This window comes from Streptomyces sp. NPDC048277 (assembly GCF_040652235.1).
In the GTDB taxonomy this organism is placed as follows: Bacteria; Actinomycetota; Actinomycetes; order Streptomycetales; family Streptomycetaceae; genus Streptomyces.
This window is the reverse complement of record NZ_JBEZLQ010000001.1, coordinates 629,774-685,828: the sequence shown is the minus strand read 5'-3', so window position 1 is coordinate 685,828 and position 56,055 is coordinate 629,774. Positions and strand designations below refer to the sequence as shown.

General features: G+C 71.0%; 54 protein-coding genes and 2 pseudogenes (1 of these 56 running past the window's edge). 18 read left to right on the top strand and 38 right to left on the bottom strand.

Annotation, left to right across the window (positions count from 1 at the left end):
- On the top strand, window positions 1–2,315 hold the 3' portion of the coding sequence (locus AB0D85_RS03265; RefSeq protein WP_362312843.1) for an FtsX-like permease family protein. The gene continues 4 nt to the left of window position 1, outside the view; the window shows 2,315 of its 2,319 coding nt (coding positions 5–2,319); its start codon lies off the left edge, out of view; the stop codon is at window positions 2,313–2,315.
- Window positions 2,316–2,374: 59 nt separating this feature from the next.
- Here AB0D85_RS03265 and AB0D85_RS03260 read toward each other — a convergent pair whose 3' ends face one another.
- The 4 genes from AB0D85_RS03260 to AB0D85_RS03245 form a co-directional block, all read right to left on the bottom strand.
- Complete coding sequence (locus tag AB0D85_RS03260) at window positions 2,375–2,803, bottom strand: hypothetical protein (RefSeq protein ID WP_362312841.1); 429 nt, start codon at window positions 2,801–2,803, stop codon at window positions 2,375–2,377.
- A 4-nt stretch (window positions 2,804–2,807) separates the two neighbouring features.
- Entirely contained in the window at window positions 2,808–3,194 is a 387-nt protein-coding gene (locus AB0D85_RS03255; RefSeq protein WP_362312839.1) for a roadblock/LC7 domain-containing protein, read from the bottom strand.
- Window positions 3,195–3,253: 59 nt separating this feature from the next.
- A complete protein-coding gene (locus AB0D85_RS03250; RefSeq protein WP_362312837.1) occupies window positions 3,254–4,162 on the bottom strand; it encodes a MarR family transcriptional regulator in 909 nt (302 codons plus the stop codon).
- Window positions 4,163–4,323: 161 nt separating this feature from the next.
- Entirely contained in the window at window positions 4,324–5,322 is a 999-nt protein-coding gene (locus tag AB0D85_RS03245) for a hydrogen peroxide-inducible genes activator (RefSeq protein ID WP_362312835.1), read from the bottom strand.
- Between the two features lie 154 nt (window positions 5,323–5,476).
- Between AB0D85_RS03245 and AB0D85_RS03240 the strand changes: the two genes are divergently transcribed.
- Window positions 5,477–6,028, top strand: coding sequence for a peroxiredoxin (locus AB0D85_RS03240; protein WP_362312833.1), 552 nt, complete (start codon window positions 5,477–5,479; stop codon window positions 6,026–6,028).
- 4 nt (window positions 6,029–6,032) lie between these two features.
- Window positions 6,033–6,572: an alkyl hydroperoxide reductase gene (locus tag AB0D85_RS03235; protein WP_362313490.1), complete on the top strand. Its 540-nt coding sequence runs from the start codon at window positions 6,033–6,035 to the stop codon at window positions 6,570–6,572.
- A gap of 24 nt (window positions 6,573–6,596) precedes the next feature.
- Here the strand turns inward: AB0D85_RS03235 and AB0D85_RS03230 are convergent, their stop codons facing one another.
- The 5 genes from AB0D85_RS03230 to AB0D85_RS03210 form a co-directional block, all read right to left on the bottom strand.
- Entirely contained in the window at window positions 6,597–7,985 is a 1,389-nt protein-coding gene (locus tag AB0D85_RS03230; RefSeq protein ID WP_362313488.1) for an AI-2E family transporter, read from the bottom strand.
- Between the two features lie 138 nt (window positions 7,986–8,123).
- A complete protein-coding gene (locus AB0D85_RS03225) occupies window positions 8,124–8,816 on the bottom strand; it encodes a transglycosylase SLT domain-containing protein (protein WP_362312831.1) in 693 nt (230 codons plus the stop codon).
- A 419-nt stretch (window positions 8,817–9,235) separates the two neighbouring features.
- Window positions 9,236–10,561, bottom strand: coding sequence for a PhoH family protein (locus tag AB0D85_RS03220; protein WP_362312829.1), 1,326 nt, complete (start codon window positions 10,559–10,561; stop codon window positions 9,236–9,238).
- Between the two features lie 458 nt (window positions 10,562–11,019).
- The gene (locus AB0D85_RS03215; protein ID WP_362312827.1) at window positions 11,020–11,793 is read right to left on the bottom strand and encodes an isoprenyl transferase; all 774 of its coding nucleotides are present in this window, start codon (window positions 11,791–11,793) and stop codon (window positions 11,020–11,022) included.
- Between the two features lie 899 nt (window positions 11,794–12,692).
- Window positions 12,693–13,709 carry a methyltransferase domain-containing protein gene (locus AB0D85_RS03210; protein WP_362312825.1) on the bottom strand — a complete coding sequence of 339 codons (1,017 nt, stop codon included), beginning with the start codon at window positions 13,707–13,709 and terminating at the stop codon, window positions 12,693–12,695.
- 52 nt (window positions 13,710–13,761) lie between these two features.
- Between AB0D85_RS03210 and AB0D85_RS03205 the strand changes: the two genes are divergently transcribed.
- Window positions 13,762–14,274: a DinB family protein gene (locus AB0D85_RS03205; RefSeq protein WP_362312823.1), complete on the top strand. Its 513-nt coding sequence runs from the start codon at window positions 13,762–13,764 to the stop codon at window positions 14,272–14,274.
- A 37-nt stretch (window positions 14,275–14,311) separates the two neighbouring features.
- Here AB0D85_RS03205 and AB0D85_RS03200 read toward each other — a convergent pair whose 3' ends face one another.
- Genes AB0D85_RS03200 through AB0D85_RS03190 form a run of 3 tightly spaced genes read right to left on the bottom strand, consistent with a single transcriptional unit; the run spans window position 14,312 to window position 17,131 of the window.
- Window positions 14,312–14,791, bottom strand: a complete 480-nt coding sequence (locus tag AB0D85_RS03200) for a GNAT family N-acetyltransferase (RefSeq protein ID WP_362312821.1) — start codon at window positions 14,789–14,791, stop codon at window positions 14,312–14,314.
- A 56-nt stretch (window positions 14,792–14,847) separates the two neighbouring features.
- Window positions 14,848–15,726, bottom strand: a complete 879-nt coding sequence (locus AB0D85_RS03195) for an LLM class flavin-dependent oxidoreductase (protein WP_362312819.1) — start codon at window positions 15,724–15,726, stop codon at window positions 14,848–14,850.
- Window positions 15,727–15,745: 19 nt separating this feature from the next.
- Complete coding sequence (locus AB0D85_RS03190; protein ID WP_362312817.1) at window positions 15,746–17,131, bottom strand: hypothetical protein; 1,386 nt, start codon at window positions 17,129–17,131, stop codon at window positions 15,746–15,748.
- A 619-nt stretch (window positions 17,132–17,750) separates the two neighbouring features.
- Between AB0D85_RS03190 and AB0D85_RS03185 the strand changes: the two genes are divergently transcribed.
- Both AB0D85_RS03185 and AB0D85_RS03180 read left to right on the top strand, forming a co-directional pair.
- On the top strand, window positions 17,751–18,125 hold the full coding sequence (locus tag AB0D85_RS03185; RefSeq protein WP_362312816.1) for a DUF192 domain-containing protein: 375 nt from the start codon (window positions 17,751–17,753) through the stop codon (window positions 18,123–18,125).
- Between the two features lie 304 nt (window positions 18,126–18,429).
- A complete protein-coding gene (locus tag AB0D85_RS03180) occupies window positions 18,430–18,993 on the top strand; it encodes a nuclear transport factor 2 family protein (protein WP_362312814.1) in 564 nt (187 codons plus the stop codon).
- On the opposite strand, the gene AB0D85_RS03175 is transcribed toward AB0D85_RS03180, so the two are convergent.
- From AB0D85_RS03175 to AB0D85_RS03110, 14 genes are all read right to left on the bottom strand, one after another.
- Window positions 18,968–19,597, bottom strand: coding sequence for an OmpA family protein (locus AB0D85_RS03175; protein WP_362312812.1), 630 nt, complete (start codon window positions 19,595–19,597; stop codon window positions 18,968–18,970). The two genes, AB0D85_RS03180 and AB0D85_RS03175, sit on opposite strands and share 26 nt — an antisense overlap.
- 7 nt (window positions 19,598–19,604) lie before the next feature.
- Window positions 19,605–20,174 carry a hypothetical protein gene (locus tag AB0D85_RS03170; RefSeq protein ID WP_362312810.1) on the bottom strand — a complete coding sequence of 190 codons (570 nt, stop codon included), beginning with the start codon at window positions 20,172–20,174 and terminating at the stop codon, window positions 19,605–19,607.
- Between the two features lie 34 nt (window positions 20,175–20,208).
- On the bottom strand, window positions 20,209–20,790 hold the full coding sequence (locus AB0D85_RS03165) for a pilus assembly protein TadG-related protein (protein ID WP_362313485.1): 582 nt from the start codon (window positions 20,788–20,790) through the stop codon (window positions 20,209–20,211).
- Window positions 20,787–20,975, bottom strand: a complete 189-nt coding sequence (locus AB0D85_RS03160) for a hypothetical protein (protein ID WP_362312808.1) — start codon at window positions 20,973–20,975, stop codon at window positions 20,787–20,789. The genes AB0D85_RS03165 and AB0D85_RS03160 overlap by 4 nt, the downstream gene beginning before the upstream one ends.
- A 107-nt stretch (window positions 20,976–21,082) precedes the next feature.
- Window positions 21,083–21,844 (bottom strand): response regulator transcription factor, encoded by a 762-nt coding sequence (locus tag AB0D85_RS03155; RefSeq protein ID WP_362312806.1) that lies wholly within the window; start codon window positions 21,842–21,844, stop codon window positions 21,083–21,085.
- Window positions 21,845–21,873: 29 nt separating this feature from the next.
- On the bottom strand, window positions 21,874–23,112 hold the full coding sequence (locus tag AB0D85_RS03150) for a histidine kinase (protein WP_362312804.1): 1,239 nt from the start codon (window positions 23,110–23,112) through the stop codon (window positions 21,874–21,876).
- Between the two features lie 35 nt (window positions 23,113–23,147).
- The gene (locus AB0D85_RS03145) at window positions 23,148–24,035 is read right to left on the bottom strand and encodes a DUF5936 domain-containing protein (protein ID WP_362312802.1); all 888 of its coding nucleotides are present in this window, start codon (window positions 24,033–24,035) and stop codon (window positions 23,148–23,150) included.
- 11 nt (window positions 24,036–24,046) lie between these two features.
- Window positions 24,047–24,991 (bottom strand): type II secretion system F family protein, encoded by a 945-nt coding sequence (locus AB0D85_RS03140; protein ID WP_362312801.1) that lies wholly within the window; start codon window positions 24,989–24,991, stop codon window positions 24,047–24,049.
- Between the two features lie 3 nt (window positions 24,992–24,994).
- Window positions 24,995–26,332: a CpaF family protein gene (locus tag AB0D85_RS03135; RefSeq protein ID WP_362312799.1), complete on the bottom strand. Its 1,338-nt coding sequence runs from the start codon at window positions 26,330–26,332 to the stop codon at window positions 24,995–24,997.
- Between the two features lie 18 nt (window positions 26,333–26,350).
- Complete coding sequence (locus tag AB0D85_RS03130) at window positions 26,351–26,695, bottom strand: TadE/TadG family type IV pilus assembly protein (protein WP_362312797.1); 345 nt, start codon at window positions 26,693–26,695, stop codon at window positions 26,351–26,353.
- Window position 26,696: 1 nt separating this feature from the next.
- A complete protein-coding gene (locus AB0D85_RS03125) occupies window positions 26,697–27,026 on the bottom strand; it encodes a pilus assembly protein (RefSeq protein ID WP_362313482.1) in 330 nt (109 codons plus the stop codon).
- A 197-nt stretch (window positions 27,027–27,223) separates the two neighbouring features.
- Window positions 27,224–28,483, bottom strand: a complete 1,260-nt coding sequence (locus tag AB0D85_RS03120; protein WP_362312795.1) for a P-loop NTPase — start codon at window positions 28,481–28,483, stop codon at window positions 27,224–27,226.
- Window positions 28,484–28,495: 12 nt separating this feature from the next.
- Complete coding sequence (gene cpaB / locus AB0D85_RS03115) at window positions 28,496–29,200, bottom strand: Flp pilus assembly protein CpaB (RefSeq protein ID WP_362312793.1); 705 nt, start codon at window positions 29,198–29,200, stop codon at window positions 28,496–28,498.
- A 94-nt stretch (window positions 29,201–29,294) separates the two neighbouring features.
- A complete protein-coding gene (locus AB0D85_RS03110; RefSeq protein ID WP_362312791.1) occupies window positions 29,295–30,224 on the bottom strand; it encodes a hypothetical protein in 930 nt (309 codons plus the stop codon).
- Between the two features lie 228 nt (window positions 30,225–30,452).
- Between AB0D85_RS03110 and AB0D85_RS03105 the strand changes: the two genes are divergently transcribed.
- Window positions 30,453–32,171: a glycosyl hydrolase family 18 protein gene (locus AB0D85_RS03105; RefSeq protein ID WP_362312790.1), complete on the top strand. Its 1,719-nt coding sequence runs from the start codon at window positions 30,453–30,455 to the stop codon at window positions 32,169–32,171.
- 73 nt (window positions 32,172–32,244) lie between these two features.
- Here AB0D85_RS03105 and AB0D85_RS03100 read toward each other — a convergent pair whose 3' ends face one another.
- The 5 genes and pseudogenes from AB0D85_RS03100 to AB0D85_RS03080 all read right to left on the bottom strand — a co-directional run.
- On the bottom strand, window positions 32,245–32,727 hold the full coding sequence (locus AB0D85_RS03100; protein WP_362312788.1) for an ATP-binding protein: 483 nt from the start codon (window positions 32,725–32,727) through the stop codon (window positions 32,245–32,247).
- Between the two features lie 104 nt (window positions 32,728–32,831).
- Window positions 32,832–33,749: an MEDS domain-containing protein gene (locus tag AB0D85_RS03095; RefSeq protein WP_362312787.1), complete on the bottom strand. Its 918-nt coding sequence runs from the start codon at window positions 33,747–33,749 to the stop codon at window positions 32,832–32,834.
- A gap of 15 nt (window positions 33,750–33,764) precedes the next feature.
- Entirely contained in the window at window positions 33,765–35,186 is a 1,422-nt protein-coding gene (locus AB0D85_RS03090; RefSeq protein ID WP_362313479.1) for a LuxR C-terminal-related transcriptional regulator, read from the bottom strand.
- The gene (locus tag AB0D85_RS03085) at window positions 35,153–35,722 is read right to left on the bottom strand and encodes a hypothetical protein (protein ID WP_362313529.1); all 570 of its coding nucleotides are present in this window, start codon (window positions 35,720–35,722) and stop codon (window positions 35,153–35,155) included. The genes AB0D85_RS03090 and AB0D85_RS03085 overlap by 34 nt, the downstream gene beginning before the upstream one ends.
- Window positions 35,718–36,614: pseudogene (locus AB0D85_RS03080) on the bottom strand (AAA family ATPase); the annotation flags it as partial. The pseudogene AB0D85_RS03080 and the gene AB0D85_RS03085, both read right to left, overlap by 5 nt.
- Window positions 36,615–36,902: 288 nt before the next feature.
- Here AB0D85_RS03080 and AB0D85_RS03075 point away from each other — a divergent pair.
- Complete coding sequence (locus AB0D85_RS03075; protein ID WP_362312785.1) at window positions 36,903–38,258, top strand: M14 family metallopeptidase; 1,356 nt, start codon at window positions 36,903–36,905, stop codon at window positions 38,256–38,258.
- 16 nt (window positions 38,259–38,274) lie between these two features.
- On the opposite strand, the gene AB0D85_RS03070 is transcribed toward AB0D85_RS03075, so the two are convergent.
- The 5 genes from AB0D85_RS03070 to AB0D85_RS03050 all read right to left on the bottom strand — a co-directional run bounded on the left by AB0D85_RS03070 (window position 38,275) and on the right by AB0D85_RS03050 (window position 42,933).
- Window positions 38,275–38,787 carry a hypothetical protein gene (locus tag AB0D85_RS03070; protein WP_362312783.1) on the bottom strand — a complete coding sequence of 171 codons (513 nt, stop codon included), beginning with the start codon at window positions 38,785–38,787 and terminating at the stop codon, window positions 38,275–38,277.
- 97 nt (window positions 38,788–38,884) lie between these two features.
- Window positions 38,885–40,360, bottom strand: coding sequence for a gluconate:H+ symporter (locus AB0D85_RS03065; RefSeq protein ID WP_362312781.1), 1,476 nt, complete (start codon window positions 40,358–40,360; stop codon window positions 38,885–38,887).
- Window positions 40,361–40,480: 120 nt separating this feature from the next.
- Window positions 40,481–40,891: a RidA family protein gene (locus AB0D85_RS03060; RefSeq protein WP_362312779.1), complete on the bottom strand. Its 411-nt coding sequence runs from the start codon at window positions 40,889–40,891 to the stop codon at window positions 40,481–40,483.
- A gap of 12 nt (window positions 40,892–40,903) precedes the next feature.
- Window positions 40,904–41,665 carry an IclR family transcriptional regulator gene (locus AB0D85_RS03055; protein ID WP_362312777.1) on the bottom strand — a complete coding sequence of 254 codons (762 nt, stop codon included), beginning with the start codon at window positions 41,663–41,665 and terminating at the stop codon, window positions 40,904–40,906.
- Window positions 41,662–42,933 (bottom strand): sugar kinase, encoded by a 1,272-nt coding sequence (locus tag AB0D85_RS03050; RefSeq protein WP_362312775.1) that lies wholly within the window; start codon window positions 42,931–42,933, stop codon window positions 41,662–41,664. The genes AB0D85_RS03055 and AB0D85_RS03050 overlap by 4 nt, the downstream gene beginning before the upstream one ends.
- Before the next feature lie 139 nt (window positions 42,934–43,072).
- On the opposite strand from AB0D85_RS03050, the gene AB0D85_RS03045 reads away from it, so the two are divergent.
- Window positions 43,073–44,350: an amino acid deaminase gene (locus AB0D85_RS03045; RefSeq protein ID WP_362312773.1), complete on the top strand. Its 1,278-nt coding sequence runs from the start codon at window positions 43,073–43,075 to the stop codon at window positions 44,348–44,350.
- An 11-nt stretch (window positions 44,351–44,361) separates the two neighbouring features.
- Window positions 44,362–45,969: a D-aminoacylase gene (locus tag AB0D85_RS03040; protein WP_362312771.1), complete on the top strand. Its 1,608-nt coding sequence runs from the start codon at window positions 44,362–44,364 to the stop codon at window positions 45,967–45,969.
- 92 nt (window positions 45,970–46,061) lie between these two features.
- On the opposite strand, the gene AB0D85_RS03035 is transcribed toward AB0D85_RS03040, so the two are convergent.
- A complete protein-coding gene (locus AB0D85_RS03035) occupies window positions 46,062–46,895 on the bottom strand; it encodes a serine protease (RefSeq protein ID WP_362312769.1) in 834 nt (277 codons plus the stop codon).
- Between the two features lie 202 nt (window positions 46,896–47,097).
- Between AB0D85_RS03035 and AB0D85_RS03030 the strand changes: the two genes are divergently transcribed.
- The 8 genes from AB0D85_RS03030 to AB0D85_RS02995 all read left to right on the top strand — a co-directional run bounded on the left by AB0D85_RS03030 (window position 47,098) and on the right by AB0D85_RS02995 (window position 55,772).
- Window positions 47,098–47,664: a hypothetical protein gene (locus tag AB0D85_RS03030; RefSeq protein ID WP_362312767.1), complete on the top strand. Its 567-nt coding sequence runs from the start codon at window positions 47,098–47,100 to the stop codon at window positions 47,662–47,664.
- A 233-nt stretch (window positions 47,665–47,897) separates the two neighbouring features.
- Window positions 47,898–49,109 carry a pyridoxal phosphate-dependent aminotransferase gene (locus AB0D85_RS03025; RefSeq protein WP_362312765.1) on the top strand — a complete coding sequence of 404 codons (1,212 nt, stop codon included), beginning with the start codon at window positions 47,898–47,900 and terminating at the stop codon, window positions 49,107–49,109.
- Between the two features lie 65 nt (window positions 49,110–49,174).
- A complete protein-coding gene (locus AB0D85_RS03020; RefSeq protein ID WP_362312763.1) occupies window positions 49,175–49,597 on the top strand; it encodes a hypothetical protein in 423 nt (140 codons plus the stop codon).
- 333 nt (window positions 49,598–49,930) lie between these two features.
- On the top strand, window positions 49,931–51,007 hold the full coding sequence (locus tag AB0D85_RS03015) for a hypothetical protein (RefSeq protein WP_362312761.1): 1,077 nt from the start codon (window positions 49,931–49,933) through the stop codon (window positions 51,005–51,007).
- A 34-nt stretch (window positions 51,008–51,041) separates the two neighbouring features.
- Entirely contained in the window at window positions 51,042–52,238 is a 1,197-nt protein-coding gene (locus AB0D85_RS03010; RefSeq protein WP_362313476.1) for a toxic anion resistance protein, read from the top strand.
- On the top strand, window positions 52,235–53,767 hold the full coding sequence (locus AB0D85_RS03005) for a VWA domain-containing protein (RefSeq protein ID WP_362312759.1): 1,533 nt from the start codon (window positions 52,235–52,237) through the stop codon (window positions 53,765–53,767). Before AB0D85_RS03010 ends, AB0D85_RS03005 begins: the two co-directional genes overlap by 4 nt.
- The gene (locus AB0D85_RS03000; RefSeq protein WP_362312757.1) at window positions 53,754–54,356 is read left to right on the top strand and encodes a hypothetical protein; all 603 of its coding nucleotides are present in this window, start codon (window positions 53,754–53,756) and stop codon (window positions 54,354–54,356) included. The genes AB0D85_RS03005 and AB0D85_RS03000 overlap by 14 nt, the downstream gene beginning before the upstream one ends.
- Before the next feature lie 141 nt (window positions 54,357–54,497).
- Window positions 54,498–55,772 carry a glycosyltransferase gene (locus AB0D85_RS02995; RefSeq protein WP_362312755.1) on the top strand — a complete coding sequence of 425 codons (1,275 nt, stop codon included), beginning with the start codon at window positions 54,498–54,500 and terminating at the stop codon, window positions 55,770–55,772.
- A 44-nt stretch (window positions 55,773–55,816) separates the two neighbouring features.
- Here AB0D85_RS02995 and AB0D85_RS02990 read toward each other — a convergent pair.
- Window positions 55,817–56,055, bottom strand: a pseudogene (locus tag AB0D85_RS02990) (hypothetical protein); the annotation flags it as partial.

The following is a 56,055-nucleotide window of genomic DNA, read 5'->3' as shown; positions in this document are numbered from 1 at the left end:
GGGTGCGGTTCGCCTTCGCGGGCGGACGCGAGGGCTGGTTCCGGGCCGCGCTGACGGCGGTCGGCGTGGGTCTGGCGGTGGCGCTGCTGCTGCTCACCACGGCCATCCCGAACGCGCTGGCCGTACGCCACCAGCGCGATGTGGCACGGGCGGACTACACGTACACCTTCGGCCACCCCATGAAGGCCGGCGAGAAGACGTTCGTGGTCGCGGACATCGACACCCCCTACCGCGGCGCCGACATCCGCGGCCGGGTGATCCAGCGGGAGGGCGCGAAGGCGCCGGTGCCGCCCGGGCTCACCGAGTACCCGGCGCCCGGCGAGATGGCCGTCTCGCCCGCGCTGAAGCGGCTGCTGGCCTCCGACGACGGAGCGCTGCTGCGCGCCCGGCTGCCGTACCGGATCACCGCCACCATCGCGGAGAGCGGGCTGACCGGCTCGCAGGAACTCGCCTACTACGCGGGCTCCGCCGACCTCGCCGACCACATCAACCCGCCGGACGTGGCCCGGATCGACCACTTCGGCAGCCCCAGGTCACCGGACTCGGAGTCCGACCCGGTCCTCACACTGCTCGTCCTCGTGGTGTTCGTGGTGCTGCTGATGCCGGTCGGCGTGTTCGTCGCGGCCGCCGTCCGCTTCGGCGGCGAGCGCCGCGACCGGCGGCTGGCCGCGCTGCGGCTGGTCGGCTCCGACGGCTGGATGGTACGGCGGATCGCGGCCGGCGAGGCGATGGCCGGCGCGCTGCTCGGCCTGGTCCTCGGCGCCGGCTTCTTCCTGGCCGGCCGTCAGCTCGCGGGCACCGTCGAGGTGTTCGGCACCAGTGTGTTCCCGAGCTATCTCAACCCCTCCCCCGTGCTGGCCGCGCTGGTGGCGGTCGCCGTCCCGGCGGCTGCCGTGCTGGTGACCCTGTTCGCGCTGCGCGGGGTGGTCATCGAGCCGCTCGGCGTGGTGCGTACGGCGAAGCCCGCCCGCCGCCGGCTGTGGTGGCGGCTGCTGCTCCCGGTGGCCGGTCTGGCCGCGCTCTACCCGATGGTCGGGCAGGGCCGCGGCGGCGGCGGCTTCAACGAGTACCTGGTGACCGGCGGCATCCTGCTCCTCCTGGTCGGCGTCACGGCACTGCTGCCGTGGGTCGTGGAGACGGTCGTCGGCCGGCTCGGCCAGGGCGCGGTGGCCTGGCAACTGGCCGTCAGACGGCTCCAGTTGAGCAGCGGTACGGCGGCCCGCACGGTCAACGGGATCGCGGTGGCGGTGGCCGGTGCGATCGCGCTCCAGATGGTCTTCGCGGGCGTCGAGGCCGACTACACCAAGCGGACCACCAACGACCTCAGTCGCGCACAGATGTCGGTCCAGGTACCGGACGGCGTCCAGGTGCCCGAGGTCGCCAGGGCCATGTCCGGCACCAAGGGCGTGCTGAAGGTGGTCTCGATCGCCAACGGCGAGGCCGGCGACAAGGGCAGGGAGCCGAGCCGGACCGCCTCGGTGAGCGTCGGCAGCTGCGCCTCGCTGCGCGAGGTCGCGACCCTGCCGTCCTGTCACGACGGCGACGCCTTCGTGCTGAAGGGCTCCGACTCCGACTCCGAGACGGCGAAGCTGCTGACGATCGCGGAGAAGCACGGCCGGACGCTCTACCTCAACCCCGCCTACAGCGGCGACGAGGACCACGGCGTCGTGAGCCGCTGGACGGTGCCGGCGGGGCTGCGGCAGGCCGAGTCCCGCGAGGACCCCACCGGCTACAAGCGCGACGGTTTCCTGCTCACCCCGGGCGCGCTGCCGCACGGTGCCAGCACGGCGGTGCAGGGCATGGTCTACCTGTCCATCGACTCCGGGGTGCCCGACGCCAGGGAGTACGTGATCGACACGGCCGTCCGGATCGACCCGCTGATGAAGGCGGACACCCTGGTCTCGGTCGAGCGGAACAGCCAGTTCAACTCCATCCGCACCGGGCTGTTCGTCGGCGCCGCCGCCGTACTGGCGCTGATCGGCGCGAGCCTGCTGGTCAGCCAGCTGGAGCAGCTGCGCGAGCGCAAGAAGCTGCTGTCGGCCCTGGTCGCCTTCGGCACCCGGCGCCGCACGCTGAGCCTGTCGGTGCTGTGGCAGGCGGCGATCCCGGTCGGGCTCGGCCTGCTGCTGGCCGGCGCGGTGGGGCTGACGCTGGGCACGGTGCTGCTGAAGATGGTCGGCTCCACGGTGCGCGTGGACTGGCCGGGCGTGCTGGCCATGACCGGCTTCGGCGCGGCGGTCGTCCTGGCGGTGACGCTGCTCAGCCTGCCGCCGCTGCTGCGCCTGATGCGCCCGGACGGCCTGCGCACGGAGTAGCCGCCGCGCACCTCCACATGGGCCCCTTCCCGCCGGGAGGGGGCCCATGTGCCGTGCGGTCACAGGCTGTGCTCCCGCACCACCCTCCGGGCCTGGGCGAACAGCATCCCGACGTTCACGGACTTGCGGCAGACGACCACGGCCACCACGTCCTGCTGCTCGTTCATGCGTATGAACAGATGGGTGAGGTTGTCGCTGTTGACCAGGATCTCCTGGAAGAAGTGGTTGTCATCGGAGATGCCGCGGCGCTCCTTGAAGACGTCCTCGATCATCACGACCGTACGCCCCTGGAAGAGGTCCAGGGTCGCGCCCGCCAGCAGGTCCAGGACCTCGGCCGGGTGGTTGTCGATCGTCTCGTACGAGAGCAGCATCCCGGTGGACATGTCGACCACTCCGGACGCGACGCACTCCGGCGCCTCGTTCCGCAGCGATTTGACCAGGCTCATCACCTGGTCCGAGAAACTCGCGGCCATGCGTTTCGTCGCCATCCCTTCACACTCCCTCTGGAGCCTTCTCGGTGAGGATCGAGCCGATGCGGTCGAGGGCCGGATGGGTCGCCCGGTGCAGGCGGTCCACATCCATCCCCTCGTCGCCGAGCACGACCATCAGGGCGGTGTCGCCGACGGCGTAGAACGCCACGCAGCCGTGGCTGCCGTACGTCACCGTCTGCCGCAGCACACCGCGCGCGGTGGCCTCGGCGGTGCGGCGCGCGAGGCCGAGGCCGGCGGCCGCGAGGGCGGCCAGGCCCTCCGGATCGATGGAATCCGCCGTGTCGGCGGCGATCAGCATTCCGTCGGCCGCCGCCAGGGCGGTGTCGGTGATTCCGGTGACCCGTTCACGCAGCCCGCGCATTTCCTGCGCCAGGGCTTCTTGATTCATATGTCCAACTCCCTCATTCCTGACTTAATTCGACCGCTACGGCAATCAACCCGCCCTTTTCATTTGGCGGTTCCGTGCCGCAGCCGGAAGAACCCTTTCCAGCTCGCCCCGCTCTTGGACGGGCCGAGGGCTTCGGTGATGCCGCTGGCGCCGGGCTCACGGCGTGGCAGTTCGGCGGGGACGGGGACCGGCTCCGGGGGCGGAGGCGGCGGGGGCGGTTCCCGGTGCCGTACGACAGGAGCCGCCACCGGTATCCGGACCGGGACCGCGGCGGCCGGGACCGCGCACTCCAGCAGCCCCTCGCCGAGCATGCGGGCCACCTCCACCGTGACCGTGTAGACCCCGCGGCCGGTGCGGAAGGCCAGGTCACGGGCGGTGCGGCGGCCGTCGGCGTGGCCGATCAGCTCCCGTTGCAGCGGGGTGAGGGGGCGGTCGGCCGGGGCGGCGGGCAGCGGGCGCTCCCGGTCGGGGCGCACGGGGTGGGGCAGCGCGGCCAGGGCGGCCAGCTTGCGGTTCGCCTCCTGGAGCAGCCGGGCGGGCGGCTCGCCGACCGCGACGGGGGCGAGCGGCTCGGTGTCGAGGACCGCGTCGCAGCCGTCCACCCGGCCGGCGACGATGGCGAAGGCCGCGTCCTGCAGCGCCATCACGCACACCACCCTGAGCTGGGCCGCCCCCGCGTAGCCGCGCGCGATCAGGCCCGCGACCGGCCAGCGCGCCCCGCCGGACTCCCGCACCAGTTCGGCCCACTGCTCGCCGTCGATGCGGTCGGAGCGCAGCAGCAGCGCCTCGGGGCCGGGCGCGCCGGGGCTGTCGGCCGCGACCACGAGCCCGCCCCGCAGATGGAAGGCGCCGCCCGGGTTGCCCGGCACCCGCAGTTCTCCGCTGAATCCCTCGCGCCCGCACGCGATCAGAGCGTGCGCGAGCCGACCGTAACCGGCCCTGCCGAGGGGATCCCGAACCTCCGACATCGCCCCCCTTGGCACATCGGCATTTCGCACAGACGCCTGACGCGTCGCACCGAGGAGGTATGTGTATCAGTTCGATGGCATATTTCAGCGAGGGATTTCCTACCTGTTCCCAGCTGACGGAAGTTGGAGAATTCGGCCGCTCAAATCACTTTGTTCGACACTCATTTGATCGATTCGAGGACCCGCACCGGCAGGGGCCGCAGCGCCTCGCGCAGCGCGGCCGCCAGTTCCCGGTACTCGGCGCCGCGCGCCGCCCCGGTACGCATCGCGAGGGCGATCCGGCGGCTCGGGGCGGGCTCGGCGAAGGAACCGGTGAGGAGTTGGTCGCTGCGGCTCGTCTCGACCTTGACGGCGGTGTGCGGCAGCAGCGTGCAGCCGAGTCCGCCGGCGACCAGCTGCACGAGGGTGGCGAGCCCGGCGGCCGTGGTGGTCACCGGCGCGTCCTCGCGACCCGCCTCCCGGCAGATGTCCAGGGCCTGGTCGCGCAGGCAGTGGCCCTCGTCCAGGAGCAGCAGGTTGAGCTCCTTGAGCGCCTCGCGGGGGATGCCCTCGCGGCCGCCGAGCGGATGGCCGAGGGGGGTGACGAGCACGAAGTCCTCGTCGAACAGGGGGAGTTCGACCACCCCGGGGATACCGAGCGGCACCGCGAGCAGCAGCAGGTCGAGGCGGCCCGCGGTCAGCCCGTCGAGCAGATTGGCGGTCTGCTCCTCGTGGACCTGGAGGTCGAGGTCCGGGTAGCGGTCGTGGACCAGCCGCAGCACGGTGGGCAGGAGGTACGGCGCGACGGTGGGGATGACCCCGAGCCGCAGCACTCCGGTGAACGGCGCCCGCACCGCCTCGGCCTCCGCCAGCAGCGCCTGCACCTCCTCCAGCACCGCCTTCGCCCGTACGGCCAGCCGCTCGCCGGCCGGCGAGAGCAGCACCTTGCGGGTGGTGCGCTCCAGGAGGGTGACGCCGAGCGTCTCCTCTAGGGCCGCGACGGCCCCCGACAGCGCGGGCTGGCTCATGCCTATCGCGGCCGCGGCGTCCCTGAAGTGGAGGTGCTCGGCGACGGCGGAGAAGGCACGCAACTGGGCGAGGCTGGGCTGGCGGCGCTTGCCCCCGACGCCGGCGCCCACCGCCAGGCCGTTCCCCAGTCCGCTCCCCAGGCTCTTCCCCATGGAATTACTCACAGCCACTAATAGCCACCTCCGATCAACACGACCGAGTGTAGCTATTTCAGGAATCAATGCACCTTGTGCCACGATCGGCGGCGTCCAACCCATCGGAGACGGCCCCGCGATCCGGGGTGCCTCCGCGCTGCAAGGAGAGCGTGTGCTCACTGTCGGTGACAAGTTCCCCGAGTTCGAACTGACCGCCTGCGTCTCGCTGGAGAAGGGCCGGGAGTTCGAGACGATCACCCACAAGACCTACCAGGGTTGGAAGGTGGTCTTCGCGTGGCCCAAGGACTTCACCTTCGTGTGCCCGACCGAGATCGCCGCGTTCGGCAAGCTGAACGAGGAGTTCGCCGACCGCGACGCGCAGATCCTCGGCTTCTCCGGTGACTCCGAGTTCGTCCACCACGCCTGGCGCAAGGACCACGACGACCTGCGCGAGCTGCCGTTCCCGATGATGGCCGACTCCCGGCACGAGCTGATGCGCGACCTGGGCATCGAGGGCGAGGACGGCTTCGCCAAGCGCGCGGTGTTCGTCGTGGACCAGAACAACGAGATCCAGTTCTCCATGGTGACCGCCGGTTCCGTCGGCCGTAACCCCAAGGAGGTCCTGCGGGTCCTCGACGCGCTCCAGACGGACGAGCTCTGCCCGTGCAACTGGACCAAGGGCGAGGACACCCTGGACCCGGTCGCGCTGCTGGCGGGTGAGTGACCCCGTGTCCCTCGACGCGCTCAAGTCCGCCGTACCGGACTACGCCAAGGACCTGAAGCTCAACCTGGGTTCGGTCATCGGCAACTCGGAGCTGCCGGCCCAGCAGCTGTGGGGCACGGTCCTGGCGACCGCCATCGCCTCCCGGTCGCCGCTCGTGCTGCGGGAGCTGGCCCCGGAGGCGAAGGCGAACCTGTCGCCGGAGGCCTACCGGGCGGCCAGGTCCGCCGCGGCGATCATGGCGATGAACAACGTCTTCTACCGCACCCGCCATCTGCTCTCCGACCACGAGTACGGCACCCTGCGCGCGGGGCTGCGGATGAACGTCATCGGCAACCCCGGTGTCGACAAGGTCGACTTCGAGCTGTGGTCGTTCGCGGTGTCCGCGATCAACGGCTGCGGGATGTGCCTGGACTCCCACGAGCAGGTGCTGCGCAAGGCGGGCGTCGGCCGTGAGGTGATCCAGGAGGCGTTCAAGATCGCGTCGGTGATTCAGGCGGTCGGCGTCACGCTGGAGTCGGACGCGGTGCTGGCCGAGTTCGAGTAGGCACCGGCGTTCCGTGGACCCCGCTCACTCCGTGTGGGCGGGGTCTTTCGCATGCCCGATCCCCGCCTCGGCCGGCACGGCGTCGTGGTCCTCGCTCTCCTCGACGCTCTCCTCGACGGCGACGGGGGCCGGTTCGTCGGGCTCCTCGTCCCCGTACCGCGCGTGCGAGTACTGGTGGAGATAACTCACCACCGTGTTCGTCACCGCCACCAGCGGTACGGCCACCACCGCGCCGCCGATGCCCGCGACCATGCCGCCGGCCGCGACCGAGAGGACCACCGCGAGGGGGTGGACACGGACCGCGCGGCCGAGGATGAACGGCTGGAGGATGTGGCCCTCGATCTGCTGCACCGCGAGGACCACGGCCAGCGTCATGACCGCCGTGAACACGCCCTGGGTGACGAGCGCGACCACCACCGCCAGGGCGCCGGAGGCCACCGCGCCGACCAGCGGGATGAAGGAGAACAGGAAGATGAAGACGGCGAGCGGGACGGCCATGGGCACGTTCAGGAAGTAGATGCCGAGGCCGATGCAGATGGCGTCGATGAGGGCGACCAGGACCGTGCCCCGGACGTAGGCCGTGAGCGTGCGCCAGGCGCGCGGCCCGGCGCCGGCGACCCCTTCGCGGGCGGCGGAGGGGACCAGCTTCAGGAACCAGCTCCAGATGCGCTCGCCGTCGTAGAGGAGGAAGAGCGTCGAGAAGAAGACCAGCAGCAGGCCGGTCAGGGTCTCCACCACGACCTGGACGCCCTCCAGGCCGAACGACGTTATCTGGTCGGTGTTGGCGCCGATCGCGTCGCGGAGGTTCTTGGCGATCTGGTTGATCTGCTTGTCGGTGACGTGGAAGGGGCTCTTCAGCAGCCAGTCGCGCAGATCGTCGATACCGCTCTGGATCTGGTTGGAGAGCGTGTCGATGTTCTCCATGACCTGCCAGGTCACGAACCAGGCCATCAGGCCGATCACCACGAAGCCGGAGATCGCGGTGAGCGCCGTGGCCGGGCCGCGCGGCACGCCGTAGCGGCGCAGCCGGGCGACCGTGGGCTGGAGCAGGGCGGTGACCAGCAGCGCGATGACGAAGGCGAAGACGACGAGTTGTACGGAGCTGATGACCCGCATCAGGACCCAGAGCGTGCCGGCCAGCACCAGCAGCCGCCAGCCGGCCTCGGCGGCGACCCGCACGGCCCAGGGGACGGCCGTCACGGGGTCGGGGCGGGGGCGAGGAGGGGGGGCGGGCTTCCGGGCGGCGGGCACGGGGACGACGGGAGCGTCGGCCGGCGCGGGCGGCGGAGGCGGCGGGGGCGGTTCCGGCTCGGTGTGCTCCCGCTCCACCTCGGCCCGGCGCTCGTCCAACCGCTCGCCCATCTCGGACAGTCCGGCACCGAGCCGGCCGAGCCACTCCGGCACTCGCGACATCATCCGCCCTCTTCCCCCGCGTCTCCGGGTGCTCCTCACCACTCCCCCCTGGAGTCGTTCGGTCCGACCGTACAGGGCGACAGCCCCTCCCCCTAGGACGGGGAGGGGCTGTCGAGGGTTGAGAAACCGAGTCGGCTCTTAGTACCAGCTGTTCGCCTGCCAGAAGGACCAGGCCTGGCACGGGCTGCCGTACCGGGAGTTCATGTAGTTCAGGCCCCACTTGATCTGCGTGGCCGGGTTGGTCTGCCAGTCGGAACCGACGGACGACATCTTGGAGCCGGGCAGGGCCTGGAAGAGGCCGTAGGCGCCGGAGGAGGCGTTGACCGCGCGGTAGTTCCAGCTGGACTCGTGGTTCACGATGTTGCTGAAGCACTGGTACTGGCCGCTGGCCACCATCTGCTGCGCCATCGCCTGGATCTGCGCCACGGTGTACGAGCTCTGGACCGGGAAGCTGGAGGCGGACCGGCTGGCGGCGGCCTTGGCCTCCGCACGGTCCTTGGCCTCCTTGGCCGCCTGCTCGGCCGCGGCCTTCTTGGCCTCGGCGGTCTTGGCGGCTGCCACCCGGGCGGCCTGCTCGGCGTCCTTCTTGGCGGTCGCGTCGGCCTGGATGGCCACGGCGTCGGCCTGCTGCGTCAGGGACGCGGTCGCGGTCTGGACCGTCGCCTGCTGACCCGCGGGGAGGTCCGCGAGGAGCGTGGTGTCGGCTGCTGTCGCCTCTGCGTCGTTGTTCGGCTGCGCCACGCTGCCCGAGGCAACACCGACGACGCTTCCGACAGCGGTGACCGCGGTGGCCGAGGCCACTGCGAATCCCCGGACCGAAATCCGGCTCACACGGTTTCCTTCCAGCATCGCCCGCTTCGGTGACCCTGGCGGACGCAATCTTGCCCCCTGACGCTGGTCTCCGCACTACATGGGTCACGGGAGACACGGGCCCGGTGGGCAACTCCCCCGAGGGGAGCGCCGCGTGGTGCTCGGGCGGCATACGACGTCGCTATGGAATTAGCTTGCTGCTTCTGTTGTTCCGTACCGCTGGGGGTACAGGTGTGTCGTATGCGGGGCCTGACAGGAGTGAGACTCTGCCGTAACCGGACGCCGGGTGGCAATTCCGAGTTGCGTGTGAAAGCTCACATCCCGTTTCCCCCCAGGGATTTCAGGAAACCAGCACGCGCGAAGGCGCCGCCCGACTAGGCTCAGGGCCTTTGCCGGACGGCACCAACCGACGGGTAATCATCCCAAGTTGGACACGGGGATCAGATGTGCCCGTCCTCCAGCATTTCGGTCACAAGTGCGGCGATCTGGGACCTCTCGGACCGGTTCAGGGTGACATGCGCGAAGAGCGGATGCCCCTTCAGTTTCTCCACCACGGCGACCACACCGTCGTACCGTCCTACCCGCAGATTGTCCCTTTGCGCCACATCGTGGGTCAGAACGACCCGCGAATTCGCGCCGATCCGGGACAGAACGGTCAGCAGGACGTTCCGTTCCAGCGACTGGGCCTCGTCCACGATCACGAAGGCGTCGTGGAGGGAGCGGCCGCGGATGTGGGTGAGCGGCAGCACCTCCAGCATCCCGCGGGCGGTGACCTCCTCGATGACCTCGCGGCTGGTGACCGCGGAGAGGGTGTCGAAGACCGCCTGCGCCCAGGGGCTCATCTTCTCCGCCTCGGAGCCCGGCAGATAGCCGAGTTCCTGCCCGCCGACCGCGTACAGCGGACGGAAGACCATCACCTTCTGGTGCTGGCGGCGCTCCAGGACCGCCTCCAGACCGGCGCACAGCGCCAGCGCGCTCTTGCCGGTGCCGGCCCGGCCGCCCATCGAGACGATGCCGACGTCCGGGTCGAGGAGCAGATCCAGCGCGATGCGCTGCTCCGCGCTGCGGCCCTTGATGCCGAACGCCTCCCGATCGCCGCGCACCAGGCGGATGTTGCCCTCCGCCGTCACCCGGCCGAGCGCCTTGCCGCGCTCCGACTGGATGGTCAGACCGGTGTGCACGGGGAGGTCGGAGGCCTCCGGGACGTACACGTGCCCTTCCTCGAAGAGGATGTCCACCTGTTCGCCGGCCAGGGTCAGTTCGGACATTCCGGTCCAGCCGGAGGAGTCCGTGATGGCGAGTTCGGCGCGGTACTCCTCGGCGAGGAGGCCGACCGACGACGCCTTGATCCTGAGCGGCAGGTCCTTCGAGACGACGGTGACGTCGTATCCCTCGGCCTGCAGGTTGCGGGCGACCGCGAGGATACGGGAGTCGTTGTCCCCCAGGCGGTAGCCGCTCGGCAGCACACTGGGGTCCGAGTGGTTGAGCTCGACACGGATCGTGCCGCCGAGGTCCCCGATCGGGATGGGGGCGTCGAGACGGCCGTGCCGGACCCGGTAGTCGTCCAGCAGGCGCAGCGCCTGCCGGGCGAAGTAACCGAGTTCGGGATGGTGCCGCTTGGCCTCCAGTTCCGTGACCACGACGATCGGGAGCACGACCTCGTGCTCCTCGAAGCGGGCCATGGCGTTCGGGTCGGCCAGCAGGACGCTGGTGTCGAGAACATAGGTGCGCCGGTCTGACTTGCGGCGCGTTGTGCTGGTCACCACGGAAGGACGTACCCCCTCGGATGAGGTCGGGGAGCGACGAGGATGAGGCTGGACCGGGAGGATGGGGAAATCCCGACCCGGAGGGCGAGAAGAACCCGACCGGTCGACGGCCGCCCCTGCACGGGCCGAAAACCGGCCCCCCGCTGCTTCTTCCGTGCCGTGACCGCACGGTCGGGCTGGTGCAAAAGGGCCTCCCGGGCGGACGGCCCCGAGCCGCCCGCTGAGATCCGATGCCCGTGGTTCGGGCATCGACCTGTCTGGCTTATGCCCTCGAACATGCGCCGCCATGCAACGGTCTGCAACGACGCGCAGGTGAACTCCGCGTTACTCGCGCCCCGAAATGGGTGATTTACGCCTCATGGGTGGAGTGGGGTCATCCAGCGTAGCCACGGGGTTATCCAGCGTGGCGGTCGCGGCGTGTGTCGTATGCCGTGTTGACGTCCGCCGTCACAAAGACGTCACCCGCCGTAGCGGCGATGGCGGGCGGCATAGTCACGCAGGGCGCGCAGGAAGTCGACCTTGCGGAACGCGGGCCAGAAGACCTCGCAGAAGTAGTACTCGGAGTGCGCGGTCTGCCAGAGCATGAATCCGGACAGCCGCTGCTCGCCGCTGGTGCGGATCACCAGGTCCGGGTCCGGCTGGGCGCCGGTGTAGAGGTGACGGCCGATCATGTCGACGTCGACGGAGTCGGCGAGGCTCTCCATGGAGACGCCCTTGTCGTTGGCGTCCATGATCATCGAGCGGACGGCGTCGGCGATCTCCTGGCGGCCGCCATAGCCGATGGCGACGTTGACCAGTATTCCGTCGACGTGCGCGGTGGCCTCCTCGGCCTCCTTGAGCGCGGTCTGCATCGGGGAGGGCAGCAGGTCGGGGGTGCCGACGTGGTGGACGCGCCAGCGGCCGTCGGCGGCGAGGGTGCGGACGACGTCCTCGATGATGCCAAGGAGGGGGACCAGCTCTTCCTTGGCGCGGTCGAAGTTGTCCGTGGACAGCAGCCAGAGGGTGACGACCTCGACGTCCGTCTCCGAGCACCAGCCGAGGAACTCCTCGATCTTCTCGGCGCCGGCGCGGTGGCCGTGCACGGTGCTGGAGCCCGCGGCCTTCGCCCAGCGGCGGTTGCCGTCCATGATGACGCCGATGTGCTTGGGCACCTGAGCGTGGTCCAGGTGACCTTCCACCCGGCGTGCGTAGAGCCTGACGAGCAGGCCGCGCAGCTTGTCGCGCAGGTTCACTTGAGTCCGCCCCTCGTGATTGGGATGCGGGAGTCCACGGCATTCGGATGCGGGAGTCCGCGGGCCGAAGCCTACCCCGCTGGGAGTTGAGAAGAGTCTGGCGGGGAGGGCGCCCAAAGGGGTGGGGAGCCTGGGATGTGACGCGGCCTCGGGTGGGTCGGGGCTGGTCGCGCAGTTCCCCGCGCCCCGTGCGGGCGCCGCCCTCGGGCTGCCTGAAAAGTGGGTGAAAACCGCGGACGAAAAAACGGGCCGGTCCGTGGGGGGGAGACGGACCGGCCCGAGGGGGGGTCTCCACCATAACCCTTCGTAAGTGATGCTGCGCGCATTGGCGCGCATTAACTACTCTCCGGAGTCGTCCGACGACACCTCAAGGGGCCTCAAGCGCTGGATTCGGGGGTCTCGCGTGGCCGATTCGCAGCGGAATCCCAGGAAATGTTGCCGCATACGGGGAGATCAAGAGGGTTTGAGCCGTCTTGGGGATGCCTCGGCGGGTTGCCCATCCGTCCCCCCGACGGGCGACCCCGGCTGCGAACGACACCTTGACGGGAGTCACGGGGGCATCACGGCACCGCGCAGCCCCCTCCACTGCACGGTGCCGCCCGCGCAGCTTTGCTCACGCGAATTACCTTGGTCTGAACTTACGTGAGCCGCAGGTCCGACGCGAAGCGCCGACGGTAACGATGTGGGAACTCCGCGAAAATGGGAGGTGAACAGAGAGGGCTGATGTTCACTTATGCGCATATCCATGACCTAGATCACGGCTTGTCCCTATTGGGCCGTAGCGTCACGACATGCCCTACGCTGATCGCTTGTGATCACTTGGGACGGGGTGGCCGTCCGGCAGCCCGAAGGGCAGTTCTTGGCCATTCTTTGCCGCCTGGCATTCCAAGGCGGATGGATCATGACCGTTTCTTGGGCTTGCGGGCGTCGAAGAGGTGCCGGGTGCTGTGGGCGACGAAGCAGCCGTCCGCCTCGATCTGCTCGTGCAGGGCGCGGAGTTGGGGTTCGTACGCCTCGACCGTGAAACCGGGCACCATCCACACCACCTTCCGGAGGAAGTGGACGACGGCGGCGATGTCGTGGAACTCCACCCGCAGCCGTTCGGCCCGCAGCTCGACGATCTCCAGCCCGGCCGCCTCCGCCGCGGCGCGCTCGCGGTCGGGGTGGCGGTTGCCGCGGACGGCCTCCGGCTGCGGCCCGAGGAAGCGCTCGACGAGCTCGAAGACGCTGGCGGGCCCGACATGCTGGGCGAAGTACGTGCCGCCCGGGCTCAGCACGCGGGCGATCTCGCTCCAGTCGGCCCGGACCGGGTGCCGGCTGAGGACCAGGTCGAAGGTCCCGTCGGCGAACGGCAGCGGGGCCCCGTCGGCCGAGGCGACCACCACGACACCGCGCGCGCTCAGCAGGGCACTCGCCTTGCTGAGGTTCGGCGGCCAGCCTTCGGTAGCGGCGAGGAGGCGGGGACGGTGGTGGGGGGTTGGGGGGTGTGCCGGGGCCGGGACGCCCGCCGGGGCTGCGGTGTCGGCGGTGTCCGTGGTATCCGCCGCGTCCGCGGTGCTTGCCGTGCCTGCCGTCGCTGCCGTCGCTGCCGGGTCCGCGGTGTCCGCCGTACCTGCGGCCTCCGCAGCATCCGCCATACCTGCGGCCTCCGCGGTATCCGCCGTACCTGCCCTGTCCGCGGCGTCCGCGGCGTCCGCGGTGTTCAGGGCGAAGTCGAGTACCTCACCGCCGCCGGTCTGGATGTCGAGGGCGGCGCCGGCGCGGGCCAGCCGTCCGCCGGCCGCGCGGGCGTAGCCCCAGGAGGGGCGCGCCTCGGTGGCCCGGCCCGCGAACCAGGAGAAGTCCCAGCCCTCGGTCGGCACGGCGGCGCCCTCGGCGACGAGATCCTCGAAGGTGCGGTGCCGCTGCTCTGCCATATCCCACATGTTCGCAGCGGGTTGTCAGTCCTCGCTGCTAATTTCGCCCGCCATGACGACCGATGGAAAGTACACCGCCGGCGAGAAGGAAACCCTGCGCGCGAGCCTGGACCGGCACCGGGACGCGGTGCTGTGGAAACTGGAGGGACTCGACGACGAACAGCTGCGCCGCCCGATGACCCCGTCCGGGACGAACCTGCTCGGGCTGGTGAAGCATCTGGCGTCGGTGGAGTACGGCTGGTTCGTGGAGACCTTCGGTGAGGAGGTCGAGCCGCTGTGGTTCGACCCGTACGCGAGCGAGGACATGACGGTCGGCCCCGGGGAGACGACCCAGCAGATCATCGACTTCTACGGCCGTGCGCGCGCCGCCGCCGACCGGGTGATCGCGTCACGGCCGCTGGAGACCCTGGGCCGGCCCTCCTGGCACGACATCACCGTCTCGCTCCGCTGGGTCCTGGTCGACATGATCGAGGAGACGGCCCGGCACGCCGGGCACATGGACATCCTGCGGGAGCTGATCGACGGGGCGACGGGCGCTCACCCGCCGGTCACGGACACGGCGTGACCGGGGCGTGGGCGGCGGCCTGAACGACGTCCGGGACTCAGGGAGCCTCCGCCGTGGAGTCGCCGTGCAGGACGAGGAGCACGTACCCCTCGTCCACCTCGTGCTCCGCACCCGCCGCAACGAATCCGCTCTTCTCCAGCAGCCGTACGGAGGCGGTGTTCTCGGCGGAGGTGTCGGCGTACAGGGGTCGTACGGTCTCCTCCTGGAGGAAGAGGGCGAGGGCGCGGCTGCCGACGCCCTGTGCCCAGTACGCCCGGCCGAGCCAGTAGCCGGTGAACCGCCGCTCCTCATCCCACCAGGCGACGATGCTCCCCGCGACCTCCCCGTCCACGAGGACGGTCCGCACCAGACCGGTCGGCTCCCCGAGCACCCGCTCTCTCCAGTGCCGGAGAAAGGCCTCCCGCGGCCGGGGCGTGAACCTCGACCGCCGGACGGCTTCCGGGTCATGTTCGTAGGCGAGGAAGAACTCGAGGTCGTCGTCCCGTACGGGCCGCAGCCGAACGTCATTGGTCGTCATGCCGTGAGTGTGGCAGCGGCCACTGACAACGGCGGACGAGCTGCGGGGCTACGGGGCTACGGCACCAGCGGCCGGACCTCCTCCGCGGTGAACCGTACGAAGCCCTCGGGGTCGGGTTCGTCCCCCGTCGGCTGGAGGATCACGGTGTCGGCGCCGGCCTCCGCGAGCCGCTGCACGGCCTTGGCGACGGCATCGGCGTCCCCGGCGACGCCGAGGTCGGGCACGGACTCCAGCCCCTCGGCGACGAGTTCGGCCCGGAGCCGGTCGGCGGCGTCGGTCCCGGTGGCGGTGAGGAGATAGACGACGACATGATGCGGCTCGTCCTCGCCCCGCCCGGCGGCGGCCCGCCCCTCCGCGATGAGCTGCCGCGCCCGGCGGACGCCGTCGGGCGGGGTGGCGGCGGTGAGGATGGTCCCGTCGGCGGCCTCGCCGGTGAGCCGCAGCGTACGGGGGCCTTCGGCACCGGCGAAGACCGGCACGGGCGTTGCGGGCGGCCAGTCGAGCGCGACGTCGTCGAGCCGGACGTACCGCCCGCTGACGGTGAGCCGTTCCCCTCGCAGCAGTGCGCGCAGGGCGTCGAGATGCTCCCGAAGAAGCGTCACCGGCGACTCCGCACGGGCGCCGACCTGCCCCATCCAGTCCTGCACACCGTGCCCGACACCGAGGACGGCACGGCCCGGGAACATCCGGTGCAGCGCGGCGGCCTCCATGGCGGTGATGGCGACGTTCCGCAACGGCACGGGCAACAGCCCGACCCCGACCCGCACCCGCTCGCTCCAGGCGAGCGCGGCAGCGGCGGTCGAGATCCCACCCTCCCGAAAACAGTCCTCCCACAGCCACAGCTCTTCGAGCCCCACATCATCAGCAAGCCGAACAACAGCTTGCAGCCGCTCGGGGGGCAGCTGGGGGCGGAATACGGCACCGAGTGATGTCATGGGGAAGGTCCTACCATTTCTACGGGAGTTGGCCAATGTTGGCCAACTCCTCGCGAACCAGGCCGGCTAGGGCCTGGTGACCTCGCGAACGGTCTTCGAGGTCCGGGAACAGCACGAGCTGGTCACTTCGGCACGGTCGGGTCTTGCCGCCCGCGTGGGGCGTGCCCGCTGTCCTGGGTGGGCTCGTGGTCCCGCGCGGCCTGGGCAGGGATACGGCCTGGCCGGTAGCTCTCCGCCGCCCGATCCTCCGGTCGGGTGCGGTCACACCTGGCCGACGCCGGATCCTGTGTCCCAGGCCGCGCCGTCCGATCGCCACCGCGGCACCATGGTGCCGGGTGACGGTGGTCTTGGTCTGCTGCTGGAGCGGACTCTTCCAGTACGTCCCGCCCCACATCGAGGTATAGGCAGGGTCCACGGCGATGACGGCCAGGCCCTGGTGGTGGGCCATGGAGCGCAGCCGTTCCCTGAAGCGTGCGGTGGGGATTCCGGCCACGGTACGGCGGAAGGCCTTGCCCCGGCGCCCGCGGCCCATAGTCTCCCGGCCGGTGGCACGGGCGTCGGCGAAGCCCAGGTTCTCGATCACGATCGCTGGGCAGCCGTTGTCGCGGGCGATGGCGATGAGGCGGGTGATCGCTGCTCGCAGCCGCCCGTCCCGGGTAGCGGTGGAACCGGTCAACTCCAGCGGAATCGTGCGCGGTTCGCCGACCGGGTTGCCGTGCGGGTCGAGGACGATGGCGGCGAGGTGGTCGGCGTTGAGGTCGACAGCCAGCAGCTTCGCGCCGGACGCCCGGATCTCCTCCGGCGTCGGAACGACAGAAGTGTTGGTGGACCAGGAGGCGTCGAGGTACCAGCGGTCGCGCGCGGCGTCATGAACGATGTCGTAGCGCACGGCCCGGTTGGCGCTGACCCGGTCCAGCCACTCTGCATGGCGGTGGTGGAAGGTGACCGTGCACGCAAGCCGGTATCGGCCGCGCGGGGCGTTGGCCAGATACCGCAAGGGCTCCGGCAGCACCAGCGTGAGCGAGCCGTCCGCTGGGTCGACGGTGATGGTGTAGTTGCCGTGCGGGGCTCCGGACTCGCCGTCGGCGGTCAGGAACAGTCGGGAGGCCTCCCACCGTTTTCGCCAGTCGGCTTCGGTGAGACCTGCCTCGGCGAGGTGGTGACGGCTTCTGGCCAGCCAGCGCCGGCCGACCGCAATCGAGGGGTACCCCTGTTCGATCTGCTGCTCCACCACCGCAAGCCGGGCTTGAAGCTTGCTCAGGTGCCGCTGTTTCTGCCACCGCTCGCCCTGGTCGGCATACCCGCGCACCCGGCCGTGCTTCTGCCCGCACGCCACCGCCAGCCGCTGCCCGATCGTACGGATCCGGCGCCGCAGACCGGTCCGCTCATCCCTCAGGCACCGCATCGACAGTTGGTACTGATCCTCCGACGCCCGGGTCATCGCCCCCGCCCACCGCGACGAAGACACCGCCGTCAACCGCCTCTTCCGCCCCGCACGTCCAGCCTGTTGCACCGGAACATTCCCGGTCCGCACACGTGCGGCGAGATCAGCCCGCTGATGCCGTCCGAGATGCTCGCCCACCAGCGTCAGGACCTTCACATCCGCCGCCGTCAAATCCTTCAGCCGGTCCCGGATCCTCGCCCCGGACGGAGCGGCCACCGTGAACGGGGCAGCCAGCACGCGCAACTCACGCTTCCTCCCCCGCCTGCACGCCACCAGCCACCCCCTCAGCATCATCGAACGAACCCGCCACCACCGATCATGCGTTCCACACCCGCGCAACACCCAGAGAAACAGCCCCGTTCACCCCATCGAGCGACACACCAGCCGACCACGGCCAACAACCGAAGGAGCAGTCGATAACCCGGCCGTCCCCCGGCCGACAACCTATTTATGGAAGCACGGGCCCCGCTGGTCCCCAGCGGCCGCAGTGGTGACCGATACGGTACCAACCGCGTACACCGATTCCTGTACGTTCGTTCACGTCACGCATGTAACATCCGGGCTGCGGGAGGTACCTGGAGTGGGACGCTGGCGGAACGGACTCGGAACGCTGGTTGTGCATGGGCACGGTGACACGAAGGCGACTGTCCCTTTGGAGATCGCCACCTCCTATCGCGCCCGCACCAAAGGGCTGTTGGGACGGGACGGCCTTGAGGGTGCGATCCTGCTGTCCCCCGCCAACGGGATCCACACGTTCCGGATGCGCATCCCGATCGACGTCGCCTATCTCGACCGCCGCCTCACCGTGATCGCCGTGCGCACCATGCGCCCCGGCCGCCTCGGCCTGCCCCGTCTGCGCTCCCGGCATGTCCTGGAGGCCGAGGCCGGGGCCATGGCGACCTGGGGCGTGGCGGCGGGCGTGCGGGTGACGGTGGATGTGGAGCGGCCGGAGTAGCTCGCCGACGAGGTCGCCTCGCCGGACTCGGAGGCCCGCGACCGCGACACCGAGCACCCGACACCCCGTTCGGCATCGGCGCCGGCATCTCCCTGGACACGCTCCAAGAACCGTGACTGTCACCGCCACCGCCGTACAGGGCTTCCGCTGGCCGGGACGGACGGGTGAGAACCCTCCACCGCGTGGCTAGGTTGAGGAGCCGGGGTGCCTCCAGCCCCCGCTCGGGCGGGCGTGGTACGGCCCTGAGCCGAATCGGGTCCGACCGACCTGCCTGTCGTATCAGTTCCGAGAGGAGAGGGTTCCGGTGACAGCCGACGACCGACTCGCCGCCCTGGCGGCCAAGGACGCCATCAGGGACGTGCTGCACTCCTACAGCCGTGGGCTCGACCGTATGGACCGTGCGTTGGCCGAGTCTGTTTGGCACGGCGGCGGGACGGCCGACTACGGCCCCGCGTATCGAGGCAGTGCCACCGGCTTCCTCGACTTCGTCTGGCCCTTCCACGCCGGCTTTCGCAGCCACTCCCACCTGGTGGCCAACGAGTTCATCCGCCTCGACCTGTCCTCGGGCACGGCCACCAGCGAGACGTACGTCGCGGTGTGGCTCCAGACGGCCCCGGAGGACGGCTTCGTCACCGACCAGATCCACCGCGGCCGTTATCTCGACCGCTGGTCCCTGCGCGACGGCCGCTGGGCCATCGACCACCGCGACTACGTCGGCGACATGTTCCACGAGGCCCGGCACGCCGACCACTCCCCGGGCCCGGACATGGCACGGCGGGGCGCGCGTGACGCCTCCGACCTGTCCTACGCGCTCTTCGGGGCGCCGGGCGCGGCCCAGTCCGTCAGCTCCCCGTCCTCGGGAACGTGACCTCCACGCGGCGGTTCTTCTTCCTTCCCTCCTCCGTGGAGTTGTCGGCGATCGGGTACTGCTCGCCGTAGCCGCGGACGTCGAAGGTGATGTTCGGGTCGTTCAGGTCCTGGTCGAGGACGCCCTGTACGGCGTTGGCGCGCTGGCGGGAGAGGATGTCGCCGTGGGCCGAGGAGCCCAGGTTGTCCGTGAAGCCGAAGACGCGGACCTGGGTCGGGTTCTGCTTCCTGATCTCGTCCGCGATCGCCGAGATCCGCGCCTTCGCCGCGTCGCTCAGCTTCGCGCTGTCCTTGCTGAACAGCACCTCGGCCTGGAGGGCGAACGTCACGTCCGCGTTGGTGTCCTCCCTGCGCTCGTCACCGCTCTGGTCCTCCACGACCGACTTGATGTCCAGGACCTTGGGGTCGGCGAGGGTGGCGCCCTCGGGGAGCTTCAGGTCGGGGTCGGTGGGGTCGATCTTCACGGGGGCGCTGGCGGAGGCTTCGGTGCCCGGGGGGACGCTCGGGTCGCCTCCGTCGGCACGGGCGGTCGTCGCGCCGTAGAGATTCGTCACGAGGAGGAGCGTGGCGGCGCCCAGGGTCAGGGGCAGACGTGGTGTGGTCACTTCGCCCTCACCCGGAGATCTTGATCGTGCCGCTGGAGAAGGTGGGGAGCTGGAGACTCACCTCGGTCGTACTGGCGGGTGGCGCCGGGAACTGCATGAAGACAGCGAGTGTCGCGCCGGCCTTGAGCAAGGAGAAACCGGTCGTGGTCAGGGGACGCCCGTCCGTGTCACGCAGCACGTAGTACCGCTTCTTCCCCTGGGAGTCGACCAGTGTGGCACCCCCCAGAGACGTGCCGTTCCTGGTGATCTCGGTTTCGTTGCCGCTCAGGGCGGACGGAATGGTGACGGTCCCGGCGCCGTCGTTCTTCAGGACACCGTTCACCGTGACAAACCCCCCTGAATCACGTTGCGCGGAGGTGATTTGAAGAAGGAGACCGTCCGAGCCCTGCAACTCCGCCAAGGGCGCGGCCGACTGACCGTCCTGGGTGCTCGGGTTTGCCGCACTGCTCTTGGACGCCGACGCCTGCGGCTTGCCGTCGCCACCGCCGCCACATCCGGTCACGCTTACGGCCAGACCTGCCGCAAGGGTCAGTGCGATCATCCCCGTGCGGGCCTTCGCGGTGAACCGAACAGTCATCGCTCCCCTTCCTTCTTCCATCGTCGTTCGCATGTCAGTCGGCCAGATGGACGTCGAAGAGGTCCTCGGGGCCCGGGAGGTCAGTAAGGTCGGTGGGGTCCAGGTCCCAGTTGCGGTCCCTGCAGGTGAGTTCGGGCAGCACACCGCCCCCACCGGAAAGCGTGAACGTGCAGAGCGGCTCGATCACCGCTGTGGCGTGCGCCGTCGACCGGATGTTCTCCGTTCCGGGTACGACGGAGTCACCCACCGGCTTGTTCGTCTTCGCATCGACTACGTAGCGGAGCGGAGCGGGTTCACTGCACTGCGCACTGGCGTCGTTCTGTGCGGCGAGTTGGTCGGCGCGCCAGCACGAGTTGGTGCCCGTCACTCCGTCGAATATGTCCTGCCACTTGGTCGGGTCGAGTACGTCCTGCACCCACTGGTCCGCAAGCTGGTCACGGGTCTTCATGGCCGCGGCGAGAGCAGCCGCGTCAGCGGCCGTCTGGGCTCCGTTGCGATTCACCGCGGCCTGCCCCACGGCCAGGTAAGCGAGCGCGAGAAAGAGCAGGGCGGCCACTACCGTGATGTAGATCGGGAAGGCCTGCCCTGCGTCCCGGAAACTGCGTGCCGGCGTCAGCCGGTGATTTCGCCGATTTTCGAGGTGATCGCGTCCAAGATCGAGTGACCGATGTTCGTGCCCGAGATGGCCAGCACGATCGCCACCACCACCGCAATGATCCCCAGGTACTCGACCGCGGTCTGCCCCCGGTCGTCGGTGCGCCGTTGTAGTGCGACAAGCATCCTCAGCATCCGGTCGCTCATGGTGCTCCCCTCCGGGTTCGGTTCCGATCCTCGCAACGTATGGCGGAACATACCCATCGGCGGAGGGTCCCAGGACCCAAATCCGGACCCAGTTCATCCTGCTCATCTCAGGCCACCCCCAGCCACTTGGCCGTCGCCTGGGAGCGCGTGGTGGTGTGGAGCTTGGCGAAGATGCGGTTGATGTGGTTCTTGACCGTCTTCTCGCTGATGAAGCAGACGGCGGCGATCTGCTGGTTGTTCATGCCGGACGCGATGAGGTCCATGATCTCCGCCTCTCTGCCGCTCAGTTGAAACCGGGACTGTGTCGACTGTCCCACATCCGGTTGCATTTGCGAAAGGTTTTGTGGAGAGTTTTGTGGGGGCAGGAAACGGAGTTTGGGTTTTGCGTGTGCAGTTGCATCAGCCCTAATATGGGCCAGCAACGCGTTCGTCGCCGTCGGTGTGAAGTGCGGGCGGCCGCCGCCCACGTCCCGTACCGCCTGGGCTAGTTGTGGGGTCGTGAACTCGCCGTGGACCAGGTAGCCCCCGGCGCCCAGGCGTACGGCCTCCTGGACGATCTCCCTCTCGTCGCTGTACGTCAGCATCATCACCGGGGCCAGACGGACCAGGTACGGCAGCGCCGCCATGCCGTCGACGCCCGGCATGCGGACGTCCAGGAGGATGACGTCGGGGCGGTGGCGCAGGGCCGCCTCGTACGCCGCGCGGCCGTCCTCGGCCTCCGCCACCACCGTGAGGTCGTCCGAGGCGGAGAGGACTGCGGTCAGGCCCGCGCGGATGACCGGGTTGTCGTCGGCCACCAGGACGCGCAGGGGTGGGGAGGGGCGGTCCGCGTGTTCCTCGAACCGTCCCTCGAAGGGGTGTGGTGGCATCGGGGGGCCTCCCCTCGTCTCCGTCTCCGTCATGTCAGTGGCACCTCCACTCGGACCTCCGTGCCCTTGTCGGTGGTGAGTCGGATGCCGGCGCCCACCGACGCCGCTCGTTCCGTCATGCCGAGGAGGCCGAAGTGGTCGGTGCGGCCCAGGTGTTCGAGCGTCGTGTCCGGGGGGAGGCCCCGGCCGTCGTCGTGGATCGTGACGATCAGGTGGGTGGGGGTGGTCCGCGCCCGTACGTCGACTCTCGTCGCCTGCGCGTGCCGGTGCGCGTTCTCCAGCGCCTCCCCCGCGATGCTCAGCAGCTGGCGGGTCGTGGCGGGGGGCAGGGGGACGGGGGTGGTGGGGCCCTCGTACGTCGCCGGTACGGCCGTACGCGCCGCGAAGTCCCTTGTCAGGGCGTTCAGTTCGGACAGCAGGTCCAGTGCCTGTTCGTCCCGCTCGCTCCGCAGGTCCGTCAGGAGGTGCCGGGACTCCGCCGCCGCCCTGCGGGCCGCGCTCGCCACCAGTTCCGCCTGCTGTCTGATCAGCGCCGGGTCCAGGCGGTCCGGGGACGCGGCCGCCGACTCCGCCAGGCCGTCGGCGACGAGCGCGACGCCGTACAGGGTCTTGGTGAGCGAGTCGTGCATCTCGCGGGCAAGCCGGGCGCGTTCCGCGCTCACCGCCTCCGTCGCGGCCAGCCGGGAACGGGTCGCGGTCAGGGCCTCCGTCGCGGTGCCGAAGCGGAGCATGAGCGTGCGCAGGGTCGAGCCCATGGCACCCGTGATCACGCACAGGCCGGGCAGGAGGAGGGACTCGGCCACCCGCGTCGGGTGCTTCAGCGTCGTCTCCACCAGGAGCAGGATCACGGACTGGAGGGACGCGAAGACGGCCGCCCCGCGCCAGCTGTAGAGGAGGCCGGCGAGCAGGGGGGTGCAGACGCTGACGTACGCGAGGGTGGTGTCGGGGCCCGCCGAGATCAGGAGGAAGGAGCCGAAGAGGGTGTCCGCGGCCAGGAGGGTGGGGTGGCGCAGGAGGAGGGGGGCGAAGCGCTGCCAGTCCCGGAAGAGGACGTAGGAGACCATGAAGGTGACGACCACGGCGGAGCCGACCAGGCGGGCGCCCAGGCCGGGGCTGGCGTTGAGGAGCGCGGCCGGGGCGGCCACCGCGATCATCGCCAGGCGGAAGCCGAAGACCTGGCGGCACATGGCCCGGAGGGCGCGGATCTCCACCTTCTCGCCCGCCTCACGCGTCGCCGTCGGCGTCGGAGTCGTCGGCGTCGTCGTCATCACCGTCACCGTCACCGTCACCCGTCCCCGCCCGTCTACTTCCCCGTGACCGAGCCGAAGTCGATCCCCGAGCCCAGCAGCAGGCCCGCGGCCAGCAGCAGCATCGTCGCGGGGACCATGAACGTGGTGATCATCAGCGTGGCCCTCGGTACCGCCCGGGCCGCCTTGCGGCGCGCGTTCTGGGCGTCCGTACGGCGCATGTCCTTGGCCAGCGCCACCAGGGTGTCGACGATCGGCGCGCCCAGTTCCTCGCCCTGCTGCAACGCCGTCACGAACATCGCGACCTGTTCGGAGTCGTTGCGGCGGCGGAGTTCCGCGAAGGCCTGGCGACGGCTCATGCCCAGGTCCATCTGGCGCAGGGTGATGCGGAGTTCGTCCGCCCAGGGGCCCTCGTAGTGGGTGGCGACCCGGTCCAGCGCCTGGCGGAAGCCGAGGCCCGCGCCCACCACCACCGCCAGCACGTCGAGGAAGTCCGGCAGGGTGCGTTCGATGACGTCCTTGCGGATGCGGATCGCCGACCAGATGCCGACCTCCGTCCAGAACGCGCCGAAGAGCAGCAGGATCAGGGCCATCAGGTACTGGCCGCGCAGGAGGAAGACCAGGCAGCCCACCGCACCCAGGGCGCCGTAGACCGCCCTGCGGGCCGCGTAGCGGTCGATGGTCAGGCCGCCGGGGTTGCCCGCCAGGTCGATCCTGCGGCGGTACTTGGCCACCAGGCGCGGGCCCATCAGGCGGAGTACCGCGGGGGCGTAGCGCATGCCCATGCGGTCGATGAGGGAGTTCGCGGCGCCGGTGCGGGTGGCGCCGACCTCCAGGGCGATCGCCAGGTCGGACGGGAGCTTCGCGTCCGCGCGGTACATGCGGACGCCCGCGAAGACGCCCCAGACGCCGAGGGCCATGAGAAGGGCCAGGAGCAGTGCCATGACCAAGACCCCTATACGTCGATTCGGCTCAGGCGGCGGATGAGGACGAAGCCGACGACGTACAGGCCGAAGGCGATGAGCACCGCCGCCTGGCCGAGCGTGGAGCCCGTCATGCGGTCCAGGGTGCCGTCCTTGACCCCGTTCATCAGGAACAGGGCGCCGATGCCCAGCGCCGGGACGGCGTACGACGTCATCGTCACCTGGGAGAGCTGGGTGCGGATCTCGCGGCGGGTCTCCTTGCGCTCCTCCAGGGTCTCGGTGAGGTTGCGCAGGGCCGAGACCACCTGGCCGCCCGCCCTGTTGGAGAGGACCAGCGTGGTGACCAGGACGACCAGTTCGCGGGACGGGAGGCGCTCGGCCAGTTCGCCCAGGGCGTCGTCGATGGAGTGGCCGATCGCCAACTGGTCGGCGACCTTGGCGAGTTCCTCGCCGGCCGGGGCCTCCAGCTCCTCCGCCGCCATGCCGATCGCGGTGCGCAGGGCGAGTCCGGCGTGGGTGGCGTTGGCCAGGATGCGGGCCAGTTCGGGGAGTTGGCCGATGAACCGCTCGATGCGTTTCTGGCGCTGCCAGTTGAGGAACTGTACGGCGGCGAAGACGCCGAGAAGGCCGGCGATCGGGCCGAAGAAGGGGGCCAGGGCGGCCTGTCCGATGAGCCAGAGGGCGACGACGGTGGCCAGCATGTAGACGAAGAACTCGCCCGCGGTGACGTCCAGGCCGGTCGCCGCCAGGCGGAGTTCGAGGCGGCGGCCGAGAGACGTGCGGCGCAGCCGGCGGTCCAGGTTGCGGAACCGGCGCCTGCGGCCGGAGAGCGGGACCTCGCCCGTGTAGGAGAGGCGGTCCACCAGGGCCGCGCGCTGGGCCCGGCCGGAGGCGTAGCTGTGCAGGCCCACCACGGCCAGGAGGCAGGTCAGCAGGGTGACGCCGGTGGTGAGGCCGACGAGGTCGTGGAGGGACATGGCCTACCTCGCTTCTCGGGTGGTGAGCTGGTGCAGGTGCTCGGCGACACCGAACGCCTGCGGGATCGGCTGGCCCGCCATGTAGAGGCGGTCGGCGGTGCGGCGCGGCAGCGGGAAGTACTGGAAGGCGCCGTGGACATGGCCGTCGTGGGTCATGGGCCGGGCGTCGAAACGGGCCACGGTCGCCAGCCGGTACGGCTCGCTGCCGTGGCTGTCGAGCATCGCGATCTCGGTGATCCGGCGGGCGCCGTCGGCGAACCGGGTGAGCTGGACGATCACCTCGACCGCGCTGTTGATCTGGTCGTGCAGGGCGACGAAGGGGACCTCGACGTCGGACATGGAGGCCAGGGTCTGGAGCCGGGTCAGGGCGTCCTCGGCGCTGTTGGCGTGGACGGTGGCGAGGGAGCCGTCGTGGCCCGTGGACATGGCCTGGAGCATGTCGAGGGACTCGCCGCCGCGGACCTCACCGACCACGATCCGGTCGGGACGCATACGGAGGGAGTTGCGGACCAGGTCGCGGATGGTGACCTGGCCCTTGCCCTCGACGTTCGACGGGCGGGACTCCAGCCGGACCACGTGCGACTGCTGGAGCTGGAGTTCGGCGGAGTCCTCGATGGTGATGATGCGCTCGTGCGCCGGGATCAGGCCGGAGAGGGCGTTCAGCAGGGTCGTCTTCCCGGTGCCGGTGGCGCCGGAGACGATGATGTTGAACTTCGCCTGCACCAGGCCCGCCAGCAGGAACACCATGTGCTCGTCGAGCGAGCCGAAGCCGATCAGCTCCTGGAGGGTGAAGGAGCGCGGGAAGCGGCGGATGGTGAGGATCGGGCCGGTGAGCGAGAGCGGCGGGATGATGACGTTGACGCGCTCGCCGGAGGGGAGGCGGGCGTCGACCATCGGGTTCGACTCGTCCACGCGGCGGTTGACCGTGGAGACGATCCGCTCGATGGTCTGCATCAGCTGGTCCGCCGACACGAACCGCAGCGGCAACTGCTCGACGCGGCCGCCGCGTTCGACGAAGATCGCGTCGGGGCCGTTCACCATGATCTCGGTGATCGACGCGTCTTCGAGGAGCGGCTCCAGGATGCCGAGGCCGAGCGCCTCGTCGACCACCCGGCGGATCAGCTGGGAGCGTTCGACGGTCGACAGGACCGGGCCCTCGCGGCTGATGATGTGGCCGAGGACGCGTTCGAGACGGGCCCGGCGCTCGGCGGCGGCCAGCGCGCTCATCTCCGCGAGGTCGATCTCCTCCAGGAGCTTGGCCCGGTACGAGGAGACCAGGTGGCCGTCCTCGCCCCGGCTGCCGTTCTCCTCGGGGGAGTTGATGCGTGCCCGCAGGCTCATGGTTGCCGTGCTCCTCGTTCAGTGGTCGACCGGCATCGTGGCGGACTTGGTGGCGTTGCCGAGGTCCCAGACGATCTTGGGGATGTGGACCGTGGCGGTCACGGTGACCGAGTCGCCGCCGCCGGAGGACGCGCAGCTCACGTCGATCCCGCTGCTGACCGCGGAGGAGCAGGCGGCGCCGACGTCCTGCTGCAGCGAGGCGGCCCGTGCCCCCGCCCGCGCCGCCGTCCCGGCCTGCTCGGCGGCGTAGGCGACGGCGCCGAGCTGGATGCCGGCCAGGGCGACGAGGAGGAGGATCGGGACGAAGCCGAGGTACTCGATGGCGACCTGTCCGCGGTCGCGGGTCTGCCGACGGGGGTGCATCTCAGCGCTTCACCTCCTCCACGGTGCCGGCGTGGCCGTGGACCGTGACGGGGAAGGCGATCGTGCCGGGGAAGAGGACCGGGACGCGGAGGGAGACGTCCGCGGTGACCGTGCCGGTGCCGCCGCAGTCGTCCACCGTGGCGCCCGCCCGCCAGGCGCTGGAGAGGTCCTCCAGCGCCGCGCGCTGACAGGCGGCGTAGCGCTCCGCGCGGGGGACGGCCGTGCCCGCGCGGACGCCCTCGTCGGCGGCGTTGCCCGCGAGGGTGAAGGCGTATCCCGTGAGGACGGCCTGCCAGCAGAGGACGAGGGTGAGGATGATGATCGGGGTCATGCCGAGGAGTTCGATGGAGACCTGGCCGCGGTCACGTGCGGGCCGGTGGGGGCTGGTCGCGCCCGCGCGGCGGTAGCCGCATATCAAATGCAGCCCCGCGCCCCTGAAAGACAAGGGGCGCTGCAACGGGCGCCCCTTCAGGGGCGCGGGGAACTGCGCGAGCACCCCCCACACAGCCGCACCTGACCGACGCCACCTCACGGAAGTTCCTTCCGCCGTCTGAACCCCACAGCCGCCCGCTCCCCGCCCCGTGCCCTCGCGGCCCGGCGCGTCGGCGCCGCCTCCCCCGTCCGCACCAGCCCCAGTTCCCCGGCCAGTGCCCACAGCGCCTGCTTCACCGTGCTCCTGCTGTCCAGCTCGTGGATGCGCCCCGCGTCCACCGAGGCCTGAAGCTCCTTGAAATTGGCGGGAATCGCCGTCCCCGCCAGTGCCGTGCCGGTGATGCGCTGGATCAGCGCCGGCTGGATCTCCGTACCGCGCGTGTGCCGGTTGACGACGACCGTCGTCTCCTCGGCCTTGCGGATCTGCAGCCGGTCCCACATCCGGACCGTGCGCTTGGCCGCGCGTACGGCGACCACGTCCGGCGTGGTGACCAGCAGCGCCATGTCGGCGGTCTCCACGGCCGCCGCGCCCGCCCCGCCGAGCTGGGCGCCGCAGTCGACGATCACCATCTCGTAGCGGGAGCGCAGGGCGCTGAGGATCTGGCGGGCGGCGCGGTCGGTGACCTCCTCGCCGCGTTCGCCCTCGGCCGGAGCCAGCAGCAGCGCCAGCCCGGAGTCGTGGCGGAAGACGGCCTCGGCCATGACGCGCGGGGAGATGTCGTTGACGGCGGCGAGGTCGGCGACCGAGCGGCGGAACTGCACGTCCAGGTAGGAGGCGACGTCGCCGGTCTGGAGGTCGAGGTCGACGAGGGCGGTGGAGTGGCCGGAGGCCTGCGCGGCGAGGGCGACGTGGATCGCGACGAGGGACGCGCCGACCCCGCCCTTGGCCCCGCTCACCGTCACGACCGTGCCGCCCACCCCGGCGAACACGTCGGCGCCGTGGCCGAGATGACGTCGTACTCCCGTGGACCACTGGGCGACCGCCTGGACGCGGCCCGCCAGCTCCTCGTAGCTCAGCGGGAGCCCGACCAGGCCGCGGGCGCCGGAGTCCATCGCGGCGGCGAACAGGCCGGGGCTGGTGTCGGTGGTGACGAGGACGACGCCCACGGCGGGGAAGCGCAGGGCGACCTCGCGGATCAGTTCCAGCGCCGGGACCGGGCCGATGCGTTCGTGGACGACGACGACCTCGGGGAGTTCGTCGACGGACTCCGCGGCACACCGGGCGAGGGTGTCGACGAGTTGCGTGGAGTCGACGACGGGCGGCAGCGGTTCGGCGTCCGGGAGCTGGCTGAGCAGGGAGACGAGGGAGCGGAGGGCGTCCGCGTCACCGACGGCGGGGAGGATCCTGATGGGCATGCGAGGCGCCTCTCACTTGTCCGTCGCGAGTTCGTAGGTACGGTCCTTGTCCGGCACGCTGGTCGTGGTGCCGGGCGCGACCAGGGCGAGCCGGACCCGCTGGGCGAAGGACTCCGCGTAGGTGAGGCGCTGGGCGTCGAGCGTGGACAGCGCGAAGGTGATGGGGACGGCGTCGCTGGGCTGCTGGCTCCTGTTGTCCGGCGCCACGTAGCTGAGCTGGGCGCCGACGTCCAGGACCCGGGCGTCGGTAACGATGATCTTCGACTGGTCGGGGGCGCTCTGCTGCTTGCCCTCGAAGGTGGCGTAGACGTTGACCAGCGAACCGGGGGTGATCTTGCCGGCCACCCCGGTGGCCGCGTCGATCATGATGGCGACCTCCTGCTCGCCCGCCTTGAGCGCGGGCTGGTCGACGACCATGTCGGTCTGGAGCAGCGAGCCCTTCTTCAGCGTGGTGACCGCGATCTTGCCCTCGACCTGGCTGAGGCTGGTGACCGCGTTGGCGGACAGCCAGCGCTTGGGCATCGAGATCTTCTTGAACTGGCTCGCGCTCAGCGTCGTGTAGGGCGTCACGTCCGAGCGGAGTTCGTACGCGGTGACCTCGGGGCCGACCTTCGACTTCACGTCGTCGATGACGGAGAGCACGCCGGCGAACGCGCCGAGCGCGCAGATCGCCGACAGGATCAGGAGTATCACGCCGCGGCGCTGACGGGAGTTCATGGGACCGTGCGACCTCATCGGGGGAAGTGGGGCAAGTGGGGAAACCGAGCGGTGGGCGGTACGGGGGCGTCGGTGGCGGCCGCCGCCCCGGGCGTCAGGCGGGCGTGCGCTGTTCCAGCGCGCGGGGCGCCGGGGGGTCGTAGACGGGCGGGGTGGCGGAGCAGAAGACACAGCGGTCGCCGATGACGTCGATGCCGCACCAGTGACAGCTGGTCTGCCGTACCGAGGTGACCAGTTGGTAGAGGACCGACAGGTCGGCGAGGTAGCTGGTGAACTCGATCATCCGGCCGGTGCCCCACCAGACGGACGACTCGGCCGGCAGCGGGGTCTCGCGCAGTCCGTACGCGCCCCAGGCCTTGGCGAGGGAGCCGATCCACTCGGACTGCAGCTGACCCCTGGCGACCAGCATCCAGGTGCTGAACTCGGGTCCGGTCAGGGTCGCTTCCGGGGTGGCCTTGACCAGCTGCGGCTGGGGGTGGGCGACGACCCCGAAATGGGTGCCGGGCATCCAGGACTTGGCGTGCGCCTTGAGGGTGACCGGGACGCGGTCCAGTCTGGCGACCGAGCCGAGGACGGCGCCGGAGTGGATGTAGTGGGTGAGCAGCCGGCCGGCCGACGCGAGCACGCCGGGGCTGAGGTCGCAGGAGGCCAGCTGGCGCAGCTGCCGGGCCAGGACGGCGATGCCCAGGGGCGGCAGGTCGGGGCGGAAGAGGGCGATCCGGTCGCTCTCCAGCAGCGAACGGAGCGTGTACAGGCGCCGGATCACGGGCTCCGGTACGGCGCCCGAGCACACGACGATCACATGTCCGTGCTGCTCGATGAGGGCCACGAGCTCGGCGAGGGTCTGGTCGAGGGGCCGCTGGTCCAGGTCCCGGAGCACGACCGCGGGCATGGTCCGCTCGTCCTGCGCCGGCAGCGCCATGTCGGCGCTGGTCACGGCAATGGCAGTTGGCACGCGCAGCTCCCCGCTCTCCACACCCCGGCGGCCCACCGGTGTTACTCCAATGAGCCGGGACGACTTCATTGCGTGACTACCTCAGCACTGTAACCACGCCTCTGTGACCGGAGAACAGCGTTTGTGTAGCTGTCTGGGATCTGTGGCCGCACAAGTGCCGCCAAATCGGGACAGGTTGAGCATATGACCGAGGCCAGTTCCGGCCGACCCCTTCCCGTTTCCGGGACCTTCTATTCCGCTGCCGAATTTGGTCTGGACCTATTGACAGGTGAATTGGTCTGGACCAACTTGTTTGTCATGCCCAGACTCATCCCCCGACTCGCGTCCCCCCACACCGGACGACGACGTATGCGCACCTGGTCGGCTGTGGCCGCGCTCGCCATGGCCCTCGCGACGGCGGGCCTGACCTCCTCCCCGGCCTCCGCCGCCGACGTCAACAACGTGAAGAACGCCGGCTTCGAGTCGGCCCTGAGCAACTGGACCTGCTCCGCGGGCAGCGGTACGACGGTCTCCTCCCCCGTCCACTCCGGCGCCGCCGCGCTGCAGGCGACCCCGGCCGGGCAGGACTACGCCCAGTGCAGCCAGACGGTGGCGGTGCAGGCCAACTCCACCTACACGCTGAGCGCGTGGGTGCAGGGCTCCTACACCTACCTCGGCGTCACCGGCACCGGCACCACGGACGTGTCGACCTGGACCCCGAACACGTCCTGGACCCAGCTGTCGACGACCTTCACCACCGGCGCCTCGACCACCTCGGTGACGGTCTGGACCCACGGCTGGTACGGCCAGCCCGCCTACTACGCCGACGACTTCTCGGTCTACGGCCCCGACGGCGGAGGCGGCACCGACCCGGCCCCGACCGTCCCGGCCACCCCCACCGGCCTCGCGGTCTCCGGTACGACGTCCACCTCCGCGTCCCTGTCCTGGAGCGCGGTGTCCGGCGCGACCGGCTACAACGTCTACCAGAACGGCACCAAGGTCTCGGCGGTCACCGGCGCCTCCGCCACGATCACCTCACTCGCGGCCTCGACGTCGTACTCCTTCCAGGTCACCGCGACCAACTCGGCGGGTGAGTCGGCGAAGTCGTCGGCGGTGACGGCGACGACGACCGCCACCAGCCCGACGAGCTCGCTGCCCAAGCACGCGGTGACGGGGTACTGGCAGAACTTCAACAACGGCGCGACCGTCCAGAAGATCTCGGACGTGCCGTCCTCGTACGACATCATCGCCGTCGCCTTCGCGGACGCGACCGGCACACCCGGCGCGGTGAGCTTCACCCTCGACTCCGCCGGGCTCGGCGGGTACACGGTCGACCAGTTCAAGGCCGACATCAAGGCCAAGCAGGCCGCCGGCAAGAAGGTCATCATCTCGGTCGGCGGCCAGAACGGCACGATCTCGGTGACCGACTCGACCTCCGCGACGAACTTCGCCGACTCCGTCTATTCGCTGATGCAGACGTACGGCTTCGACGGCGTCGACATCGACCTGGAGAACGGCGTCAACGCGACCTACATGAGCCAGGCGCTGCGCGCGCTGTCGGCGAAGGCGGGCTCGTCGCTGATCATCACCATGGCCCCGCAGACGATCGACATGCAGTCGACGTCCAACGCGTACTTCCAGACGGCCCTGAACATCAAGGACATCCTCACCGTCGTCAACATGCAGTACTACAACAGCGGTTCGATGCTGGGCTGCGACGGCAAGGTGTACAGCCAGGGCTCGGTGGACTTCCTCACCGCGCTCGCCTGCATCCAGCTGCAGGGCGGTCTGTCGCCGTCCCAGGTGGGGCTCGGCCTGCCGGCGTCGACGAGTGCGGCGGGCAGCGGCTATGTGTCGCCGACCGTGGTGAACAACGCGCTCGACTGCCTCGCCAAGGGCACCAACTGCGGCTCCTTCAAGCCGTCGACGACGTATCCGGCCCTGCGGGGCGCGATGACCTGGTCGACGAACTGGGACGCGGCCGCCGGGAACGCCTGGTCGTCCTCGGTGGGCGCCCACGTCCACGCACTGCCGTAATCCATGAACCCGTGAACCCATGAACCCGTGAACCCATGATCACGCCCCGGTGGCCGCGCGGGCCGCCGGGGCGCTACGGCCGTCGTGGACCGCAGCCGTCGCAGCCGCAGGTGCCGAGTTCGAACCACACGGTCTTGCCCGGCCCGTCCCGGTGGCAGCCCCAGCGCCGGGCGAGCGCGTCCACCAGGTACATCCCCCGGCCGCCCTCCTCCAGTCCCGCGTCCAGCAGCCGCGGCGGGCGGTGGTCCTCGTCCGCGACCTCGCAGCGCAGCACCCCGTGCGAGGCCGACAGGGTGAGCCGGAACCGGCTCGCCGCATGGCACAGCGCGTTGGCGGCCAGCTCGCCGACGAGGAGTTCGGCCACATCCGCCACATCGTCCTGCTCCGCCAGTCCCCACTCCTCCAGTTGCCTGCGCACCGCCACGCGGGCCTCCCGGGCCGCCGTGGGACGGGGTTCGTAGGCGACGCTCAGATGGCCGGCACGGGTCGGGGGCTGCGGATAGGCGGCGTACTGAGGGTCGGGATCCGGGAGGCGGCCCCCGGAGGGTTGCAGCATGTCCCCCAGCGTCCCCCTGCCCGGCTCCCCGGGCAGGGGGACAATTACCTGATTCCGTACCTGCGTATGCGCGGATACGGGGGTACGCGCGTACGGCACCTCGTTCACCCGTACTGGACGCGGATCTTCGCCCCGTCGCCCGGCACCCCGTCGCGGACATCGACGTACGCGCACACCTGGCGGGTGAACCACAGCCCCTGCCCCGGCTCCAGTTCCCCGCCCGGCGGCGGGACGAAGCCGGCCAGCGGATCGTGCACCGCCCGGCACAGCCGCAGCTCGCAGCGGCAGGCCGGGGCCTCGCCCCAGGCGAGGATCTCGATCACCGGCCCGTGCGCGGTCGCCGCCGCCACGACCGCACGGGTGAACAACTCGGCGTCCGCCGCGGGGAGTCCGAGCCCGGCCGACCAGGCGTGCACCGCCTCCGGACCCGGCAACCGGGCGGCCGACAGCGGGGGCGGCGGCAGCGGTACGGCGTCCAGTTCGCGGACCAGCACCGGGGGTTGCTCGTACACCCCGGTACCCGGGTGGGCGCGGCGGGCCGCGTCGACGACGGCCGGGCCCGCCGTCCGGATGTCGTACGCGCACAGCGCCGTGGTGCCGAAGGGGGCGAAGAGGAGGTTGGCGAGGGACTCGTAGCGGATCCACTCGGTGCTCTCCCGCGCCGAACGGCCCGCGCGTCCGGCCCAGTCGGGCTCCATGAGGAGGTGGACCCGGCCGCCGGGACCGGCGTGGGCGGCCAGGTAACCGGCGCCCTGGGCCACGGCGTTGGCGGCGGTGCCGGTGTACCAGTCGGTGTGGTCGATGAAGCCGACCTCCCTGGCGTCGGTGCCGAGCGCGTCCCGCAGGACGGCCAGCAGGGCCGGGGCGGCGATGGCGACGGGCGGGGGCTCGTCGGCGGCGAGGCCCTCGGCGAGGAAGGGCAGGGCCGCGGCGGCGAACGCGTCGTCCGAGCCGAACACCGCCATCCGGTGGTCGAAGTGCCCCTGAGCCGCTGCGGGGCCCGCGTTCGTACTGCTGCTCATCACATCTCCTGTGCGTCAGCGCCGGGCGGTCACCCAGGCGGCGATCTGGCTGCGGTTGCTGAAGCCGAGCTTGCCGAGGATGCGTTCCACGTGGCCCTCGGCGGTACGGCGGGCGATGACCAGGCGGTCGGCGATCTGCTGGTTGCCCAGCCCCTCGGCGACGAGCTCGGCGACCTCGCTCTCCCGGCGGGTGAGCCGGACCGGAGCCGCCCTCGGCTCCGACGGCCCGTCCGGCACCTGGGGCTGCTCGCCGAGGGCGAAGCCCGCGATCTCGGCGAGACCGAGCACCCCGCCCCGGCCGTACGCCCGCTCGTACGCTCCCGGTCCCAGAGCCGCGCGGGCGTTGGTCTCGCACGCGCGCCGGGCCGAGTTGAGCGCGGCGGACCCCCAGCGGTCGCGGTCGATGTCGGACCAGACCCGGTCGGCGCCGCCGAGCAGGACGGCGGTGCGTTCGGCGGCGCCCAGGCCGTCGGCGATGCGGGCGAGCAGGTCGAGGGTGAGCCCGATGCCGATGACGTCGTGCACGCCGAGCTTGCGGCGCAGCGCCTCGCGGGCGCAGGGTTCGGCGCGCCGCCAGTCGCCGCGGACGGCATGGGCCAGGGCGAGGATGCGCAGGACGTAGGAGCGGACCCAGTCCTCGCCGTGCGCCTCGCAGAGCCGCAGGGCCTGCTCGCAGACGGCGGTGGCCCGGTCGGGCCGGCCCAGGAAGGCGTGGGCGCAGGCCAGTTCGACCATGTCCAGGCCGTACAGACTGAGGTGCTGGCCGGGTACGGGGCCGCGGGCGACGGTGGTCTCGTAGTGGGCGCGGGCGGCGGTCAGGTCGTCGGCGAAGAGCTGGACGACACCGATGACGTAGTCGGCGTGGGCGGCCTCCGCCGGGTCGCCGAGCCGCTCGGCGAGAGCCCGGGCCTCACGGGCGCGGCGCAGGCCCCGGGTGAGGTCCTCGGGGCTGCCGGCGAGCAGGGCGGAGACCCAGAGGGCACGGGCGCGTTCGGGGGTCGGTTCGGGGTTGGCTTCCAGGGCGCGGTCCAGCCAGTAGCGGCCCTCGCGCGGGGCGCCGCAGGCGTGCCAGTGGAACCAGAGGGTGCCCGCGAGCCGCAGGCCGGCGCGGGCCTCGCCGGGGGTGGTGAGGCTGAAGTCGAGAGCGGCGCGCAGACCGTCCCGGTCGGCGCCGAGCCGGGCGACGATCTCCCGCTGACCGGGTCCGAACCAGGCGGCCTCACAGGCGTCGGCGTACCGCTGGACCCGGTCACGGTGCCGGCGCCGGGCGGCGGCCTCCGCACCGGGGCGCTCACGGAGCCGGTCGAGGCCGTAGTGGCGGAGCGTGTCGAGTAGCCGGTAGCGGGCACCGCCACCGTCCGGGGCGTCCTCACGAACGAGCACGGACTTGTCGACGAGCCCGGCTACGGCTTCGAGGACGTCGAGAGATTCCGGCACACGGCGACCGACGGCGTCGGCGACCCGGCTGACGGCTGTGGCGGCGGTTTCGGGAGCGAGTCCGGGAACGGGCCCGGGTCCCACACCGGCTCCGGCCCCGGCCCCGGCCCCAGCTTCGGCTCCGGCCCCGGCCCCGGCCCCGGCCCCGGCTGCGGCTCCGGCTGCGGCTCCGGCTGCGGCTGCGGCCCCAGCTTCGGCTGCGGCTCCGGCCCCGGCCCCAGCTCCAGCTCCAGCTCCGGCCCCGGCCCCAGCTCCGGCTCCAGCTCCGGCTCCAGCTCCGGCTCCAGCTCCGGCCCCGGCCGCGGCCCCGGCTGCGGCTGCGGCTGCGGCTCCAGCTTCGGCCCCGGCTCCGGCCCCAGCTCCGGCCCCGGCCCCAGCTCCAGCTCCGGCCCCAGCTCCAGCTCCAGCTCCGGCCCCGGCCCCGGCCCCGGCCCCAGCTCCAGCTCCGGCCCCAGCTCCGGCCCCGGCCCCAGCTCCAGCTCCAGCTCCGGCCCCGGCCCCAGCTCCAGCTCCGGCTTCGGCTGCCGCCTCTGCACAGACCGCCTCGGCTGTCTCCAGGTCGAAGGTTCCGGCCAGTACCGACAGGTGGGCCCAGGCCGACTGCTCCTGTTCGGTGCAGAGTTCGTGGCTCCAGTCGACGGCCGCGCGCAGCGTCTGGTGGCGGGGCAGGGCGGCCGGGCTGCCGGCGGTGAGGAGGCGGTAGCGGTCGTCGAGGCGGGCGAGGAGCTGGTCGAGGCCGAGGACGCGCATCCGTACGGCGGCGAGTTCGATCGCGAGGGGGAGCCCGTCGAGGCGGCGGCACAGCCGGGCCACGGCGGCCCGGTTGGCGGGGGTGAGCCGGAAGCCGGGGAGTACGGCGGCGGCGCGGTCGGCGAAGAGGGCGAGGGCCGGGTGGGACTCGGCGGCGGAGAGGTCGCCGTCCGGGTCGGGAACCGGCAACGGCCGTACCTCCATGAGGTGTTCCTCGGTGAGGCCGAGCCGGTGCCGGCTGGTGGCGAGGACCCGGACGCCGGTGGTGCCGCGCAGCAGGGCCGCGGCGAGGTCGGCGCAGGCGGCGAGGAGGTGCTCGCAGTTGTCGACGACGAGGAGCAGACGGCGGTCGTGGAGCCGCTCCACCAGCGTGTCCAGCGGGGGCCGCTCGGAGTGGTCGTGCAGGCCGAGCGCGTCGGCGGCGGCGAGCGGGACCAGTGCGGGGTCGCGCAGGCCGGCGAGGGCGACGTAGCGGACGCCGTCGGGGAAGGCGCGTTCGACGCGGGACGCGATGTGGGCGGCGAGGCGGGTCTTGCCGACGCCGCCGGGGCCGGTGAGCGTGACAAGGCGTGCCTTGGCCAACAGCTCGCGGCCCGTGGCCTGTTCGTCCCTCCGGTCGACGAAGCTGGTCGTCTCGACCGGTAGCCGGCAGCTCCCGCGCGGCGCTGATCCGCCCATGATCAGCCAGCCCTCCTCTTGGCCGTCCGTCCACGGTCCCCCGGAGCGGCGGCGGAACACACATGGACATCACGCGGGAGGGTGCACTTCCGCGGGGGTGGCCTGCGGGGGCGGAGGCGGGCGTACACTGCGCGGCCGCCCGGCGGAGCCGATGTACGCGGCCGATGCGGACGGCTGGATTTACCGCCTTGACCTGCTCATGCCATTCATTGACGATGAGCGGCACCCGCACAGCCACTTCACAGGTACGTCGCAGTGAACCACCCCCACCTCCCCCCAGGAGACTTCATGCGACTTCGCATACGCGGCTCCGGCGCCCGTGGCGGCAGACGGACCGCCGCGCTCGGCGCCCTGCTGGCCCTCGCCCTCGCGGCCCCCGTGTCGGCGACGGCCACGCACGCGACCGCCGACAGCGCGCGCCCTGCGGCCCCCTCGGCCGACGACGTCCGCCAGTACGAGATCCACCAGAGCACCACCCCCGTGACCCGCACGGCCATCCAGCGGACCGGCGTCACCGTGGACGAGGCCGACGAGGAGACGGTGGTCGTCTCCGGACGGGCCGCACAGATCGCCGCGCTGAAGCGGCTCGGCTACGACGTCACACCCCTCGGCGCGGCCCCGGACCGGTCGGCCCCGGCCGACCAGCTGCGGCTGTTCGACTTCCCGACGGCCGACTCGAAGTACCACAACTACGCCGAGATGAACGCCGAGATCGACCAGCGGCTCGCCGCCTACCCGGGCATCATGAGCAAGCAGGTGATCGGCAGGTCGTACCAGGGCCGGGACATCGTCGCCGTCAAGGTCAGCGACAACGTGGCGACGGACGAGAACGAACCCGAGGTCCTCCTCACCTTCCACCAGCACGCGCGTGAACACCTCACGGTGGAGATGGCGCTGTACCTGCTGCGGGAGCTGGGCGCCGGCTACGGCACCGACTCCCGGGTCACGAACATCGTGAACAGCCGGGAGATCTGGATCGTGCCGGACCTCAACCCGGACGGCGGCGAGTACGACATCGCCACCGGCTCGTACCGGTCGTGGCGCAAGAACCGGCAGCCCAACTCCGGGTCCTCGTCCGTCGGTACGGACCTGAACCGGAACTGGAACTACAAGTGGGGCTGCTGCGGCGGCTCGTCGGGCTCGACGTCGTCCGAGACGTACCGGGGCGCGGCCGCCGAGTCGGCGCCCGAGGTGAAGGTGGTCGCCGACTTCGTACGCAGCCGGGTCGTCGGCGGCAAGCAGCAGATCAGGGCCGGAATCGACTTTCACACGTACAGCGAGCTGGTGCTGTGGCCGTACGGGTACACGACGGCGGACACGGCGACCGGGATGACCGCGGACGACGCCGCCGCGTTCAAGGCGCTGGGGCAGAAGATGGCGGCGAGCAACGGGTACACGCCGGAGCAGTCCAGTGACCTGTACATCACGGACGGGTCGATCGACGACTATCTGTGGGGTACGCAGAAGATCTTCGACTACACGTTCGAGATGTATCCGACGTCCAGTTCCGGGGGTGGGTTCTATCCGCCCGACGAGGTGATCGAGCGGGAGACCTCCCGGAACCGGGACGCGGTGTTCCAGTTGCTGGAGAACGCGGACTGTGTGTACCGGGCGATCGGGAAGGAAGCCCAGTACTGCAGCTAGGTGCGCCCGGCGCCCCTCAGCTTTCCTCGAAGTAGGCGTCCAGGACCGCGTCCAGCTGGTCCTCCCACTCCTTGAAGCGGGACCGGGCCGTCGCCTCGATCTCGATCGGGTACCAGCGGCGGTCCGGGGTGTGGACGGTGATCGTGAAGCGCTTGCCGAAGCGGGGCGCCTCGGTCTCGACCGCGCCGATCTCGTCCCAGCGGAACTCGCACTTCTCCTCGTCGAGGGCGAGGCGGACACCGCTGCGGTCGGCCTCTATCCTGGCGCGGCGGTCGGACGCCTCGAAGACGGGCCCCTCGGGGGACTCCGCCGCGTCCTCGTCGTCGTCCGCCGTGGCCGTGGCCTCGGCGTCGGCGTCGGCCACGGGGTCCGCCGCTGCTTCGACGTCCTCGGCCTCGTCCGCCCCGGCGTCCACCGGCTTCGCGTCCTCCTTCTCGAGGGACGCGGGTGCGGTGAGCCCGGGGATGAAGGCCGGGTCGAATCCGGCGCCCTCCAGGGGCTGGCTGTTGGCTCCAGTGCGCTGCTCCACGCGGGCAGTATGGTCGAAGAACCTGTGCCGGACACAGCCAGCCCCAACTTCGTTATCAGACGCCTACACGAAGGCTCCTGCACGAAGGCGGACGCTTCTACACGAAGACGCTGAGCACACCCGCCACCGCGAACCCCACCACCGACAGCACCGTCTCCAGTACGGTCCAGGTCTTCAGGGTGTCGCGCTCGCTGATGCCGAAGTACTTGGCCACCATCCAGAAGCCGCCGTCGTTGACGTGCGAGGCGAAGATCGAGCCCGCCGAGATGGCCATGATGACGAGGGCGACGAACGCCTGGGAGTGGTCGCCCTCGGTGAGCAGCGGGGCCACGATGCCGGCCGTCGTCACGATCGCCACCGTCGCCGAGCCCTGGGCCACCCGCAGGACGACGGAGATGAGGTAGGAGAGGACGATCACGGGGAGGCCGACACCGTTGAAGGTGTCGGAGAGGGCCTGGGCGACCCCGCTCGCCTTCAGCACGGCGCCGAAGATCCCGCCGGCGCCGACCACCAGCAGGATGTTGCCGACCGGCTTGAGCGAGGCGGTGGAGACGGTCTCCAGGGACTTGCGGGACCAGCCGCGCCGGAGGCCGAGCAGGTAGTAGGCGAGGACCAGGGCGATGGTGAGGGCGACCATCGGCGTGCCGAAGAACTCCAGGACCGAGCGGCCGGTGGAGGGGTCCAGGGCGATGGAGGAGAAGGTCGCGGCGAGGATGAGGACGAGCGGGGTGCCGATGATGGCCAGGACCGTGCCGAGCGGGACAGGCTTCTCCTGGGGCTCCACCCCGGCCGCCCGCTGCTCCGCCACCACCGCCCGCTTGGCCTCGTCCGCCGCCTCGACCATGTCCTGCGGTACGGCGACGAAGATCCGCGTGCCGATCCACGCCGAGAACGCCCACGCGGCCAGCACCGCCGGGATGCCGCAGACGACGCCCATGAGGATCACCCAGCCGAGCTGGACGTGCAGCAGCGCGGCGGCGGCCACCGGGCCGGGGTGCGGCGGCAGGAAGGCGTGGGTCATGGAGAGACCGGCGAGGAGGGGGAGGCAGTAGAGCAGGATCGACTTGCCGCCGCGCTTGGCCGCCGCGTAGACGAGGGGCGCGAGCACGAAGATGCCGACGTCGAAGAAGACCGGGATGCCGAAGATCAGGCCGGTGAGGCCCATGGCGAGCGGGGCGCGCTTCTCGCCGAAGAGGTTCAGCAGACGGGTGGCCAACACCTCGGCCCCGCCGCTGACTTCGAGGATCGCGCCGAGCATCGTGCCGAGGCCGATGATGATCGCGACATGGCCGAGGATGCCGCCCATGCCGGACTCGACGGTGGAGACGGCGTCCGAGCGCTGGACGGTGCCGAAGAGTTCGGTGACCGAGAGACCGGCCAGCAGGCCGACGGCTATGGAGACGGCGAGCAGCGCGACGAAGGGCTGCAGCCGCGCCTTGATGATCAGGAAGAGCAGCAGGGCGATACCGATGGCGGCGACGGTGAGGAGGCCGGCGGTGCCGTCGAGGAGGAGGAGCAGGCCTCCGGTGTGGGGTGGGGTCGCGGGGGTGGCTGCCGCGAGGGGGAAGGGCATGTGGGGGTCCTCTTCGTAGGAACATCGTGCTTTCGGGCAGGGGGCATCGCGGCGCGGCGCCCCGGACGGGGGCCGCGCCGTGACGGACGTACGGTGTGCGGGAGTCGGGTCGACGAGCCGTCAGCCGAGCACGGCGAGGGCGTCGATCTCGATGAGGAGGCCGGCGGGCAGACCGACGTACACGGTGGTCCGGGCGGCGGGCGGGGCGGTGAGGCCCTGCTCCTCGAAGTAGGTGTTGTAGATGCCGTTCATCTCGGCGAAGTGGTCCACGTCCGTCAGATAGACGCGGATCATCATCACGTCGTCCCAGGAGGCGCCGCCCTCCTCCAGGATCGCCTTGACGTTGGCGAGGGTCTGGAGGGTCTGCTCGCGCAGCGTGGGGCCGGCCGGGGTCGGGGGCTTTCCCTCCTCGGCGGGCAGGAAGCCGACCTGGCCGGCGACCTGGAGGATGTTGCCCTTGCGGACCCCGTGGGAGAACTTGGCGGGCGGGGTGGTGTGGGTCTTGGGGGTGAGCGCGATCTTCTCGGTCATCAGGGGGCTTCCTTAGGGGGCTTCCTTGATCGGGGTTCTGCCGGAGTACTCGCCGCTGATCGCGTCCGCCGTACGGCGCACCTGCGGGAGCAGGGTGAGGAGTTCGTCGGCGGTGACGACGACGTTCGGCGCGGAGACCGACATCGCGGCGACGACGCGCCCGTCGGCACCGCGGATCGGTGCGGCCACGCAGTTGATGGACTCCTCGTGGCCGCCGAGGTCGGTGGCCCAGCCCTGTTCGCGCACCTTGGCCAGTTCCTTGCGGAAGGCCTCCGCGTTCGGCGTCGAACGGGCCGTGTACATGGGGTAGTCGAGCTTGTCGGCGAGCGCCCGCCGCTCGGGCTCGGGCAGGTCGGCGAGGAGCAGTTTGGCGACGGCGGCGACGGTGATGGCGACCGGTTTCCCGATCCGCGAGTACATCCGCACCGGATAGCGGCTCTCCACCTTGTCGATGTACAGCACCTCGCCCTCCTCGAACACGGCGAGGTGCACGGTGTGCCCGCAGGCCTCGTTGAGGCGGGCCAGGTGGGGGTGGGCGATCTCGCGGATGTCGAGGTTCTCCATCGCCTCCTGGGCGAGCGCGAAGAGCCGGGCGCCGAGGCGGTAGCGCTGGTCGGACTGGCGGTAGACCAGGCCGTGTTCGTGGAGGGTGCGCAGCAGCCGCAGCGCGGTCGACTTGTGCACGCCGAGGCGGTCGGCGACCTGGCCCAGGTCGGCGGGGCCCTCCGCGAGCAACGGCAGGATGCTGAGCGCTCGGTCGACGGTCTGGCTCATGGGCTCTGTACCTCCTCATCGGCCGCGTCGGCTTGCGTCCAGCCGGGGCCGAGTCGAAGTCTCTCCCACGCGGTGTCGTCGAGGGCGGTCAGGCGGTCGGTGGTGTCGCGGGCGGGGGGCGGGGCGAGGTCGGCGGGGGTGGTGAGGGCGGCGGCGGCGAAGAGGTGGCCGAGCCGGAGCGTCCGCCGCAGGGGCAGACCGCGGAGGACGCCGGAGAGAAACCCGGCGGCGAAGGCGTCACCGGCGCCGACCGCTGCCGCGACCTGAACCGTGGGGGCGGGTTCGAAGGTGCCGTCGGTGGGGGCCGGGCGGGGGGTTTCGCCCGCCCGCGCTTGCGGGGTGCCGCTGCGCCCACCCTCCCCCACTCTCGGCTTCGCTCGAGCGGGGGGACCCCCATCGCCCCAGGCGGCACGCATGCCCGCAGCTGGGAAGCTGACGCGACTGAAGCGCCCCTCTAGGGGCGCGGGGAACTGCGCGCCCAGCCCCCACCCACCCGCGGCCGAAGAACCGCCCGGACCACCCCTCCGAAACGCCGTCGCCCCCTCAGCTCCCTGCTTCACCACCAACACCTCCGGCTCCGGCAACGCCTCCCGGATCGCCGTCGGCCCACCCGTCACCCCCCACGTCTCCGCCGCCTCGTCCTCCCCCACGAAGACGATGTCGGCCCGGCGCGCCAGCTCCAGCAGGACCCGCGAGCTGTCGTCGTCCGAACCCCACAGCCCCGGCCGGTGGTTGACGTCGAACGACACCACCGGGCGGCCCCCCTCGGCGGGAGCCGTCAGCTCGCGCAGCAGCTCCCGGCAGTCCGCCGACAACGCCGCCGTGATCCCCGAGACGTGCAGGATCCGCCCCGCCCGCACCGCCGCCAGGTCCACGTTCGCCACCGACATCGCCGACGCCGCCGACCCCGCCCGGTAGTAGGCGACCTCGTGCGCGTCCGTCGCCCGGTCCCCCGCCGTACGGAAGTACACGCCCGTGGGACGCGCGGGATCACGCGCGACGAGCGAGACGTCGACGCCGAGTCCCCCGATCGTCTCGACCAGGTGATCACCGAACCCGTCCGCGCCGACCCGGCTGACCCACCGCGCGGCGTGGCCGGCGGCAGCCAGCCCGCAGGCCACGTTGGACTCGGCGCCGCCGATCGCGCGGTCGAAGGACGGTACGTCCGCGAGGCGCCCCGGCCGGGTGGGCAGGAACGTGACCATGGACTCGCCGAGCGCGACGACATCTGGAGCGTCAACCGCGTCAACGGCGTCCGTGGCCTTCACGATGGTCGTGGCTCCTCGTCGCTGGGAAGGGTCGCTGTGGGCTCCATTGACCCGGTGTTGGCGTGGATGTTAGACAGCGGCTAGCGATATACGCAATGGGCGTTGCACATACTGCAACCACCCCGATCAGGGAGGCTCCGTGACCCTCGACCCCGGCACCGAAGCGCTCGCCCGTCTCGCGGAGGAACGCGTCGACCACCGTTTCAAGGGCCTCCCGCCGGACGCCGAAGGCCTCACCGTCGGCCGGCTGGCCGCCCAGCGCCGCAACCTCTTCTCCGACGGCTTCGCGACCCCGGTGCTGGCCCTCTCCGCCGAGCGCCTGGAGCACAACCTCGCGCTGATGGAGACGTACACCGAACGGCACGGCCTCGCGTTCGCCCCGCACGGCAAGACCTCCATGGCCCCGCAGCTCTTCCGGCGCCAGGTCGAGCGCGGGGCATGGGGCATCACCCTCGCCGTGCCGCATCAGGTGCGGGTGGCACGGGCGTTCGGCACCCGGCGGGTCTTCCTCGCCAACGAGCTCGTGGACGCCCCGGCCCTCCGCTGGATCGCGGGCGAGCTGGAGCGGGACGCGGACTTCCGCTTCATCTGCTACGTCGACTCCGTGCGCGGGGTCGAGCTGATGGACGCGGCGCTGAAGGGCGCCTCGCGTCCCGTCGACGTCGTCGTCGAGCTCGCCGCCGGGGAGGGCGCCCGCACCGGGGTCCGTACGGAGGCGGAGTGCGCGGCGATCGCGGACGCGGTGGCCGGGACGGGGACGCTGCGGCTGGTGGGGGTGGCCGGGTACGAGGGCGAGGTCCCGCGGGCGGACCCGGACCGGGTGCGCGCCTATCTGCGGCGCCTGGTCGCCCTCGCCGCCGACTTCGACAAGGCGGGGCGGTTCGCGGGCCTGACGGAGATCGTGGTCAGCGCGGGCGGCAGCGCCTGGTTCGACGCGGTGGCCGACGTCTTCGCCGGGATCCCCGAACTCTCCCTCCCCGTACTGAAGTTGCTGCGCTCGGGTGCGTACGTCTCGCACGACGACGGCCACTACCACGAGATCACCCCCTTCAACCGCGTCCCCGAGGAGGGCGCCCTGGAGCCGGCCTTCCGCCTCTGGGCGCAGGTCGTCTCCCGGCCCTCCCCCGAGCAGGCCTTCGCCAACGCGGGCAAGCGGGACGCGGCCTACGACCTCCACCTCCCGTTCGCCCGGGTGATCCGCCGGGACGGGGCGGAGCGCCCGGCGACCGGCGTCGAGGTGACCGGCCTGTCCGACCAGCACACCTGGCTGCGCACGACGTCCGAGGCGGACCTGGAGGTCGGCGACTGGATCGGCCTCGGTCTGTCGCACCCCTGCACGTCGTTCGACAAGTGGCAGCTGATCCCGGTCGCCGAGGCGGACGGGACCGTCGTCGACTACATCCGTACGTTCTTCTGAGGAGGCTCCCCGTGGAGGATCTGGTCATCCGGGACGCGGACGTCGTCGACGGCAGCGGTGAGCCGTCGTACCGCGCGGACGTGGTCGTCGACGACGGCAGGATCGTGTCGATCGTCAAGGAGGCCGCGGCGGCGGGCTGCCAACGCCCCCGCGCGGTGCGCGAATTGGACGCGGAGGGCCTGGTCCTCTCCCCCGGCTTCATCGACATGCACGCGCACAGCGACCTGGCCCTGCTCCGCGACCCCGACCACAGCGCCAAGGCGGCGCAGGGGGTGACCCTGGAGGTCCTGGGCCAGGACGGGCTGTCGTACGCCCCGGTCGACGACCGCACCCTGGAGGAGGTCCGCCGGGCGATCACCGGCTGGAACGGCTACGGCGACGACATCGACTTCGACTGGCGGTCGGTGGGCGAGTACCTGGACCGCCTCGACCGGGGCATCGCGGTCAACGCGGCCTACCTGATCCCCCAGGGCACGGTCCGCGCGCTCACCGTGGGCTGGGCGGACCGCGAGGCGACCCCCGCCGAACTGGACCGGATGCGCCGACTGGTGGCGGAGGGCCTGGAACAGGGCGCGGTGGGCCTGTCCTCCGGTCTGACCTACACCCCCGGCATGTACGCCAAGGACGCCGAACTGACCGAACTGTGCCGGGTGGTGGCGGAGTACGGCGGCTACTACTGCCCGCACCACCGCTCGTACGGCGCGGGCGCCCTGGAGGCGTACGAGGAGATGGTGGCCCTCGCCCGGGAGGCGGACTGCCCGCTCCATCTGGCCCACGCCACCATGAACTTCGACGTGAACAGGGGCCGGGCGCCGGAACTCCTGTCCCTCCTGGACAAGGCCCTGGCCGCCGGCGCCGACATCACCCTCGACACCTACCCCTACACCCCCGGCAGCACGACCCTCGCGGCGATGCTGCCGAGCTGGGCGAACGAGGGCGGCCCTGAGGCGGCCCTGGCGCGGCTGGCGGACGACGGGACGTCCGAACGCATCCGCCACCACCTGGAGGCCGTCGGCTCCGACGGCTGCCACGGCGTCCCCATCGACTGGGCCACGATCGAGATCTCGGGCGTGGGCGACCCGGCCCTCACCGGCTTCGTCGGCCGTACGGTCGAGGAATCCGCCCGCCTGCGCGGCGAGCCCCCGTGGACGACGGCCCGCCACCTGCTCCTCACGGACCGGCTCGCGCCCGCCATCCTCCAGCACGTGGGCCACGAGGAGAACGTCCGCACGATCATGCGCCACCCGGTCCACACGGGCGGCTCGGACGGCATCCTCCACGGCGCGAAGCCGCACCCCCGGGCGTACGGCACGTTCCCGCACTACCTCGGCCACTACGTACGGGAGTTGGGAGTCCTGTCCCTGGAGGAGTGCGTGGCCCACCTCACCGCCCGCCCCGCGGCCCGGCTACGCCTGCCGGACCGCGGACTGGTACGCGAGGGCTACCGGGCCGACATGGTCCTCTTCGACCCGGAAACGGTGGCAGCGGGCTCCACGTTCGAAAACCCGCGCACCCTGCCGACAGGCATCCCCCACGTCCTGATCAACGGCCGCTTCGTGATGGAGGACGGCCGGAGAACGGACGAACTGGCGGGTCGCGCAATCCGCCGCGCCCTCTAAGCGCCCCGCACTGGAGCGCCCCGACAGGGGCGCGGGGAACTGCGCGACCAGCCCCCACCCACCCGCACCCGACAACGGCGCCCAGCGGAGCCCTACGGCTTGGGCAGGGTGCACGCACTCGCACTCAGGTTCAGCACATTCCCCGTCGTGAAGCACGCCGGAATGATGTACGTCTCCTCGGCGTAGTTGATCCCCTGCCGCACCGTGACGTTGCCGTTCTCGTCCACCTCGCACGGGTTGTCGACGGTGCACGTCTCCCCGTCCTCGTTGCCCGTGTTGTTGACGGCGACGACCTGACCGGTGGTCGTGTCGATCACCGGCGACCCCGACGTCCCCCCGATCGTGTTGCACGCGGAGGTGTAGCGGACCGAGTCCTTCCAGGTCCAGTCGCCCTCCTTCAGCCGGTACACGAACCCGTCGATGTTGCAGCTGTAGATCGTCTTCCAGTACCCGGAGACGACCTTGATGGCGCTGCCGGCGGTCGGGTGCGTGTCGCTGAGGGTGAGCGGGCTGATGCCGTAGGAGCTCTTGATGGCCGCGTACGTCGTGGTGGTGCGGTAGATCGTGATGTCCGTGTCGGTCATCGTCGAGTAGACGACCTGGTTGGCGCGGAGCGTGGCGACGCGCGTGCCGGAGGAGTTCAGCAGGCCGAAGGTACGGCTGGAGGACTGACCGGTGATGACCTCGCCGGGGTCCGGGAAGCCGGTCTCCAGGCAGTGGCCGTTGGTGAGGACCAGCGCCGGGTCGCTGTCCGCGGAGTTCGGGAAGCGGATGACGGAGCCGGAGCAGTTGCTGAGCGAGACCGTGCCGGCGAAGTTGACGGTCACCGCCGCGGCCGCCTTGGCCTGTGGCGCGGCGACCGCCGGTGCCACGCCGATCCCGGTGATGGCCAGGGAGGCGAGCGCGGCGACGAGAGGCTTGTTCATGTGGGGGTCCCCTCTATATGACGAGGTGACCGGAGATCTTCCGGCCACCCGTTGTTTTTGTCATGTGCATTCTCAACACAACAAGCCGCGAGAGCAAGGAGTTGTTTCAGGAAGGGCGTTGGCGGATTTCCGCACCCCCGGACTCGCCTAACGGCCTCTGCCGCCGCCCCTCCCGTGCCCCCACCCGTGGCCGCCGTACGTCGTGGACGGGGTCGGCGTCGCGCTGGTGGCGGTCGGCGAAGGTGTCGCGCTCGCACTGCGGGCCGGGGTGGCGCTCGGCGAGGGGCTCGCCGAGGACGACACCCCGGCCGTCGACGCGGAGGCGGACGCGGTACGGGCCGACGGCGACACCACGGCCGCCGCGGCCGACTTCGGGGACGCCGCGACGGACGCCCCGCTCGGGCTGTCCCCCGGCGACGGCGACTGCGACCGTGACTGCGACGACTCGCCGGCCGACTGCTTCGTACGGTTCTGCTCGCCCTGCGCGCCGTCGGACGAAGAGGAGAAGGCGGCGCCCGCGATCAGCGCGGCCACGGACGCGGCACCCACCGCCCCCACGGCGACCGCGACGTGCTTCGCACGCAGGCCGCCCGCTCCGCGCTCCGCCCGCCGCCGCTCCGCCCGGCCCGGCCCCGGTACGGCGACGGCGGCGCCGGCGGCGATCCGAGGGAGCTCGCGCGTCTCGTCGTACGCGTTGAGCCAGCCGTGTGCGGTCGCCGGGTCCCGGTACCCCTCGTACACGGGGGCCGGTTCGCCCTGGGGTTGGTAGACGCTGGGCGCCCCGGTCTCGTCCTCGGCAGGTCTCGGCATGGACGCGGATTGTAGGGAGGGGATGGGTGTTTGAGACAGCTACCGGCGATAACAGGCCAAAACGCCGAGCCAGGTCCAGGTCGCATCCGGATCGCATCCGGGTCGCACCCGTGTCCCACGTATGCCTCACCCGTGTCTCACGTGGTGGGAAACACGGCGCGGCGGGCGTTACCGCCCCGTAAGCTCACGGACATGCAGGTGATCCAGTCGACCAAGCTCGCCAATGTCTGTTACGAGATCCGGGGCCCGGTTCTCGAAGAGGCGATGCGGCTTGAGGCGGCGGGCCACCGCATCCTCAAGCTGAACACCGGCAACCCGGCCGCCTTCGGCTTCGAGTGCCCGCCGGAGATCCTGGAGGACATCCTCCGCAACGTCTCCACGGCCCACGGCTACGGCGACGCGAAGGGGCTGCTGGCCGCCCGGCGCGCGGTCGTCATGCACAACCAGACCATCGGCATCGAGACCGACGTCGAGCACGTCTTCATCGGCAACGGCGTCTCCGAGCTGATCGTGATGGCGATGCAGGGCCTGCTGGACGACGGGGACGAGGTACTGGTCCCGGCGCCGGACTACCCGCTGTGGACCGCGGCGGTCTCCCTCTCCGGCGGCACGGCCGTGCACTACCGCTGCGACGAGCAGGCGGACTGGATGCCCGACCTCGCCGACATCGAGCGCAAGGTCAGCGACCGCACCAAGGCGATCGTCATCATCAACCCGAACAACCCGACGGGCGCGGTGTACGACGAGGCGATGCTGCGCGGGCTGACCGACATCGCCCGCCGCCACAACCTGCTCATCTGCTCCGACGAGATCTACGACAAGATCCTCTACGACGGCGCCACGCACACGCCGACCGCCTCCGTCGCCCCGGACCTGCTCACGCTCACCTTCAACGGCATGTCCAAGGCGTACCGGGTGGCCGGCTACCGGGTGGGCTGGATGTCGATCTCCGGGCCCCGCGCGCACGCCGACTCCTACATCGAGGGTCTGACGATCCTCGCGAACATGCGGCTGTGCGCGAACATGCCCGGTCAGCACGGTGTCGTGGCCGCGCTCAGCGGACGCCAGTCGGTCAGCGACCTCGTCCTGCCGGGCGGGCGCCTGAAGGAGCAGGTGGACCTCGCCTACGAGCTGCTCACCCAGATCCCGGGCGTGAGCTGTGTCCGCCCCAAGGGCGCCCTCTACCTCTTCCCGCGCCTCGACCCCCAGGTCTTCAAGATCAAGGACGACCGGCAGATGGTCCTGGACCTGCTGCGCCGGGAGAAGATCATGGTCGTCCAGGGCAGCGGCTTCAACTGGCCGGAGCCGGACCACTTCCGGGTGGTGACCCTGCCGACGGTCGGCGATCTGCGGGACGCGATCACCCGGATCGGGCGGTTCCTGGACGGGTACGGCCAGCCGTAGTCGGGTCAACTTTAGACGAGATCTAAGCTAGGATGGCTTCCTGACAGCACAGGAGGCCATCTCCCATGTACGAACCGATCCGCACCCCTTCTTCCCACAAGGGGTCCGTCCACAGCACGATGGCCGGCACGCCTTCCGACTTCCCCCACCGGACGCGCGAGGAGGAGCTGGACATCCAGCTCGCGGGACATCTCGCCGCGCTGCTCGCCGTCACCGACGAGCTGCGCGCCCGCACGCCGTCCACCGACCTCGACGCCGCCGCGACCCGGCTGGCCGAGCAGGTGTCCCGGCTGCGGGGCGGACGTACGCCGGTCCGCGCGTCGCCGGCCGCGGTCCAGGAACCGCCCGCGCTCCACGAGCGCGCCCACGCCCTCGCCGGCCGCGCCCTCGTCGTGGCCGCGTCCCGCGCGGACACGGCGGTGGCGATCCTCGCGGCGGAGCGCATGGACGCACACGCGGCGGCCACGGAACTCACGACGGCCGGCTGACCCGGGGCGGCCACCGGACCCACCCCCCTCCGGCCGGTCCGCCCCGCCCCACCGGCGGGTCCGCCCCTCCCCATACGGCCCCGGTCCGCGCGCTCCCGCAGCGACGCGCGGACCGGGTTGCCATCACCCCGCCGCCCTTCGCCCCGCCGCGGCGCCGACCCTTGTTCCGCCCGCGCCGGCCCTTGTTCCGCCGACGTCGGCCGCATTCCTCGCCCGGCGCCGCTGCATCTCTGATCGATCCCCGCCCCCGCGTAGTATTCCGGGACGTCCGATTCACCCCCCGTTCACCCTGGTCGCCCAGGAACGTGGGGTTCCGCGAGCACGCTGCCCCGCGTGAGACGTATCGCGGGAATCGTCCTGGCGGTGCTGCTGATCGGTGGCGTGGTGGCTGCCGTCGTCGCAGGCCGACACGAGGACGGCAAGGGCACGGCAACGAAGACCGTGCGCGGTGTGATCGGTTCGGAGAAGTCGGACTTCTTCGCCGATCCCGATGTGGTGAAGGCCCTCGCCGCCAAGGGCTACACCGTGAAGACGGAGGCATCGGGGTCCTGGGCCATGGAGGACCTGAACCTGAAGGGGTACGACTTCGCGTTCCCGTCGAGTCAGGCTCCGGCCGACGCGCTGGCCGCGAAGTACCACGCCCGCCAACCGCTCCCCCGGCCCTTCTACTCGCCCCTGGTCGTCGTGGCCCACCGCAGCGCGGCCGACGTCCTGGCGGCGAACGGGCTCGCCGTGCTCGACGGCAAGGGCAAGGGCACCCTGAAGATGAGCGCCTACCTGGCCGCAGCCCAGCACGACCGGACCTGGCAGCAGCTCAAGGGGGCCAAGGCGCACGGGGAGTTGACCGGGACGCTGTACATCACCAGCACCGACCCGGAGACCTCCAACTCCGGCGCCCTCTACCTCGCCGCCGCCTCCTACGTCGCCAACGGCGGCCAGGTCGTGGCCAGCGACGCCGACATCGCGAGGACCGCTCCCCTCCTGCACAAGCTCGTCAGTGTCCAGGGCGCCCAACAGCCCAGCAGCGACTCGGTGTTCCGGGACTTCATCAGCGGCGCGGGCAACCCGCTCGTGTGCCTCTACGAGTCGCAGGTCGTCTCGCTGCTCGCCGAACAGCACGGCGCCGACGACCTGGTGGTCCTCTACCCGGACACCACGGTCAACAGCGACCACACGATCGTGCCGCTCGACGACGCCGGCCGGGCGCTCGGCGACCTCCTCAGCACCGACCCGACCCTGCGCGAACTCGCCGTGAAGCACGGCTTCCGGCCGCAGGGCGACTCCGCCGTGTTCGTCAAGGCCACCGCCGGCGACGCCGAATACCTCAACCAGACACTGACCGGCGTCCGGCAGGCGCCCGTGCCCACCTCCGCGGTGCTGCACGAGATGGCCCGCCGGGCGCGCGGATGAACGGGGGGACCCTGTGAGCAACTTCGACAAGATCGTGCCGAGCGGTGGTGAACCGACGCCGACACTCAGCGGTGAGGACGTCTTCACGCTCACCCCGCCCGAGGCCGTCGCACCCGTGCCGCGGGAGAAGGCCGGCGGTCTCGTGCCCGTCGACGACAGCGTCCGTACGGACATGGCGCTGAAGGCCGCCGACTACGTCCGCGGGCTCGCCGCCCTGGACGCGCGCTCCCCGGAGTTCGCGAGCAAGGTGGGCGAGATCACCGGCCTCGGCGCCGGCGAGATGCGCACCGCCGCCTCCCAGTCCAACCGGATGCTGGAGCGTACCGTCCGCAGCCTGCCCGACAAGGGCGGCGACGCCCAGGCCAAGGTGGCCGGCTCGCTCGTCGAACTCCGCCGGGTCGTAGAGGACCTGGACCCGCGCGACCTGCCCGCGAGCAAGGGCCGCAAGTTCCTCTCCAGGCTCCCGGGCGGGAACAGACTCCGCGACCACGTCGCCAAGTACGCCTCCGCGCAGGGCACGTTGAACAAGATCGTGGGGTCGCTGCGCGGCGGCCAGGACGAACTCCGGCGCGACAACGCGGCGTTGCAGACCGAGCGGGTCCGGCTCTGGGAGACCATGGGCAAGCTCCAGGAGTACGTCGTCCTCACCCAGTCCCTGGACAGCGCCGTCGAGCAGCACATCACCCGGCTCCCCGACCCGCAGGAGGCCGACGCGCTGCGGGCGGACGTGCTCTTCCCGGTCCGGCAGAAGCACCAGGACCTGTTGACCCAGCTCGCGGTGTCCGCGCAGGGCTACCTCGCGATGGACGTCGTACGACGCAACAACGACGAACTGATCAAGGGCGTCGAACGCGCCGCCACCACCACCGTGTCCGCCCTGCGGATCTCGGTGATGCTGGCGTCCGCGCTCGACAACCAGAAGAAGGTCATCGAGCAGGTCAACGCGTTGCGCGGGACGACCGAGGACCTCATCCGGGGCAATGCCGAGATGCTCGCGAGCCAGAGCGGCGAGATCCAGCGGATCGCCGCCGACCCGGCCGTCGGCGCCGAGACCCTGCGCGCCGCCTTCCAGCAGATCTACCGCACCCTCGACGCCATCGACAGCTACAAGGTCCAGGCGACCGAGGCGATGGCCAGCACGGTCCAGTCCCTCACGGACGAGCTCCAGCAGGCGAGCGTCTACCTGGAGCGCAGCCGCTCGAAGGGCGCGCTGGAGGGCGGCCTCGCATGAACAGACGCACCCTGCCCGTCCTCCTGGCGGCGGCGGCCGTCGTCCTGACCGGCTGCACCTCCTCCGGGGACCACGGCGACGACTCCACGGCCCCGAAGGCGGGCACCCTGCGGATCCTGGCCTCCTCCGAACTCAGCGACATGACCGCCGTCTTCGACCGCGTCCGCAAGGACACCGGCGTCACCCTCCGCCCCACCTACATGGGCACCCTGGACGCCGTCGACCTGGTGGCCAAGGGGCAGGCGGACGGCAGGTACGACGCGCTGTGGCTGTCCTCCGACGACTATCTGCGGCTGCGCCCGGAGGCGGCGAAGAAGGTCGTCTCCGAGACCTCGATCATGACCAGCCCGGTGGCGATCGGCGTGAAGACGGCCACCGTCCGGTCGCTGGGCTGGAAGCCGGCCGACGTCACCTGGTCCCAGGTCGAGCAGGCCGTCGAGGCGGGCAGGCTGACGTACGGCATGACCGACCCGGCCCGCTCCAACTCCGGCTTCTCCACGCTGGTGTCGGTGGCCTCCGCGCTCTCCGGCGCCCAGTCGGCGCTCACGGACGACGACGTCACCAAGGCGACGCCCCGGCTGAAGAAGTTCTTCCAGGGCCAGACCCTGACCTCGGGCTCCTCCGGCTGGCTGGCCTCGGCCTACCAGCGGCGGGGCAACGTCGACGCCCTGCTCAACTACGAGTCCGTCCTCAAGGGCATCCCCGGTCTGACGGTGATCCGCCCGACCGACGGCGTGGTGACCGCCGACTACCCGCTCTCCTCCCTGGCCTCGACCTCCTCGGCCACCCGCGAGGACGTCCGCAGGGTGACCGAGGACCTGCGGACCGCGGCCGTACAGAAACTTGTCACCGACACCACCCACCGCCGCCCGGTGGTCGCCTCGGTCCGGCCGGCCGCCGGTCTGGACACCGGCCGCCGCCGCGAACTCCCCTTCCCCGGCAGCCAGTCGGTCGCCGACGGGCTGATCTCCGCGTACGAGAACGACCTGCGCCGGCCCTCCCGCACCGTCTACGTCCTGGACACCTCGGGCTCGATGGAGGGCGACCGCCTCTCCCGGCTGAAGAAGGCCCTCACCGGTCTCACCGGCGACTTCCACAACCGCGAGGAGGTCACCCTGATGCCGTTCGGCTCGGACGTGAAGAGCGTCAGCACCCACGTGGTCGAGAACAAGGCCGACCTGAACGCGATCCGCAAGGACACCGACGCGCTGCAAGCCGACGGCAACACGGCGATCTACACCTCCCTGGAGAAGGCGTACGCCCAGCTGAGCCCCTCCCAGGACACCTTCACCTCGATCGTGCTGATGACCGACGGCGAGAACACCACGGGCGCCAAGGTCGGCGACTTCGACGCCTTCTACAACAAGCTCTCCGCCGACCGGCAGCAGATCCCCGTCTTCCCCATCCTCTTCGGCGACTCCTCCCGCGCCGAACTCCAGCACATCGCCGCCCTGACCGGCGGCCGTCTCTTCGACGGCCGGCAGGACTCCCTGGACGGCGCCTTCGAGGAGATCCGTGGCTACCAATAGGCTTCTCGGCTACCTCGAATCCCGCAAGAACCTCACGGGCTGCGCGGGCGGCCTGCTGGGCCTGGTCCTGACCTTCACGGACGTCGCGGGCCCCTACTGGCCGGTCGTGGTGGCCGGCCTGTACGGCGCCGGCGCGCTCATCGCCCCGCCGGAACGCCCGCCCCTGCCCGACTTCCCCACCCCCTCGGCCCAACTGGAGGAGGTCCGCGCCGACTTCCGCAAGCTGGAGACCTACCTGGCGGAGGTCGGCCTGCCGGCCTCCACCGAGGCCCGCCTCACCGAACTGACGGACGTGCTCACGGCGTTGCTGGACCCGGGCCGGGCGACGGAACTGCTGGCCCACGACCCGGAGGGGGTGTACGTCCTGTCGCGGGCGGTACGGCAGGACATCCCGGAGGCCGTCGACAGCTTCGTACGGACACGCTGGTGGACGCGTCTGGCACCGGGCCAGGAACCCCCGGAACGCCATCTGGAACGCCAGCTGGGACTCATCAGGGAAGAGGCGGAGCACCTGGTGGCAGCGCTCAGGGACACAGAGGCGATGCGCCAGGAGTCCCACACCCGCTACCTGGAGGACCGCGGCAACTGAGCGCCCTCCCGCTTCCCCGGCCATACATGCATTCGGGTGGTCTGTACACCACAACCGCCTGGCGATCGGCGTCGCCGTACGGACCGACTCAGTAACGTCGGCGGAGCATCCGGCAAGCAGGGAGCAGCACAGGAGCAGCAGATGACGCCGACCGCCACCCCGAGGTTCTCCGTCTTCACCCCCAGTCACCGGCCCCGTTTCCTCGACGAGTGCCTGGCGACCCTGCAGGCGCAGACCTGTACCGACTGGGAGTGGATCGTCCTGCTCAACAACGGCGCCAGGTGGCGACCGGAGCGCCCCGACGACCGGGTCCGGCTGGAGATCGCGGACGACGTCGTCGGCGTCGGGGCGGCGAAACGCAGGGCCTGCGAACTGGCGCGCGGCGAGATCCTCGTGGAACTCGACCACGACGACCTGCTGGCGAAGGCGTGCCTGGCGGAGCTCGGCGAGGCCTTCGACGCGTGTCCCGAGGCCTCCCTCGTCTACAGCAACACCGCGCAGATCGCCGAGGACGGGAAGCGGGACGACAGCCGTTTCAACGAGACGCACGGCTGGCACTACGAGGAGGTGCGCGTCGACGGCCGCAAGCTGCTGCAGGTCAGGTCCATGGCCCCGACCCCGCACAATGTCTCCTACATCTGGTACGCGCCCAACCACGTACGGGCGTTCCGCAAGGACGCGTACCACAAGGCCGGGGGGTACGACGCCACCCGCACCGTCCTGGACGACCAGGACCTGATGTGCCGTCTGTTCCACGTGGGGGACTTCCACCACATCCCCCGCTGTCTCTACCTGCAGCGGATGCACCCCGAGAACACCCAGCGCGACCCGGAGATCAACGCGCACATCCAGCGCGAGACGGTCGCCCTGTACGACACGTACATCGAGGCCAACGCCCTGGCCTGGACGCATCGCCGAGGGCTGCTCGCGCTGGACCTCGGCGCGGCGAACCGCAAACCGCCCGGTTACGTGGGCGTGGACAAGCAGCCGGGTGAGGGCGTCGACATCGTGGCGACCCTGCCGGACAGACTGGACCTGCCCGACGACTCCGTCGGTCTGGTGCGTGCCGTCAACTTCCTGGAGCACGTCTCCGCGAAGGTTCCGCTGATCAACGAGCTGTACCGGCTGCTGGCACCCGGCGGCATGCTCCTCACCACCACGCCCAGCTCCGACGGCCGCGGTGCCTACCAGGATCCGAGCCACGTCGCCTACTACAACGAGAACTCGTTCTGGTACTACACGGACGACCAGTACCGCGCGTTCGTACCCGACATCGAGGCCAGGTTCCAGAGTTCACGGCTGGCCACGTTCTTCCCCTCCGAGTGGCATGCGGAGAAGAGGATCTCGTACGTACTCGCCAACCTGATCACGGTAAAAGCAGGCACCGCCCGCTGCGGCGGCCCGCTGCTCGTCTAGGCGGGCTGTCCCGGGGCCGGAGCCCCGGGACAGGCCCGCGCGGCTCACGCCGTCGCGCAGACCACGAAGGCAGTGACCGCCTGGGTGGCGTCGGTGGTGCTGACGCTCCAGCCGCTGGGCGGGCTACCGATGGGGGAACTCTGGAACACGCCTCCGGCGGTGGTGGTGTTGTATCCGCCGCCGGTGGCGAAGTCACCGCTGTTGCAGGACGCGGTCGCCAGGCCCAGACCGGAGGAGGTGACGACATAGGTGGTGCCCACCGTCCCGGCGGCACCTTGGGCAC

Excerpts from the sequence above, each read along its gene's own strand:
- AB0D85_RS03260 (WP_362312841.1), bottom strand. The coding sequence starts at position 2,803 with ATGGCGACGAAACGCATGGCCGCGAGTTTCTCGGACCAGGTGATGAGC.
- AB0D85_RS03255 (WP_362312839.1), bottom strand. The coding sequence starts at position 3,194 with ATGAATCAAGAAGCCCTGGCGCAGGAAATGCGCGGGCTGCGTGAACGG.
- AB0D85_RS03250 (WP_362312837.1), bottom strand. The coding sequence starts at position 4,162 with ATGTCGGAGGTTCGGGATCCCCTCGGCAGGGCCGGTTACGGTCGGCTC.
- AB0D85_RS03245 (WP_362312835.1), bottom strand. The coding sequence starts at position 5,322 with ATGGGGAAGAGCCTGGGGAGCGGACTGGGGAACGGCCTGGCGGTGGGC.
- AB0D85_RS03230 (WP_362313488.1), bottom strand. The coding sequence starts at position 7,985 with ATGTCGCGAGTGCCGGAGTGGCTCGGCCGGCTCGGTGCCGGACTGTCC.
- AB0D85_RS03210 (WP_362312825.1), bottom strand. The coding sequence starts at position 13,709 with ATGGCAGAGCAGCGGCACCGCACCTTCGAGGATCTCGTCGCCGAGGGC.
- AB0D85_RS03205 (WP_362312823.1), top strand. The coding sequence starts at position 13,762 with ATGACGACCGATGGAAAGTACACCGCCGGCGAGAAGGAAACCCTGCGC.
- AB0D85_RS03200 (WP_362312821.1), bottom strand. The coding sequence starts at position 14,791 with ATGACGACCAATGACGTTCGGCTGCGGCCCGTACGGGACGACGACCTC.
- AB0D85_RS03195 (WP_362312819.1), bottom strand. The coding sequence starts at position 15,726 with ATGACATCACTCGGTGCCGTATTCCGCCCCCAGCTGCCCCCCGAGCGG.
- AB0D85_RS03190 (WP_362312817.1), bottom strand. The coding sequence starts at position 17,131 with ATGCGGTGCCTGAGGGATGAGCGGACCGGTCTGCGGCGCCGGATCCGT.
- AB0D85_RS03170 (WP_362312810.1), bottom strand. The coding sequence starts at position 20,174 with ATGACTGTTCGGTTCACCGCGAAGGCCCGCACGGGGATGATCGCACTG.
- AB0D85_RS03160 (WP_362312808.1), bottom strand. The coding sequence starts at position 20,975 with ATGAGCGACCGGATGCTGAGGATGCTTGTCGCACTACAACGGCGCACC.
- AB0D85_RS03155 (WP_362312806.1), bottom strand. The coding sequence starts at position 21,844 with ATGCCACCACACCCCTTCGAGGGACGGTTCGAGGAACACGCGGACCGC.
- AB0D85_RS03150 (WP_362312804.1), bottom strand. The coding sequence starts at position 23,112 with ATGACGACGACGCCGACGACTCCGACGCCGACGGCGACGCGTGAGGCG.
- AB0D85_RS03145 (WP_362312802.1), bottom strand. The coding sequence starts at position 24,035 with ATGGCACTGCTCCTGGCCCTTCTCATGGCCCTCGGCGTCTGGGGCGTC.
- AB0D85_RS03140 (WP_362312801.1), bottom strand. The coding sequence starts at position 24,991 with ATGTCCCTCCACGACCTCGTCGGCCTCACCACCGGCGTCACCCTGCTG.
- AB0D85_RS03135 (WP_362312799.1), bottom strand. The coding sequence starts at position 26,332 with ATGAGCCTGCGGGCACGCATCAACTCCCCCGAGGAGAACGGCAGCCGG.
- AB0D85_RS03130 (WP_362312797.1), bottom strand. The coding sequence starts at position 26,695 with ATGCACCCCCGTCGGCAGACCCGCGACCGCGGACAGGTCGCCATCGAG.
- AB0D85_RS03125 (WP_362313482.1), bottom strand. The coding sequence starts at position 27,026 with ATGACCCCGATCATCATCCTCACCCTCGTCCTCTGCTGGCAGGCCGTC.
- AB0D85_RS03120 (WP_362312795.1), bottom strand. The coding sequence starts at position 28,483 with ATGCCCATCAGGATCCTCCCCGCCGTCGGTGACGCGGACGCCCTCCGC.
- cpaB (WP_362312793.1), bottom strand. The coding sequence starts at position 29,200 with ATGAACTCCCGTCAGCGCCGCGGCGTGATACTCCTGATCCTGTCGGCG.
- AB0D85_RS03110 (WP_362312791.1), bottom strand. The coding sequence starts at position 30,224 with ATGAAGTCGTCCCGGCTCATTGGAGTAACACCGGTGGGCCGCCGGGGT.
- AB0D85_RS03105 (WP_362312790.1), top strand. The coding sequence starts at position 30,453 with ATGCCCAGACTCATCCCCCGACTCGCGTCCCCCCACACCGGACGACGA.
- AB0D85_RS03100 (WP_362312788.1), bottom strand. The coding sequence starts at position 32,727 with ATGCTGCAACCCTCCGGGGGCCGCCTCCCGGATCCCGACCCTCAGTAC.
- AB0D85_RS03095 (WP_362312787.1), bottom strand. The coding sequence starts at position 33,749 with ATGAGCAGCAGTACGAACGCGGGCCCCGCAGCGGCTCAGGGGCACTTC.
- AB0D85_RS03075 (WP_362312785.1), top strand. The coding sequence starts at position 36,903 with ATGCGACTTCGCATACGCGGCTCCGGCGCCCGTGGCGGCAGACGGACC.
- AB0D85_RS03065 (WP_362312781.1), bottom strand. The coding sequence starts at position 40,360 with ATGCCCTTCCCCCTCGCGGCAGCCACCCCCGCGACCCCACCCCACACC.
- AB0D85_RS03060 (WP_362312779.1), bottom strand. The coding sequence starts at position 40,891 with ATGACCGAGAAGATCGCGCTCACCCCCAAGACCCACACCACCCCGCCC.
- AB0D85_RS03055 (WP_362312777.1), bottom strand. The coding sequence starts at position 41,665 with ATGAGCCAGACCGTCGACCGAGCGCTCAGCATCCTGCCGTTGCTCGCG.
- AB0D85_RS03035 (WP_362312769.1), bottom strand. The coding sequence starts at position 46,895 with ATGAACAAGCCTCTCGTCGCCGCGCTCGCCTCCCTGGCCATCACCGGG.
- AB0D85_RS03025 (WP_362312765.1), top strand. The coding sequence starts at position 47,898 with ATGCAGGTGATCCAGTCGACCAAGCTCGCCAATGTCTGTTACGAGATC.
- AB0D85_RS03020 (WP_362312763.1), top strand. The coding sequence starts at position 49,175 with ATGTACGAACCGATCCGCACCCCTTCTTCCCACAAGGGGTCCGTCCAC.
- AB0D85_RS03005 (WP_362312759.1), top strand. The coding sequence starts at position 52,235 with ATGAACAGACGCACCCTGCCCGTCCTCCTGGCGGCGGCGGCCGTCGTC.
- AB0D85_RS02995 (WP_362312755.1), top strand. The coding sequence starts at position 54,498 with ATGACGCCGACCGCCACCCCGAGGTTCTCCGTCTTCACCCCCAGTCAC.